The organism is Chroococcidiopsis sp. CCALA 051, assembly GCF_003015105.1.
Classification (GTDB): domain Bacteria; phylum Cyanobacteriota; class Cyanobacteriia; order Cyanobacteriales; family Chroococcidiopsidaceae; genus Chroococcidiopsis; species Chroococcidiopsis thermalis.
In genome coordinates this window covers 1-42,562 of the sequence record NZ_PYCI01000050.1, presented here as the reverse complement: position 1 = coordinate 42,562, position 42,562 = coordinate 1, and the positions used below count along the sequence as shown (strand labels likewise).

Here is a 42,562-nt window from a genome sequence, read left to right as displayed (position 1 = left end):
GAAGTAAATGAATAATTATTTGCATTGCATTTGGTAAAAACTAAATTGTGGAGTTTCTAAAAAATTACTAGCATCAAAAGTTTTTTATTTTTCTAGTGGCTAAAAATAATAACCACTAATATTTTATCGTGTAAATTTCTTTATTTATAGAAGTAAATAGGCTAAACATGAAAAAATCTCTCACTCAATTATATAAATTAATTAAGCTTCAAAACTCATCTAATGGTTTTACTTTAGTAGAATTACTTGTAGCAGCATTAATTACTACATTTATTGTTACAGCGGCTGGCTTTGGCTTAGCCACCATTACAGAAAATAGTAAAAAAGCAAAAGTCGAGACTGAAAGGCGAGTTGAACTCAATCGTGCCCTAGAATTCGTTTCTGATGAGGTCAGAATAGCTAAAAAAGTTGAGTTGAATGCAGCAACTGCCTCAGTACCTAGTTTCTCAGCAGCATCCGATCTGGTTGCAACTAGCGTACAAAAAATTCTAGCTTTAGAAGTTCCTATTTCAGGTGGAACCACAAGACAAGTTGTTTACTATATTGGCTCTCTGGATAATAGCGCTACTCCTGCACCTGTCTGGTCTGGACCTAAAGTTATTTACAGGTGGGGACCTGAAATAGATAGTGATGGAAATTATACGACAGCAGCCAATAGTAATAAGTTACTCGTAGATTCCTTAGACTCAAGTGCTTCCACTCCGAGTTGTGCAACTGGCTGGACTCAGAATCCATCTGCAAGTGCTACAGGATTTTATGCCTGCGTGAACTCAGGAGGTAAGCTTGCTCAAATTCACCTTCGCGGTAAACTGATTGGTACTAACGGTAGTTCAAGAGATCCACTTGAAGTCAGTTCAAAAGTCTTTCCTAGACCTTTTCAAGTTGCAACTTCAACACCCACTCCAACACCGACACCCACTCCAACACCGACACCCACTCCAACACCGACACCCACTCCAACACCGACACCCACTCCAACACCGACTCCAACTCCAACTCCGACTCCAACTCCTGGCACCAGCTCGCCAACCGAGGTTGCTCAGTGTAGTGTAAGTGACGGCATTCTCACCTGTAGTCAACCCGCAGTTTTGACCTTTAAATCAATAGGTAGCAGCTATGCTTGTACGGGATCGACCAACTGGATTGTTAATACTAAAATTACTGTTGACACTCAAGATTACATTGTGAAACAGAATGAGACTTTAAACTTAACAATAAATCCAGGGCAACAAGTAAAAGTTACATCCGTTCCAGTAGAACCCGCAGGAAAAAATTGTAGTAACTCTGATACCCCAGTAGAGTCTACTAGTACTACAAAAGTTAAGTCTTTGCGTAACGGAGATAATGTTCCCAGCATTCAGGCTTTCAGCAGTCAAACGTCAATTGAACAGTATTTAAGGAACTATGTCTCTAATGGAAAAATTAATATTGGTGCTAAAGATATCATCTACCTGTTTGAAATTGGTCAGTCAAACCCCAGTAATTCCGGCTTTGACCTGCAAGACAACGTTTTCCTAGTCAGTGTTAGCGATCCGACACCAACACCATTACCAACATATACATATAGTATCTGGGCTAGTTCGACAACACCTGCGCAAATCGCCAATGACTCCCGTGCAATTGAGGTGGGAGTCAAGTTTAAGTCAGATGTTGATGGGTATATTACTGGCATCCGCTTCTACAAGGGGAGCGGCAATACAGGTACGCACATTGGCAACCTCTGGACCAGTAGCGGACAAAAGCTAGCAACTGCAACCTTTACAAACGAAACTGCCACAGGCTGGCAGCAGGTCAATTTTGCTCAGCCAGTGCCAATTACCGCCAACACCGTATACATCGCCTCTTATCACACTAGCAGAGGATATTACGCCGCTAACCAAAGATACTTTGAAACTGCTGGCGTGGATAGCCCGCCACTGCACTTTTTACGCAATGGCGAGAGTGGAGGTAACGGCGTTTATAAGTACGGCGCTACTAGTAGTTTCCCCACCGACACCTATCGGTCGAGTAACTACTGGATTGATGTTGTCTTCATTAATTCCTATCTTTGACCCTCAAAAGTCACAAGTTTCGTAGTTTTATGGGGACGGCAATGCCTTCCCCGTATACAACTGAAACCAATCAATCATTTGCGATGTAGATTTTCAGGTGAAGAACTAAGAATTTATAATAGCAAGATTGGAAATTTATACTTATCCAGTTAATACAATAGCTATAGCTGTGCTTGCCAACAGAATTATGAGAAGCAATGCATTTACAGTAGCTGTTTTTACATTTTTTATTTTAACCTCAGTTTGATAGGTATAATATCAATTTTACAGTTTTTTGATTATGAATTATTGGGTATTTGTTGGAATTTTTGTATATAGAAATGCCTGTATTTCAATCGCAAAAATATTAATTTATTTAATATACTATTTGGTAGAACGATCTCATGTCAAAAACAACTGTATATTTACTCACGAAACTTAAATGAGAGAGAAAGTATAGTCCAGGTAAATATATATATATGAGTATTAGCAATGTCTGAACTTCAACCTTGGCAGATTAAGCAAATGAATCAACTAACCTCAGCTAAAGTAACACTTGATGATGGTTGGAAACGTTGGATTGCAGTTAATAAGCTCCTCAACGTCGATGAGTGGGCAATGATTCAAGTTTTAATCGATAATGGTTTTGATGGTCAGATTGCCTTTAATGAAGTTAGGGATGTTGTCAATCATCCCTATTTCCAAGCTGGCAACAACTTTGTGCATCTACTAAAAAAGTTAGAATCCTTATTGTGCATTTATAGTCAACTAAACGAGCTATCTAAAAATTCTGACAAAATAGAAAGAAGAGATTTCATTTCGAGAAAAGATTTTTTAGAGAACTACTATGCAAAAAATACTCCTGTGATTCTGACGGGTATTATGCAAAATTGGCAAGCATTAAAATTATGGAGTCCTGCATATTTAAAGCAAAAATACGGTGAAGTAGAGGTGGAAGTACAAGCCAATCGTAATGCCAATCCTGATTATGAAATTGATTTGGAGCGGCATAGAATGAAATTCTTTTTGAAAGATTATATTGATAAAATCATTCAAAATGGAATGAGTAACGAATACTACATGGTTGCAAACAACCAGACTTTAGAGCGGGAAGAAATGAGAAGTCTGCTCAACGACATTGAAGTCTTTCCAGAGTACCTTAACTTAACTGACACTAAAGGTAAAATATTTTTCTGGTTTGGACCAGGCGGAACAGTCACGCCCTTGCATCACGATACCTCTAATATCTTTTTAGCACAAGTACTTGGACGAAAAAAAGTTAAGTTAATTTCACCAAATCAAACTCCACTGCTTTACAACTATGTTGGTGTTTTTAGTAAAGTTGATTGTGAAAATCCAGATTATAAAAGGTATCCATTATTTAAAAAAGTCAATATTATAGAAGTTGTATTAGAACCAGGAGAAGTACTTTTTATACCAGTCGGCTGGTGGCATCACGTTAGAGCGTTAGATGTTAGTATTTCTGTTTCGTTTACCAATTTTGTATTTCCAAACCATTATGAATGGGCAAGTCCTCATGTTTTTTTATAAAAATGCTGGATTGCCTAACTAATTCTTCTCACTGGGTACTGGATAGCTGCTGAAGGCGCGATCGCACCTTTGCTTCAACTGCACCCAATCGCCATGTGAGTCTTTTCAAAACGGCTGCTAACTCTCCTTCTTGCCTTCCTGGCAACCGGAATACTCCTAACTCTAACACTTAGGTATAGTGGGGGTATAACTCGTTGTTAATATCTGGAACAGCTCGCGATGAAAGTTAAAGGTACAAAGCGTGGTAAAAACATTGAATTATTAGAAGAGATAAACATTCCTGATGGCACGGAAGTTCACATGGAAGTTGAGATCGAGCAGCCTTTAAGCGAACAGGAAAGACTAACTAGACTCAACCAAATATTTGGAGCATGGAAAAATCAACCCGATCTCGATACGATATTTTCTGAGATTGACACACAGCGTCATGCCGAGCGGGGTAGAGCAATAGAAACCCTTGATGAGTAAGGAAAAAATTTGTGTATTTGTTAGATACAAATATTTGTGTAGCTTTACTCAAACAAAATATTTTTGCTATCAAACAATTTAATGCCAAAGCAAGTCTTTGCTATCTTCCCACAATTGTAGTAGCTGAGCTGTACAAAGGAGTCTACTGTTCTCAACGGGTACAGCAAAACTTAACTATACTAGAGCAATTTCTGAACTTGATGCCAATTATTGAGTTTGACCGGAGTGCAGCTGAAGAATTTGGCAAGATTCAAGCTGAGTTAAGAACAATTGGTAGACCAACAGGAGAAATAGATGCAATAATTGCTGCGATCGCCCGTTCTCGACAAGATATTCTTGTAACCGATAACACGCGCCACTTTATCAATATTTCAGGCTTGCAACAAGAGAACTGGCTTGAACCTTGACAAGAATCACCCCCCGCTAAATCTGCCATTGCTGTTTCTCCCGTGCTGTCACCAGAAATTCCAATTTGGCGCGATCGCGTTTCATTTCGCCTACACTCGAACCTTGGTAAAAAAGCGCCCCTGTGGGACAAGCATTCACACACTTACCGCAGGAAGTACAAGTTTGTGACGTTCCCCAAGGTTGACTCAAATCGGTAATGACGTGCGAGTTTGTGCCTCTACCTGCCATATCCCAAGTATGCGCCCCTTCGATTTCATCGCAGACTCGAATACAACGAGTGCAGAGAACGCAACGGTTATGGTCAATGCCATAGCGATCGTGAGACACATCAACTTTGCGATCGGGAAAATGATATTCTAACCGAACGTGTTCCATACCCATTTCAATCGCCAAGTCTTGCAATTCACAATTACCATTCGCCACGCAAACCGAGCAAATATGATTGCCTTCTGCAAACAACATTTCGACAATCGTGCGACGATAATTCTGCAACCTTGGGGTATGAGTTTTCACTTCCATCCCCTCCGCAACTTTCGCTACACAAGCGGGTTGCAGTTTATGACTGCCAGCAATTTCTACCAAGCAAAGCCGACAAGCACCAACCTCTGAAACTCCTTCTAAATAGCAAAGTGTCGGAATATGAATTCCCGCATCCCTTGCTGCCTCCAATATGGTTTGCTCCTCAAGGGCGCTGATGAGTTGGTTGTTAATTGTTAAAGTTTTGACTGCCATTGCTATTGTTCTACCTTGCCTTTAAATCGCAGTATCTACTGGCGCTGCCATCAACCAAAGTCAAATACTCATCTCGGAAATAACGCAAGGTGCTAAGTACTGGATTAGGTGCAGATTGACCCAGACCGCACAAGCTGGTATTTTTCACCATGTCACACAGTTCTTCCAACAGTTCCAAATCGGTTAATGATGCCTCACCTTGCCGAATCTTGGTTAATAAACGATGTAACTGTACAGTCCCGACACGACAGGGAATACATTTACCGCAAGACTCATCCATGCAAAATTCCATAAAAAAGCGGGCGACATCTACCATGTTGGTCGATTCATCCATGACAATCATGCCACCGGAACCCATCATCGAACCAAGTTGAGCCAGCGATTCGTAGTCTACAGGCGTATCAAAAGCTGAAGCTGGGATGCACCCGCCTGAAGGTCCACCAGTTTGCACGGCTTTAGCCACCCCGCCATCGGGTACGCCGCCGCCCATTTGCTCGACGATTTGTTGTAAAGTCGTTCCCATCGGGACTTCAATCAAACCCGTATTGCGAATTTTGCCTGCTAAAGCGAAGACCTTTGTACCTTTACTTTTTGCTGTACCAATACTGGCAAACCAGTCAGCACCTTTACGAATAATCGGCGCGATATTAGCAAAAGTTTCGACGTTGTTAATTAGAGTCGGATTTTTCCACAAACCAGATTCAGCAGGATAAGGAGGGCGAGGACTGGGTAAACCCCGCTTGCCTTCGATCGATGCCATTAATGCGGTTTCTTCGCCACAGACATAAGCACCCGCACCAATGCGAATATCAATTTTGAAATCAAAAGGTGAATCAAAGATTTGACTGCCTAATAAACTCAGACGTTGAGCTTGACGAATGGCAATTTGGAGGCGGCTAATGGCAGTAGGATATTCAGCTCGAACGTAGATGTAGCCTTGGTTTGCCCCGATCGCATACGCCGCGATCACCATTCCTTCCAGCACCCGATGCGGGTCGCTTTCCAAGACGCTGCGATCCATAAATGCGCCAGGATCGCCCTCATCAGCGTTGCAGATAACATACTTGCGTTCTCCCTTTGCCTTAGCTACCGTTGCCCATTTCAAACCCGTGGGATAACCAGCACCACCACGTCCCCGCAAACCACTTTGGGCGATCGCCTCTACCACCTCGTTCGGCTGCATCTCGTGCAAAACGTGGTAGAGTCCCCGATATCCTGCTGCCGCAATATAAGATTCAATTCGTTCTGGATCGACCTTACCGCTATTTTCTAAAACGATTGGCATTTGTTGAGTAAAAAACGGCTGGGTCAAATCGCCACGTTGTAGAGACGTTTCATGGAGAGACGTTTCATGAAACATCTCTCCATCTGTATCTATCGTGGCAACGATCGCGGGTGCATCTTTAGGAGTGACTTTTTCGTAAAGCGTGCTTTCTGCGACCTGTACTAACGGTCCTTGACTGCACAAACGCATACAACCAACACCACAAACCTGCACTTTCTCCCCTAAACCCGTCTCTGCCACTGTTTGTTCAAGCCTTTGTTTCACAGCTAGGGAATCAGCAGATAGGCACCCCGCAGCTACGCAACAACGAATCTGTATCGGTTTTTGAGCGGCGCGTTCGTGTTGGGCAATCTCCTGTAATTGGGTTAAATCCATTTTTTAGCTGCCTCCTCGCCACGACCGATTTCGACTCCACTCTGAAGTTAGAAAAGAAGTATGAGAAACTTGTGAGGATGCGCTCGGCTGGCGCGAAATCTACCTGCCTTCCAGCCATTCTTCCAGGCGATCGCAAGTTGACTCTGCCGTTTGATGCCCGCACACAGTCCCGTCAAATACAACCGCAGGAGCGATACCACACGCACCCAGACAACGGGCTGTCAGTAAAGAAAGTTGTTTATCTGCCGTCGTCTCACCAGCACGAATCTTAACGTTCTGCTCGACTGCTGCCAAGATTTGTGCTGCACCCTTAACATAACAAGCAGTTCCAGTACAAACCGTACAAGTGTGAACTCCTTGGGGTGCAAGAGAAAACAAGTGATAGAAAGTTGCCACACCATAAACGCGACTGGGAGGCAATTTCAAGCTGTGACTAACGTACAGCAGAACGTCATCTTCCAGATAACCGAAAAGCTCCTGTGCTTTGTGTAAGATCTCGATCAGTGCGTCTTGTCGAGCCTGATGTCGCTTAATCGTGACATCTAGAAGCTTAAAACGCTTATCACCACTCGGATGAGTCGTGACGGTAGCTCGATCTTGCACTTTTGCTGGGGGATGAGAATGCATATTTTTGTTGCTCGCAGCTCAATTTAGCTTGCCATCCAGTCAAAAATCTGCTCTAACTGCTCCAGAGAAATTAGACCGTACTGCCACAGCAGCATGGGTAAGGGACCGGGATTCTGCTCGTTCAGCCGCAATACCATCGCGATCGCCTTGGGTGAAATTGCCAATTTTTCTTGTAAGAAGTCGAGCAGTTGCTCTTGGTGGCTCGCGTTCATCTCTTGTTTCATCGCTCGTCGCAGTTCAGTCAAATTTTTTGTCAAGACGCGATTTGCATCTTGACAAAAACGTCAATGTGTAACTACACCCTCAACAGCAGCAACTTCCAATAAAGTTTTCAAAACTGAATCTGGATTGAGACTGATCGAGTCAATTCCTTGTTCGACCAAGAAACGGGCAAATTCTGGGTAATCGCTGGGTGCTTGACCGCAGATCCCGATCTTGCGCTGGTTTTCTTTAGCTTTAGCGATCGCCATTTGTACCATCTCTTTCACGCCTTCATTGCGTTCGTCGAATAGGTGCGCGACTAAACCAGAATCGCGATCGAGTCCCAAAGTCAGTTGCGTCAAGTCATTGGAACCAATTGAGAATCCATCAAACACTTCGCTGAATTGTTTCGCCAAGATAACGTTGTTAGGAATCTCGCACATGACGTAGACTTGTAACCCATTGTCGCCCCGTTTTAAACCATATTTTTCCATTTCTGCCATCACCTTGCGTCCTTCAGCAGGCGTGCGACAGAAGGGAACCATTGGAATGACGTTGGTTAAACCCATCTCATCCCGTACCCGTTTCAAGGCTTGACACTCTAGGGCGAAACCTTCACGATATTTCTCGTCGTAGTACCGCGAAGCACCGCGCCAGCCAATCATCGGGTTTTCTTCATCTGGCTCAAATTGCTTCCCACCTAAGAGGTTGGCGTACTCGTTGCTCTTGAAGTCAGACAGACGCACGACTACAGATTTGGGATAAAAAGCAGCCGCGATCGTCGCTATCCCCTGAGCTAGCCGATCGACGAAGTATGATGGTTTATCTTCATATAGCTGTGTCAGAAGGGCAATTTGATTTTTAGCATCCTCGTCTTCTAATTTGTCGAAATGTATCAAAGCCAAGGGATGCACCTTAATATGATTGGCGATGATAAATTCCAATCGCGCCAAACCCACGCCATCATTTGGTATGGCTGCTAGACTAAATGCTTCCGAGGGATTGCCCACATTCATCAAGATCTGGGTGCGCGTCCGCGGTAAGTTTTCTAACGCCACCTCTTTCACCTCATAAGGCAAAATCCCCTCGTACACCCGTCCTTCTTCCCCTTCCGCGCAGGAAATCGTCACTTCCTGACCTGTTTTCAACTGGGCGATCGCATTACCAGTTCCCACAATCGCGGGAATTCCCATTTCTCGCGCAATAATTGCCGCGTGACACGTCCTTCCACCTTGATTAGTCACGATCGCGCTGGCTTTTTTCATAATCGGTTCCCAGTCGGGATCGGTTTTATATGTCACCAAAACTTCCCCTGGTTGAAAAGTGTCGAGTTTGTGGACATCCAAAATCACCCGCGCTTTACCAGTACCGATCGCCTCTCCGACTGCACGACCTCTTGCCAGTACGGGCGCATTGCTCGCTCCTACGAGTTGATAGCTCTTGATAGTATTGGTAGATTTTTGCGATTGTACGGTTTCGGGACGGGCTTGGACGATGAATAATTCTCCCGTTAAGCCATCCTTTGCCCACTCAATATCCATCGGGGTATAAACGCCGCGTACTGCCGAATAATGGTCTTCAATGATACAAGTCCATTGAGCTAAAATCAGAACTTCATCATCCGTGAGAGCATATTTGACTCGTTCTGATTCCGGTACGGTGACGTTTTTTGTCAGCTTGCTACCACCGACATCGTAGACCATTTTAATTTCTTTACTGCCCAAGCGTTTTTCTAAAATGGGGCGAAAACCTTGTTGCAGTGTTGGCTTAAAGACAAAATATTCGTCGGGGTTAACTGCACCTTGGACGACGTTTTCCCCTAAACCATAGGCAGCGGTAATCAGGGCAGCATTTTTAAACCCCGTTTCCGTATCGATGGAAAACATCACTCCAGAAGCCGCTAAGTCAGAACGTACCATCTTTTGTACGCCCACCGACAAGGCAATATTAAAATGGTCGAAGCCTTTAATCGTGCGATAGGAAATGGCGCGATCGGTAAACAGAGAAGCAAAACATTTATGACAAGCTTCTAGTACTGCTTGTACGCCGTGGACGTTGAGGTATGTTTCCTGCTGTCCGGCAAAACTTGCATCCGGTAAATCTTCGGCTGTAGCGCTAGATCGAACTGCTACATCAGTCTCGCCACTGGAACGCTGGCACGATTCGCGATATTCTGGGGCGAGGCGATCGCACAAACTCGCTGACGTGTCGCCATATTTTTGACACAATTGCAAATAAGCATCCGCGATCGCGCTGGCTAATTCTGACGGAAACGGCGTATTGAGAATTAAAGCACGAGCTTGCTTACCTCGTTGCCGCAGATTATTTACATCTTCCACATCTAGATCGGCAAATAGCGATCGCAACTGCTCTTGTAAGCCTGCTTGCTCGATAAAGTAGCGATAAGCATGAGCTGTTGTGGCGAAACCCGTAGGTACGTTTATGCCTTTGGGTGTCAGTTGTTGAATCATTTCACCTAAAGAGGCGTTTTTACCACCTACTAAAGGGATATCTGCAATGCCAACTTCCTCAAACCATAGCACAAAGGCTTGTTCTTTAGAACTCTGTAACTGTTGCCGCTTCGCTGTTGATTGCAACATAGACTCAATTCCTCTCATATTTAGGTTGAGTCAATAGAAACTCGATAAGCCTTGGAAAAGCCATTGACTCTATCTACTTGCTCTACAGTTATGGGTTATATAGAAACAGTTTGAGGAAGTTGTGAGGAAAATTTCAGTAACATTTGTAGGGGCGCACGGCTGTGCGCCCCTACAGATGGTGTGTTTACCCAATTGAAAACCCCTATAAGTACGCTAGAAGTATTTTCTACTCATCTCGTAACAGCCAGAAACCAGTATAGGTCATGCCTGAATCATCGGGTTGGACTAACAAAAAATGCAAACCTTGACTCTGTTGCTGGCGCTGTGCGTAAGTTTGAGCAGATGCGATCGCCTCATTATCGGAAAAAGTCGCTACAACCCATCGATCTGCTAACCCTGCTTCTAAAACTAATCCCCCTAATTCGCCTGGAACGTAGTTGAGGGAAATCGGCTGCGCTGCTTGCAACCAACGGGCTAACTGCATAGACTTTCTACCACCGTAAATAATTACCCCTGGCACGGCAATTGTCGATGCCAAGCCTAAATTGAGGGGTAGTAAAAATTCTGGCATGTCTAAGATCGGCAGCGGACGGTCTTTAAATGCAGCTGCTAAATCCCCTGCTGGTAGACTCGCAAAACGCCAGCGATCGCCCCACAAATTTTCCGGTAGGGGGACGGGGGGTGGTTTATCTATAGCGAGGGGGTTGTAGGCTCCATGAGGAGAATACTGAGGTATGCGCGATCGCAGCCACTGTTTCAATGCCCCAGTGCGCCGCGTCGGTTCTACAGTAATACCTAGTTTCTGCCCTGCGGTGGTAATTAAACTGAGAGACTGCGGGCGAAAGACTTGTATTACATCTGGTGGCTGAGATGCAGCTAATTGCAACTGTTCTACCAACCACGATGCATTAGCTGCTGCTTGCGGGCATAAGGCTTCGTAGCGAAAATCCCCCGTGCGATGGTCGCTTCGCGTTTGCGTAGCATGGTCGAAGAGCATACCGCCTTCGGCATCGCAGATTAACAACTCCCACAAAACCTCTCCATTGTCATCTCGCCACGGGCGACGATAAAAATCAGCTTGCCAAATTGATTTGTCATTGGTCATTTGTCATTCGTCTTTGGTAATTTTGTCGTGGTTGAAGAAAGAAGGGTGTAGGGTGTAGAGTGTGGGGAGAATTCGGAATTCGGAATTCGGAATTCGGAATTAATGCGTGAATTTTGATTTGCTTCCTCAGCTTCGCGACTCTCTCTTCTCCCCTCTGCTTCTTGCTCGTGCGCTCCCTGATAACTGACAAGGAAAATCCTATGACGGCAACAGCTATATCAAACTTATCTGTTTTAGCAGCATCAAGGTCGGGGTTGCCAAATATTTGCGGCTGGGAGGCGGAAATTAAGTCGGTAACGAACCACAATGAACCTATATTTCTACCTACCACTAATTTACGTTTAGAAAATCTTACTGCTGGGTTTGCTTGCGCCCTACACATGCACCAACCGACAATTCCCGCAGGTGGTAATGGCGAACTCATCAGCAATCTGCAATATATGTTTGAACATCCCCACGATGGGGATAACCACAACGCTGGTGTCTTTGCCTGGTGCTACGGACGCATGGGGGAGTTTATTCCGCAGTTAATTGGTGAAGGTTGCAATCCTCGAATTATGTTGGACTATTCGGGTAATTTGTTGTGGGGATTGCAGCAAATGGGGCGAGAAGATATTCTGAACAATCTCAAACAGATAACTTGCAATCGCCAATACCAACCTCATGTAGAATGGCTGGGGACGATGTGGAGTCATGCTGTTGTCCCTTCTACGCCAATTCCCGATCTCAAGCTGCACATTCAAGCTTGGCAGCATTATTTTGCGGCGGTTTTTGGCTATGATGCTTTGCGGCGCGTCAAGGGTTTTTCTCCTCCCGAGATGCACTTACCCAACCACCCAGATACCCTGTTTGAATACATCAAAGCTTTGAAAGAATGCGGTTATCGCTGGTTGTTGGTACAAGAACATTCAGTAGAATGTTTGGATGGTACGGGGTTGCACCACGACCAAAAATATATCCCTAACTGTTTAGTAGCGCGTAATTCTGTGGGTGAAACGATTAGTATTACAGCACTGATTAAAACTCAAGGCTCGGATACGAAATTAGTTGCCCAAATGCAGCCTTATTTTGAAGCTAAAGGGCGAGGGAAGCAACAAATCGGTAACGTAACTGTACCCTCTCTCGTAACCCAAATTGCTGATGGAGAAAATGGCGGCGTGATGATGAATGAATATCCCCGCGATCTATTTCGGGTGTATCATGAAATTCGCGATGCTGGCAATAATGACGCGGGCATCGTAGCACTAAATGGCACGGAATATTTGGAATTGATTGAGGCTGCTGGCGCTAATCCCGATGATTATCCAGCTTGTCAAGCGGCAAATCAACACAAAATTTGGCAGCAAGTCGATCCAGATAATGCGAATCCAGAAGCAGTAGAAAATGCGATCGCGCAATTAAAAGCAACTGACCATCAATTTCACATGGATGGTGCATCTTGGACGAACGATCTCAGCTGGGTAAAAGGCTATGAAAATGTTTTAGCACCGATGAATCAACTCAGTGCAGCATTTCATGCTAAATATGACTCATTAGTACAGCAAGATCCGACGGTAACTCAGCGTCCTGACTACCTTGAAGCCTTGTTGTATAACTTATTGTTGGAAACTAGTTGTTTCCGCTATTGGGGACAGGGAATGTGGACTGACTTTGCCCGCGAACTGTATCGACGGGGAGAAATCGCAGTTCGTTAGTCTACCAGTTAAACAAGCTCGTTCAAGAGTCACACCAGTTGAACTGCTAACTTTAGCAGATGCTCCTGGTTGTTGCTTTCGGCTAGGGAAAATTTCCAGAGTACGATGGGGTATGGTCACGGCAATACCCAAAGCTGCGATCGCTAAAACAGAAACCCCTGTTAGCAACCGCACTTGATGGCGTAACTGGCGATTTTCGCGATCGAGAGTTGCTACCCGATTTAAATCGCGCTCTAGATAACGGGGTTCGTTCTGAGACACGGGACGCGGTTCATTCTCTACTAAAGGTTCGGGTCGATCTTCAGCGATCGCTACTGCAACTCGCTGAGGCTGAAAAGTAATCTTAATCAGTAACCAATTCACAATCAATTGCGGGCAGTTTCGTCTAAACCAATACCACGCTATGTTTCTAAAAACTGGTTTGGATATCCGCGCTACCGATTTTGTCATCCGATTCAGCGGACGAAATTGGATCTTTTGATTGATCAGATTAACTGCACCCGCATCGTAGAGACAATCGATGATTAATTTAATAGTTGCTTCTTGATCGTTAGATAAATTTTGCAGCAGTAGCAAAACATCGTGCATCCGTTCTGCTTCCATCTGCTTTTCCAGCATCCGCTCCGCGTCTTTTTTTGTAACCCCTGTCATAGGTGCGAGAATAAATATAGCTGTAGTAACATATCCACTATGATAATCTGGACACTACTGTCCTCAGAGCGATCGCGGACACATCTTGAGGAAGAAATACGTTGACTCGGATGCTTTACCTTGGCAGAACTTCAAGTTGAATTTACAGCTAATATCAAATCAAAACTAAAATATGTTTGCTGAAATACTAAGGGCATAACTTAGTTAAATTGCGGTTGTCGCGCTTGTTTTATCACAATTTGCTAGCAAAAAACGCCTCTTGTTAGATGAATTTTTACGCAATCTTAATAGTTCTCAGTATGACAACGGATGGTGAGTTGGATGCTGATAAATGATGGTGGAGACAAGAACTACTACCAAAAGTGAAATTTGGCATAGCTGGCGATTCTAGCTTATGAAATTATATTTGAAATCATCCGTAATCCTTAGAGAGCGGTGGCGATCGCTGAAGTATTTCGCCTTACTTTTAGGTACATTGTTAGCCCTAACAATACCGAATAGTATTTCACCTCCGGCGATCGCCCAGCAGCCTTTTGAGGAAATTCGCGGCGTATGGATGACGAATAACGATACGAGTACCCTCATCGACCGCGACAAAATGCAAGCTGCTGTCAGCCAACTAGCGCGGCTGCACTTCAACACCATCTATCCCGTCGTCTGGAATTCTGGATACGCTCAGTATGATAGCAACGTAGCACGACAAACAGGAATTCAAACCTTCGTGCGCAAAGGTTTGCAAGGACAAGATCCTTTAGCCGATCTCGCTGCCACAGCCCATCGCCAAGGCTTACTCGTCGTCCCCTGGTTTGAGTTTGGTTTCATGACTCCTCCCACTTCAGAATTGGCATTGCAACACCCGAATTGGCTAACCCAAAAACGGGATGGTAGCAAAACTTCGATTGATGTTGCGGGTGAGGTCGTATGGCTCAACCCTTTCCACCCAGAAGTCCAGCAATTCATCACCGCACTTGTACGGGAAGTCGTGACTAAGTACGATGTCGATGGGATTCAGTTTGACGACCACATGAGTTTACCGCGCGAGTTTGGCTATGACAAATATACGGTTGCTCTATACAAGAAGGAAACCAAGCACAGTCCAGCCCATCCTGGCGATGCAGTGTGGATGCGTTGGCGGGCTGACAAAATTACGGCATTTATGACTCAACTCAATCAAACAGTTAAGCAAAGCAAGCCCAAAGCAATTTTTGCCGTCGCCCCCAACTACTACGACTTTGCTTATAAATTCCACCTGCAAGACTGGCTAACATGGGTGCGCAACGGTATTGTTGACGAACTGATCGTGCAAGTCTACCGTCCCGAACTGCAAAGTTTTCTCCAACAACTTGCCCGCCCCGAAATTCAAGAGGTACAACAAAAGATTCCCACTGGTATCGGTATTCTTACGGGTTTGAGAAACGATCCAGTGCCAATGCAACGAATTCAAGCACAAGTGAGGGCTACACGCGATCGCGGTTTGGGAGTAGCTTTCTTCTTTTACCAAAGTCTATGGGACTACGCCCCAGAACCAAGCCAACAGCGACAGTTTTACTTTCAGGCATTGTTCCGTTCTCCCGCTTCCCGTTTTGCATCTGCACGGGCTGCTGTCGTTGAAGAACCGATATTTCAACCGTGAAACTAAAATAAAATGTATCGCGATCCGTAGGGGCGCACAGCTGTGCGCCCCTACGAATTTTTATGTGCTACAGAGATCGTCTACATTCCTGTTAACCATTTGTACAATGCTTTATCCTGAGACTGGATTTCGTCTACAGAAGTATAGTAATAATTTTCCCAGCCAATTTCCGGTAAGCCTGCAAAGAGCATGAGATTCAAGGGATACTGTTCGTTATCGCTACAGCGCCGGAAGTCGTCTCGGAATAAGAAAATTGCTTTATTCAGGGCGATCGCCATTCCCAACTCTACCATGACTCCTTCATCTGGTGGCGTGCCGTTGACAACCGCAAAAATGCCATCGCAGTTTTTCACATCCTGCAAATCTGCCTGCGCCACGCGATACGCCCAATCAGCTTGAGAAAAATCGATTTGATTGTTACGGGCAAACGGTTCCCAAACTTCTATGCCCAACGCCTCCAAAGCCCGAACGATGGGAGGTAAAAGCAGCGTCTTTTGCTGCTGCGAAAATCCATAGGGACTAGCTAGATAGATAATTTTGCGCTTCATAGCGATTTTCAATTGGGTAAAACAGACAATCTGTAGGGGCGCACAGCTGTGCGCCCCTACAAATGTTACGCACGCAATTGAGAATTGCTATCACGTCTGCCTCTACTCGCGATCTAATCAAATATGCCGAATATAAGCGCGATCGCGGCATATGGGAATACAGTCACTCACATTGAAAGCTGTCGCCAATTCGAGATCGCGACTGAATCCTCTAGAAATTAACTCTTTTCCCGAACTACATTGATTCAAGGCTGACGCAAGATCGGCGCGAAACATTTGAAATGTTGCCATAGCTGCTTTTGCTTCTGGGGAGGGGTTGCCGTGCAAATAGCTGAGAATCGCACCAGCACCAATTGCGTCTTCTAAGCTAGGGCGTAGACTTCCATCTTCCCACCTTTCCCCAGCTGGAATCACGGTAATTTTCGTACCGCAGCTTTGAGCAAACTCGGCGATCGCCTGACAGTTACGCAGACAACCAGATACAGTTAGTGTATTTCCTGTTTGCAAGCTCAGAGTCGCACCATTAGGCGAAGGTAAGACCAATCTCGTACCCACAGGAATTCGCTCCAGGGATGAGGGAGAAAGAGAATATCCCGCGCTAGCGGTACGCCGACGACTTGCCAATATAGCATTGACAGACCGAGCATAGGCGATCGCTGTATCATCTTGCCAGCGATAAGGAAATATTATCGCTCCTCGATTCGTAGCAATTTCTACGCAAGTGGAGAAAGATAAAACATCCACAATCACAACTACATCGCTAATTGGAGCCAGTTGCATCACGCCATTCATCCCCCACTCACAACGCAGATCGAACTCCGATTGGTTGAAAATCATCTGACAGTTATCAGTAGAGAGTGACTAGTGGCTAGTGGCTAGTGAATAGACAAGATTCTAGCCACTAGTCACCAGCCACTCACCAATTACCAATTACCAATTACCAATTACCAATTACCAATTACCAAACTCCTGCTACCTTGTGAAATAGGACAGTCGTGTAGCAAGATGAAATTACCAGAATCTAGTCGGTGGCAATTTACTCCAGACTTAAATATCTGCCGCATCCTCAATGGGATGTGGCAAGTATCGGGGGCGCATGGAGCGATCCAGCCAAAACAAGCGATCGCCACTATGTTTGATTATATGGATGCTGGTTTCACCACTTGGGACTTAGCAGACCACTATGGACCGGCTGAAGACTTCATCGGTGAGTTTCGCCGTCAAGCGATCGCCACGCGGGGTAAAGAGGCGCTTTCTAACCTACAAGCATTTACCAAATGGGTTCCCAGACCAGCAAAGATGACGCGGCGAGTCGTCGAGCAAAATATCGATCGCTCCCTAGCTCGAATGGGAGTAGAGACGCTAGACTTGCTACAATTCCACTGGTGGGAATACAGAGATAAAAACTACATAGATGCATTAACTTATCTAGCAGAACTTCAGCAAGAAGGAAAAATTAAGCACCTAGCACTGACAAATTTCGACACGGAACGGTTGAAAATCATCTTAGAAGCAGGCATTAAGATTGTTTCTAACCAGGTGCAGTTTTCGCTGGTCGATCGCCGCCCTTTAATGAAGATGATTTCCTTTTGTCAAGAGCATAATATTCAACTTTTAGCTTACGGTACGCTTTGCGGCGGATTGCTGTCAGAGAAATACTTAGAACAACCTGAACCGCGCGGTACGGCGCTAAATACGGCTTCCCTACGAAAATATAAAAACATGGTAGATGCATGGGGTGGCTGGAATCTGTTCCAAGAGCTTTTAGCTGTTTTAAAAGAAATAGCGGCTAAGCACGATGTCAGCATTGCGAATGTTGCAGTTCGTTACATTCTCGATCGCCCGACAGTCGCAGGGGCGATCGTTGGCACGCGGTTAGGAATATCGGAACATGTCGCAGATAATGCTAAGGTGTTTGCACTTACTTTAGATGCAGACGATACGGGTCAAATCGAAGCTGTATTGGCACGATCGCGAGATCTGTTACGGTTAATCGGCGATTGCGGCGACGAGTACCGACGTTAATTAGGGAGTGGGGAGTTGTAGGGGCGGGTTCACCGATAGACTCCCTGACTAACAGAAATTTTAGATAAGCCCGCCCGTACAGGAGTAGAGGAGTAAAGAATGACAGACGTAGAAGCTGAGGTTTTGGCAGTCAATGAAAATTTTTACCGTGCTTTTGAGAAGAAAAATCTAGAAGCTATGAGTCAAGTTTGGTCGCAGGGAACTGCCAGCCTTTGCATTCATCCTGGGCGGAACGCCTTGCGCGGTTGGAAGCAAATTCGCGACTCTTGGGAAGTCATTTTCAAAAATACCAAATATTTAGAAATTGAAATCGAAATTATTAATACAGAAGTTCGCGATACGACTGCTTATATCGTGTTATTTGAGCGCGTGCTACAAGCTAGTAGTAACAAAACCATCAAGGCTGAATCAATCGCTACAAATATCTTCGAGAAGATGGCTGGCAAGTGGTATTTAATACACCATCATGGTAGTCCTTTGGTGAGATAGAGTTGAAGATATTTATCCCAGCATTTAGCAAACGAACCAAACACGTTTTTCAGTGTGAGATGCAATAATTCATACCAAGTTTAATAGATAACTATCAGCAAAATTCCCGATTTGCGAGCATGAGCTCAAATATTGCGATCGCGGCGATCGCTTAATAAATATTTCAATGGTGCAATTTCTAGCGGTAAATAATAGTTTTCTGATATAGTAAATTTTTTATAAAGATTTAGGTTAACTGGAATTCAAGTCTGGACGCAGAGTTATTGTTGGATTAAATTGTCTATATACCTCAAATGGAAAGTAGTTTGAGAAACGAAATACCTGGGGAAGATTAGATCGAGTGAAAAAAATCGATCGTCAAATAGGTGTTTCGTTTCTTTTAGTTATCGATCCAAATTAATAGTGACCGATCGCTAGCCATTTGCAATAAGTGGCGCGCGGTGAGAACTCGGAATTCGGAATTCATCGCGACTTGCGACTTGCGACTTGCTAATTGCTCCTCATCCCGAAATAGAACTCTATACTGAGAGAAGGTAGGAATGGCAATCGAGGGTAGTGTATGATTCCAAATCCCGCGATCGTGCAAGCTGTGGAACAATTGGGATATCGCGTCACGGTGGGAGACGTAGCAGCTCAGATCGGGTTAGATGTCGGTCAAGCTCAACAGGGATTACTTGCTCTCGCTAGTGATGTCGGCGGACACATGCAGGTAGCTAACTCTGGTGAGATCGCCTATCAGTTTCCGCAGAATTTGCGGGGAGTTTTACGCAACAAATACTGGCGGTTGCGCTTGCAAGAATGGTGGCAAAAAATTTGGAAAGTCCTGTTTTACCTGATTCGGATTTCGTTTGGCATTGTTTTGCTCGTTTCAATCGTGCTAGTCTTCCTCACGATCGCAATTATTATTACAGCGACAAATCGGGATGGTGACGATCGCGGCGATCGCGGCGGTGGTGGGTTCTACATGCCTTACTTTTGGATTGGTCCAGATTGGTTTTGGGTATTCTATCCAGATTACGACACCCGCTATCGACAACGGAGACGGGAAACCAGCAATTTGAATTTTTTAGAGGCGATATTCTCGTTTCTATTTGGTGATGGTAATCCCAATCTCGATCTAGAAGATAAACGCTTCTCGCTGATTGCCGCTACAATTCGTAACAATCGAGGTGTAGTAACGGCAGAACAAATTGCTCCCTATCTTGACGACTTAGGCGAGGGATATGCCCAGGAGTACGAAGATTATATGCTGCCCGTGCTGACCAGATTCAACGGTCAACCACTTGTTAGTCCAGAAGGGCATCTCGTTTACCATTTTCCAGAGTTGCAAGTTAGTGCGACTCAGCAACAATCTAGACGTGTACCAGCATTTTTGCAAGAGTTCCCCTATCGTTTCAGTGCAGCTAGCTCTGGGCAAATTATGCTCGGTATTGGCTTGGGCGCGTTGAATTTTGTTGGGTTGCTAGTATTGGGGAATTTACTCGCAGATGGGTTAGCAGCAGCTCAGCTCGGTGGACTGGTTGCCTTCGTGCAGGGAGTTTATGGGTTGCTGCTTGCATACGGCGTAGGTTTTTTGCTTCTACCTCTGGTAAGATATTTTTGGGTGCAGAGGCGCAATCGCAAAATTAGCGATCGCAATCAGAGACGGCAAGCAAGAGCAAATCTGCTAGATAGCACAAATTTGGTCATACAGGAAAAAATTGCCTATGCAAATCAGTTTGCTGCTCAATCTACGATTGCTGAAGAGGATGTAGTCTACTCGACTGATAGCGATTTATTAGAACAAGAAAGCCAAAATCCGGCGCAAATCGATGCTGAATGGCAACGTCGTTTATCTGGCTCTCCCTAGCTCCGATTTCATGCAATCTATAGCTATCAATTTATGGATAAACACTCTTTTGCGAAAAATTTTATCATAAAATAATAATCGATGTATAAGAATTGAAGATAAGGTGTTTACAACAACATTATTCAAGGTAGTATTGAATACGATATCTATTTGTTGAATTTTGTCATAAAGTTATAGCGCGCTCATGTCACTTCCTGAGTCCACAGAATCTAGTGTCAAATTACAGCAATATTGGCTGTTACTCAAACGACATTACTTACCACTATCAATCGTGTTTGGAGTAGTTGTCGCACTGACAGGTATAAGCTTAGCATTGCAAAAGCCAATATATGAAGCAGAAGGAAAGTTACTTTTTAGAAAAAATAGCCCTAGTTCTTCGTATTTACCTGAAGTGAGTAAGGGTATAGGTGAATTGCAGCCATTACAAGAGCAAAATAATCCTGTAGATACAGAAGCGGAAATTATACGTTCTCTGCCTATTATTAAAAAAACGATTACGCGGTTGGAGTTGAAGGATGAATCGGGTAAAACTCTTAAACCCGAACAATTTCTCAAAAAACTAGACGTGACAGACGTGAAAAAAACGGACGTGTTGCAAATTACTTATAGGGATGCAGATCCAAACAAAGCTGCAACAGTAGTCAATACTTTAATGGGTATTTATTTAGAAAATAACTTACTTGCTAATCGCTCTGAAGCCGTTTCTGCGAGAGAGTTTGTGCAAAAACAGTTGCCCAGGGCGGAAACGAGTTTGCGCCAAAGCGAGTCAGAGTTACGTCAATTTCAAGAGCAGAATAAAGTTGTCGATCTAAATGAAGAAAAAAGAGCGGCAGTAGCAATTATTGCCGATATGCAACGCCAAGCTGCGAATGCTAATGCTGGTTTGGCAGATGCAAAAGCTCAATCTGAACTGCTGAAGCAGCAATTAGGAGAAACTTTAAATAGCGCCGGAGCGGTAACTAGTGTAAGTCAATTTCCAGCCGTTCAAGGTATTTTGAAAGAGATCCAACAAATAGAATCGCAGCTAGCGGTGGAACAGAGCCGCTTTCAGGCAGATTTTCCTAATGTCGTCTCCCTCAAGCAAAAGAAAGCAAGTTTAGAGCAGTTACTCAAACAACGCTTAAAACAAGTGGTAGGAGAACAAAAACTTCTTAGAGGAAATAGCTTACAAAATAGTGAATTCGATCAAAAACTGACAGAAGAGTTTGTGAGGGCAGAAGCAAGACGTTTGGGTTTATCTAGCCAAATAGCAGCAATCTCAAACGTTCAATCTTCTTATAGAGAAAGACTCGATCGGTTACCTCAGTTAGAACAATTGCAGCGAGCGTTAGAACGAAAAATTCAAACAGCTCAATCTACCTATTTATTACTACAGCAAAAATTACAAGAAATTCGGATTGCGGAAAATCAGAATATAGGTAATGCTCGCGTCATTTCAGCAGCCATACCACCAGAAGAAGCGGTTGCTCCCCGCAAAATGTTATATCTGGTGACAGGAATTATGCTGGGTGGAATATTAGCGGCTGCTACTGGTTTAATATTAGAAAAACTAGATAAATCGCTCAGAAGCGTTGAGGAAGCTAGAAAAATATTTGGCTATACCTTACTGGGGATAATTCCAGCCTTGAAAAAATCTGAGAACATTTTCTTGCGCGATCGCTCCCTAGAAAGAGCTACACCAGAAATTTTAGTGCAAGAGTCACCGCGATCGCCTTTCAGCCAAGCATATCGAATGCTGCAAGCTAATTTGAAATTTCTGAATTCTGATAAACAGCTCAAAGCAATTGTCGTTACGAGTTCCGTTCCTAAAGAAGGAAAATCAACAGTTGCGGCAAATTTAGCTGTCACTATCGCTCAAATGGGGCGTAAGGTATTGTTAGTTGATGCAGATATGTATCGTCCCTTGCAGCATGAAATCTGGGAATTACCAAATCACTTGGGTTTAAGTAATATCATTGTGGGTCAGACCGAACCAAAAACAGCGATCAAAAAGATTACGGCTAATCTTCACATCCTAACTTCTGGAGTGATTCCACCGAATCCAATGGCATTACTGGATTCTCAAAGGATGGCATCTCTAGTTACTGTTTTTTCAGCTAATTACGACTACACAATTATTGATACTCCTGCTTTAAATGCGGCTGCTGATGCAGCAATTTTGGGTAAAATGACCGATGGAGTTTTATTAGTTGTTCGACCTGGTGTGGTAGATACTGCTGCTGCTATCCGTGCTAAAGAATTTCTAGAAAAGTCAGGGCAACATGTCCTCGGTCAGGTAGTGAATGGATTTAATCCCGATAGCGAACAATACTACTATTATCGTTCTAGCCAGTCGGAAGAAGATGATAATGTAGCATTAGCGGAAAGTCATTCTCCTCTGAGCATTAGCAAAAAGAGATGAGGTTTTTCTGGTTCGATTGAATTTGTAACCACTCAGTTCATTTTGATCCCAACAGAGCAAATTTTAGCGATCGCCCCTACAACTCGCTCTAAATCCTCGTTGGTTAAATTAGAGCCAGAGGGAAGGCACAGACCGCAAGCAAACAGCTCTTCCGCTACCTCACCTCCAACTGTCTCGTATTGGGCAAAAGCAGGTTGGAGGTGAAGTGGTTTCCAAACTGGGCGAGTCTCAATGTGCTGCTGAGCGAGGATTTTACGGACTTGTTCTCTATCTGCACCGAAAATATAAGGATTGATTGTCATGCAGCTCAACCAGCGCGTGGCGCGACCGTAACTCGCTTCTGGCATAAATGAGATTCCTGGCAATTCGCCCAAAGCTTGCCGATAAACTTCAAAGTTACGCCTTCTAGCTTGTACCCGTTGCTCCAGGACTCGCAATTGACCTCGACCAATTCCCGCTAATACATTGCTCAGCCGATAGTTGTAACCGATTTCTGAGTGTTGGTAGTGGGGCGCTGGATCGCGTGCTTGAGTGGAGAGAAATCTGGCTTTGATGACAATTTCTGGCTCGTTGGAAACCAACATTCCACCTCCAGATGTCGTAATGATTTTATTACCGTTAAAAGAAAAAATGCCAATTTTACCGAAACTTCCGGGCGATCGCCCCTTGTAAGTTGCTCCTAGAGATTCAGCTGCATCTTCAATCAACGGCACTTCGTAGCGGTTGCAAGCTTCTAAAATCGGGTCAATGTCAGCACTTTGACCGTATAGGTGGACGACAACTACGGCTTTAGGTAATTTACCCAATCGCGCCCGTTTATCCAAGGCTGCTCGTAACAATTCCGGGTTCATGTTCCACGAAGTGCGATCGCTGTCAATGAAGACAGGTTTTGCACCTAAATAGACGATGGGGTTGGCTGAAGCCGCAAAAGTGAGTGTCGAGCAAAATACCTCGTCTCCAGACTCGACTCCAACTAACTGCAAGGCTAAGTGTAAAGCCGCCGTGCCAGATACTACAGCAGCAGCATGATTGACACCAATTACATGACAAAATTCTTGTTCAAAAGCTTCTAAATGGGGACCGACGGGAGCAATCCAATTCGTATCAAATGCTTCTTTGACGAATTCTAGTTCGCGATCGCCCATATGTGGTGTCGAAAGCAGGATAGGTTTGGTCATTTTACTCTGATAGTGTCATGAAATTTGATTGGTGCTTTTGGGCATCTACAGTATTTTACGGGGATTCATCATATTTGTTTACCAAAAAAGTATTTAAAAATACATGCATGTATATTAAACTATTCTTAACCAAAAAGTAATCCAAGCCTTTACAATTGCTAGACTATCTACCTCGCATTGTTCTGGCGATATTTTGCTTTGAATTCATTTTTTTAACAAAGGTATAATGGAACGAAGTAATGACCTGATTCAAGAAAACATAGAGGATAAATTTTTAGGAACTTACTTAATTGAAGCTGGTATAATTACTGTAGCTCGACTAAATGAAGCCATAAGACAACAAGAAAAAAATCCCCGCCTGCGACTAGGAGAAATACTAGTGAGTCGTGGTTGGGTCGAACAAAAGGAAATTAACCACTTTACAGATTTGATTATCGCACTCGCTGGGCAAAATCTCCGCGATCGACACCAGGAGAAATCTAGATATAGCTTTTTTCATGCTTATGACTCAGAAAGGAAAGAAAAAACTTCGGTTTCGGACGTACAAGTATACAGACATTTGAGTTTGCCTATCTTTTATACTTCTCCAAAACAAGTTAGTCAAATCTTACTAATTATAATTATTTTTTTAGCGATCGCTAGTGTATTGACAGAGAGTGCAATTCTCTTTCTCAATTTATCTACCTCAAACGGTTACACTGGAAGAATGTTTGTTTTAGATGCAGAAGCGAATATCCCTACATTATACTCAGCGCTAACTTTGTCATTTTGTGCGCTTCTACTAGCAATAATTAGCTATATAAAACGGGCAGAAGATACTTTCTATACTGGCTGGAAGTTTCTATCAGGTTTGTTTTTATTTCTTGCGTTAGATGAATTTTGTAGTATTCACGAAACCTTTATTATTCCTTTAAGAAAAGCCTTCAATACGAGCGGATTTCTTCATTTTGCCTGGGTTATTCCTGCTACTATCCTACTCATAATTTTCTTATTGAGTTTTTTGAAGTTTATCAAAGCGCTACCACAAAAAACTCGAACCTTATTTATTCTAGCTGGAGCTACTTACGTTAGTGGTGCGCTTGGCATGGAATTAGTTAGTGGATATTACGCTAGCATTCATGGTGAAGAAACCGTAGCTTACTCAATACTAACAGTGGTTGAAGAGTTACTTGAAATGCTAGGGATTGTAGTTTTCATTTCCGCACTACTCTCGTATATAAAAAGAAACGTTGGAGAAATTAGATTTTGTATTCGCTTCAGCGACAATCAATAAAATATGGTTTAAGCTGATGGCTCTAATTGGCTACTAGCCACCAGTATTCTTATTTACTTACGACTAGGGTATAAATACTAATGTAGAAAAAGGTAACATGTTGTAAGCAATACTAAAAATCAAATTAAACTCGATGTAGAGCGATCGCTTCTTAAGAAATGTACTATCATGAGTAGACAGCACGAGTTGTTGTTGGTGCAAATAAAACAAATAGCTAGCTAAATTAACTGGAGCCATGCTTGTCTTTATTATCCCAGTAAAAAGTCCAGCAGTATCAACTTCTTGGGATCGTTTCTCTAAATTATTTGAAAGATGCATTAAATCAGTTTGCAATCAAACTTTGCCCAATTTCAGAGTTATTGTAGTTTGTAATGATAGACCAGCAATTGAATTTCGTAATTCTCACATAGATTATATTGAAGTTGATTTTCCACCACCTGATTCAAATCAGAGAAATTATGGACAGGTGCGTGGTGCAGGAGATGCAGATAAGGCGCGTAAAGTTTTAACTGGAATAGCATTTGCTGACAAATTTCAACCATCACATTTAATGGTAGTTGATGCTGACGATTGCGTGAGCAAATATTTAGCAGAATTTGTCGCTCGAAATTCACAAGCGGATGGTTGGTTTTTAAAAAAAGGTTACGTGTATGAGGAAGGCAGCAAGTTTATCTACTTAAATTTGAAAAACTTTAATCAATCATGTGGTACGTCAATAGTTATTAAGTACGGCTTGCATAACTTACTATTTCCGAATAAAAATTACTACGACCATAATCATCACATACTACAAAATGGTGTGACTCTGAAAGCGCTGCCATTCGTTGGTGCTGTATACAGTATCAGAAATGCAGAAAATATGTTTATGAGTACGGCAAAAACACAACAACTCAAGGACAGAGAAAATTCTTTACTCTTCGCGGTTAAAAAAGCTGTGAAATACAGACCTATGCTCTTAACAAAAACAATTCGTGATGATTTTAGTTTATACAAGATTAACTAACATTTAGTTATAATATCTTTCAAATTGAATAAAGAACTGATTTGAAAATCAGCATCATAGTTTTCTTTGGGAAGAATTTTGGCGTATTCTCCATCCATACGACATATCTGAACTGCGATCCAGCCTAATTTTTTTGCTGTTACAAAATCTTTTTGAGGATTGTCACCAATATACATGCATTCTTCCCCAATGCAACCTAGCGATCGCATGATTTTTTGATAAGGTAATGGGCTTGGTTTCCAGTTTTCTCTTCCATATAGATCGGAATAAACAATGGCTTCAAAGATAGATTCAATGCCTAATGCTGTTACCTTATTTCTTTGAGTAGTGAGGTATCCGTCAGTAATTATACCAAGCTGAAAATCTTCGTTGAAATAATCAATAGCCCAGCGTGCGTCTTCATATAAGAAGATGATAGGTTTATGTTGTCGATATAGGTGTACAAGTTCTTGAATTAGACCGATCTCGTACTCTAATTTGAGTTGCTCTAACGTTAAGTTAAAAATATTATTTCGTTGACCTATTTTAAACAAATGCCACGCAACTTCAAAAAAACCAGTAACAGCATACTTCGCTTCTAACCAACTACTCACAGCTTGAAATCCGCTACACACAAATTCATGCTCGGGAAAAAGAGTATCGTCTAAGTCAAATACAATTGCTTTTAGCATACAATCGCCTCCTGATTGACGAAGATTGCATCATCGTACCGCAGCATCACAATGCCTTCTTGCCATCCATCAAGAGTAATATGAGGCTCTTTTCCAAGTATCATTTCTATAATCCAGCGCGGAAAGTTAGCCCCAGCTTGAAAAGACAAAGGAAACCCGCCGCCAAATCTAGGATTTATTTCGATAAACTGAATTTCATTGTTAGGTGTCAGAAAACACTGGACTGTGATGCATCCTATCGCACCAGGCAGTTGCTCGACTACTTGTTTACCAGCAGCAATCAAAGCTGGATTTTTAACTGTTACCCCTTTACTAATTTCTCCAGCACGTGTTTCAATGCGTAATCTAGGAACAACACAACGCACGCAACCTTGAAAGTCCACCAGAATATCCAAAGTGTATTCTTCCCCACTGACGAATTCTTGGACAATTGCATTAGGCACGTAATTTTGGAAAAATGCTAGCTCCTTTGCGTTATCTATTTTAGTAACGCCCACGCTACAACTTCCAGTAGCAGGTTTAATCAGCAAAGGATATTGGGCTTGAGGCGCAGCCAGAATTTCAGGAGTATTCAAGATCTTTGGAGTTTGAACACCTACTTTTTTAAAAAAGCTATATGTATTTCTTTTATCAAAAGAAATCTGATTAGTTTCATGAGACGAGACCAAGAGAGTTACGCCTATAGCTGCAAAATCCTGCTTGTGAAGAGAAAGAAGATCTAGTTCAGAATCGATAAGCGGAACGACGAGATCGATGGCGTGCTTTTTGCAAATATCCTTTAATACAGTGATGTAATTGAGATCTTTGACGTGGGGTACAAGTTCGTGAACCTCGGCGATAAAAGCAACAGGGGCGTTTTTCTTCAGATCTGTTGTGACAATATTACCATCAAGACCAAGCTCCTGCATAGCTTTTTTAAAATTGTAGATCAAAGACACCCTTCTACCAGCACTGGTGAAAAGAATGTTGAATTGTCTCATCTTCTTAGCTGACATACACATCTCAATCTTGGCTTAACTCATCACTGCATTTAGCTCGTGAAGTAGATTGAATTGTTTCAAACTACTTTTCATATACAAAATACAGCATTTTTGTCAGCTTTTGTCAGAATCTCGATTATCTAAAACAACGATATGCAGGAAAAAATCTGGAAGAGAGCAATTCTTCAACTCGAACATTTAAAAGTTTTGCTCGTGAATTAACTAGGTAATGGTACTTTTCTTCATCTATAATTAACCGTAGCGTAAGAAACGGATGCCTTGTTCTAGAAAAACCAGACTTAAAAGTATAAAGACTATCTGTTGTAGAACAACCTACCCCACCTCCTAAATGTAAAAATTTGTTACCTCTTGCTTTAGCCCAGTTGCGAGCGTAGTCTACCAACAGATTGAAAGGAGAGTAGCGTAGAAACTGATTTTTTGTACCCCCAAGATGAGCTTGAACGATCCCAGAACTTTCTAGAAATAGACTAGCGCAGGCAATTTCATTATCTAATTCAACGATACCTAAATGCAAGTGTTGACCTAGCTTCAATAAATCCTCAAAATATTCATGACTAAAATAGTAAGATTTTTGCGCTCCTACTCGCTCCATCGTCTCGTTATAAATACTGATAAAATTATGAATGTATTGCTTAAAATTCACCATTTTACCAGTGAAGCCGAGTCGCTTGCATTTATTAATTGTACTTTGATGTCCTTTTCTTGTATGCGCCCAAATTTTGGATTCAGAAAGAGTTAAATCTACGGATACAGTTTCTCCAATAGTGGTAAAAGTATTGGGTTGAAATACTTCATTAAAATTGAAGTTGAGGATCGGATGCAGTCGGAAAAAAGCCGAACACACTTTATGTTCAAACAATACTCGTCTTAACTCCCTGATGGCAAAGTCTGGAAATCCTGGCGTGTTAATTGCTGCTTTACTCAGTAAAATTCCTGGGTAGCCATAGGGTGAAACAATATCAAAAACTTCCTTGCGAGATATTTCTCTATCTAAAATGTCATCACATTGACGTAGCAAATAGGGTACAAAAAAAATTTTTTCATCATCGATAATTATAAAAGCATTAGGAAGTGTACTAGTTCTTTTTGACTCTATTTCTATATACTCAGGTAGATGATATACGTCATGATGCAGTTTTTGTAAAACCTGCTTCCACAAAGGATTGTGTAAATTAATGATTTGAATATGCATTTTTACGTAAAAATAAAAAATTAGTTTAAGCGTGTTAGGAACATCCTAGATATATAAAACTATTGGTTGCTATTTTTCTGGCTCTGACCACAAAATAGGAAATATTGCCGGATCGCTAAAATCAGGATCGCCGTTAGGTAATGTCCGACATAAAAGCTCATCAAAAATATGAATTTGTTCTCCTTTCTTGTTCCAGAAAGGGCGATAGTGGTTAGTACCATCTTGTAAGTGTACTGCTAATGACAAGCGAAACCACTGGCTGCGGTTAGAATAGCTACCGTGAATTGTCCAACAGTGATGAAAGCTAACCTGTCCCTTTTTTAAGGTCATCGGCACTCTGACGATCTGCCGTCCTTCTCGTTGAAATTGTTGTTCTACATCCCCCAGGTTAGGGTTGTTAAAGAACCTTGTATTTTGGAGATTTGACCACTTGTGGCTCCCGTCTAGTACGACCAGCGATCCTCTAGACACGTCGCAGTCGTGAAAGGGAATCCAGGCAGTCAGCAAGTTATCGGAACTACAGGTAGCCCAGTAAGCGCGATCGGCGTGCCAGCCCACGGCACTCTTACCACTCTTGTCTTGAGGCGGCTTGTATATCAGTTGATCGTCTAGTAAGCGAATCTGCTTAGATTTAGCTAATCGGGCTGCGATCGCTCCAATAATTGGCTGAAGGGCAAGCTGACGGATTGCCCTGCTTTGCAGAGAGACAAATTCGTTGTTACGCATGACATCGTAACCATCTTCGGGCTTCCAGTTGCTATATCCACTATCTTTGGACAGAGGTGTATCTCTCTCTCCCCGATAGAACCTTTCGCTGCCTTGGATTGCTTCATCTATAACTTCATCGGAGAGTACTTTTTTTGAGATATACCAACCATGCTCTCGGTAAAAAGCTACTTCTTCTTCTGTTGGTAAAAGTGCTAGCTTTTCTTCTGAAAGACTCGAATTACATACTTGCATTTTATAGTTCACTCCTCTTTTTAGAATTGGTAATTACAGCATTCTTCAATGATTTGTGAATGGAACGGTTTATAGCATAGTAATAGATTAAAATACTGCAAGTAAGAGGAAACAGGAGAATTTTGAATTTCGCATATTCACTACATATTACTAACTTGAGTTTTGCGATCTGTTGTTAATCGGGTTCGCCTTTAAATTCTTCTGATGTCGCGTAACCTTCTTGACTAATTCCTTCCTGCTGCAGAACTTTGAATACTGTCATAAAAAGAATTTTTAAGTCTAGCCACAAACTCCAGCAATCGACATACCAAACATCTAATTTGAATTTTTCTTCCCAACTCAATGCATTGCGACCGTTAACTTGTACCCAGCCTGTAATACCAGGTTTCACTTCATGGCGACGAGCTTGTTCTGGAGTGTATCGGTTTAGGTACTCTACGATTAGGGGACGGGGACCAACAAAACTCATGTCGCCTTTGAGAACGTTCCACAATTGAGGCAGTTCATCTAGGCTTGTTTTTCTGAGTAATTGACCGAGAGGTGTGAGGCGTTTTTCGTCAGGAAGCAGTTTTCCTTCTGAGTCACGCTCGTTTGTCATGGTGCGGAACTTGTAGAACGTAAAAATCCGACCATCTTTTCCAGGGCGCGGTTGAGTGAAAAAGATAGGATGACCTATGCGAATGTAAATTGCGATCGCTATTAACACTAAGAGCGGCGCAAAAACTAATAAGGCGATCGCTGCCACTAATCTGTCTAGTATAAATTTAACAAGTCTGCTGGTATAAATAGACAGGCTGCTACTGATAGAATTTAGTTTCATTGCCCACACGCTCCTCCCATGAATTGAAAATTCAGTTGCTATAAAGAATAAAGAGTTCTGAATACAAATAATAAAGGTTTTTGAACCTTTGGGCAATTACACAAAGTAAAAATTTTGGCTGAGTTGCAGAATTTATTGCTGCGTGTCTCCAAATAGAGTATTGTGAAATGATGCTGCCATTAAATAAGTACTTGTTTCATCTTCATTATATCGAAATCGACTACAGCGCGAACTTTTTTGGCGATGAATTTTGTGCTTTTATGTTCTATACAAATCTCTAAAGACGCTGTAACTTTTCTTACTTTGCCTGCCTCAGCATGGCGTAATTTTACGGATGATTACTACTAGTAGATTGCAGGAAACGTACTTTTACTGAACCGATTAGACTGAATCAAGTATATTTGTTCTCCGTAAATTTTCTCTTGAAATTATTATAAAGTTAGCGTTAACTTTGTTTTAGAGATTTAATTATCACAAATAAATTTTTGTGGTATGTCAAACAATTTGTTCCTGGTTTTTAATTAATGGAAGATGTAATTATTTAGCCAGATATCTCGTTCTTTAGATATCTTTTTAATATAGCTACATCTCAATTATGACCTGGTTTGATTTCCAACAATTCATGCGTATAGTCATTCTTTGTCAAGAAGGTAGAAAATGAAATCACGGAAGCAATTAGATAGCTTTGAGAAATTTATCAATATCGAAGTTGAGAATTTGATTGAATTTAAACAAGGATCGATTCCAACAATTTATAATAAGAGTCTGTTCTTAGCTACTGTTCTTTCTCTTTTTTGTTCTACTACAAGTTGTGCTACTAATGTTTATGTAAACACAGATGTTACTCAAACTCCTTCTGTAATGGTTGATGAAAAACCATTCTTTCCCTTTGGCTTCTATTACGTCTCCTACTATGATAGCGAACAAACGAAACGCTTGAATGACCTGCGGGCGATCGCTCAAGCAGGATTTAATACAATGTACGTTCCTCTCGATTTGAATGATGATTCATTTCTCAATGAATCAGCAAAACTTGGAGTCCAAATCATAGGTGAGTTTAATGAAGATCCTATGAGTGTAATTAATAAGTATAAGAATAACTCCGCAATTATAGGCTGGCTTGTAGCCGATGATGCTGATAACGGTAAAAAAACACCAGAGCAATTATCGCAATTCAACTATCAGTTAAAAGTTGCAGATCCTCAGCGAATAACATATCTTAGCGGTGGTTATCCTAAAAAAATTGGACAGTTTGTAGATTCTGCTGATGTCGTGGGTATGCAAAGCTATCCTGTTACTGCGGAGCCACTGAGTACGGTTAATTATTCAATTGCTAGTGCTGTTAAGGCTGCCGTTCCAATCAACCGCCCGGTCATTGCTAACTTACAAACATTTGCCTGGTCAGGAGGTCGCGCACCAACTCCCAAAGAAGTACGAAATATGACATATCAATCTTTGATTAACGGTGTTAAAGGTATTATTTACTATGCCTATTATGATGGTGTCTGGAATTTACCAGATAATAAAACTTTATGGAATGGAGTTAAGTTACTAGTTCCAGAAATTAAGCAACTCACTTCAACATTGCTATATGGAGATTTAATCAAAATTGCTACTGGAGTATCAGATACCTATGCTGGAATCTGGAAGTATCAAAATAAAGCAGTAGTTGTTGTCATCAACACATCATCTAATGCTACTAAAGAAGTTACAGTTTCACTACCGTTGCAGAGAACAACTGGGATCGAGACTATGTTTGCTGGTCGTCCCTCTGGAATGATTGTCAAAGGCGATAAGCTTTCTGGCTCGATTAAACCTAAGGACGTACATGTATACACTTTTGGATATTAAGTACATAGAGTCCCTAAAGTTTTAACTTCAGTAACTCTGCTAAGCCTTCGCGAATGCTAACGAGCGGCGACCATCCTAAAGCTTTAAGTGCAGTATTATCGGCAAGACTGTGACGAATATCTCCTGGACGCATCTGTACGTGAATAGGTAAAAGGTTTTGATTGGTCAGAAAATTGATTTCGTTGACAACATCCAATAAGTTTGTTGCTATCCCTCGCCCAACATTAAAGGTTCGAGCTACGGCTTTTGGATGTTTCAAAACCAGCAAGTTAGCACGGATAACGTCCGAAACATGAATGAAATCTCGGCTTTGAAGACCATCGCCATAGATTGTAGGCGCGATTCCTTGACTCATGCGATCGCAAAATACGGAGATCGCTCCTGAATAAGGACTTGATGGTTCTTGACGGGAACCAAAGACATTGAAATAACGCAAGCTGACAAACTCTATACCAAAATTGCGGGCATAAACGTGACCCATTAGTTCTGATGCAAGCTTATCCACGCCGTAAGGAGCGATCGGGCAAGGTTGCATCGACTCTTTTTTTGGTAAAGTTGGTTCATCACCATATACAGCAGCACTTCCAGCAAAGATTGCGCGGCGAACGCCATGCTGACGAGCGGCTTGTAGAATATTTAGAGTCCCGCCATAATTAATTTTTCCCGTAGCAATAGGGTCGGTAATGCTTTGAGGAACGCTGACAACAGCGGCTTCATGAAATATATACTCACATCCCGCTACAGCCGCATTAACATCTGAGAGTTCCGCGACATCACCTATGTATAGTTCAATATCTTGTAGAGCGACAAAGTTGAGATTTTCAACTTTACCAGTTGAGAGATTGTCAAGAATCCGAACTCTATAGCCTTGTTTTACTAAAGCTTCTACAATATGAGAACCAATAAAGCCGCATCCACCAGTTACCAAGACTGTTTTGCCATTCGTCATCATTTTTCCTTTTGTTACTGTAAAGACGCAGCCTCAATTTTCTGATATACGTTGTCTATTCGTTCTAGCACTTGCTGTACGCTAAATTCACGTTCTACATGAGCAGGACCGGCGGCTCCCATTCTTTTTCTTAACTCAGGATTTTCTAACAATACCAAAATAGCTCTGGCAAAATCTTCTGGATCGTCAACGGTAGCCAAAATACCTGTTTCGCCGTCCTTAACCACTTCGGTGATCGGTGGAATCTTGCTCCCCACTACAGGACACCGCAAGGACATCGCTTCCAAATAGACTAACCCCAATCCCTCAAAGCGTGTAGATAACACGAATAGATCGAGGCTGGACATTAAGCTCATAACATTTTCCATCTCAGTCAAAAATCCTAAAAACTGCACGCGATCGGCTATTCCCAGAGAACGTGCTAGCTCTTCCAATTCAGCACGTAAAGCACCATCACCAGCAATAATGAAGCGTACATCTGAACGTTTTTTTAAAACTAGTGCAGCGGCTTTAATGAAAGTATCCATTCCTTTTTGATAAACCAGCCGCCCAACGGTTCCTACCAACAATTCATTCGGCTGGTCTTTATACTGCGGCTGCACGGCAGTAGTATTTACTTGAAAATTTTTGAACTTATCAATACTATCAAAACTGAGTCCAACAGGCACTAAAGTACTTTCAGGCTTCAAGCGATAACGAATTGCCTCATTTCGGTTGAAGTCGGAGATAAACAACATGAAGTCACAAAAAGGAGCGGCTATTTTTTCAAGAAGAATATAAAATTGCCGCTTCAGTCCGGAATTATATTCTTGAAAAGCAAAACCAAGCACTGTATGCATAATGTTTGGACATCTAGCAAACTTAGCTGCAAATCGTCCAACGAATCCTGCTTTAGAGGTATAAGTGTGAACGAGATCGTATTGATTCATTTGAATAAGCCGGATCAAACTCCAAAAAGCTCTTGCATCTCGTAAAGGGTGAATTTCACGTGCAAAAGGAATTTCATGAACGATGAATCCTGCTTCATGTAAATCCTTAAGTTTGGAGGGTGCATCTGCGTAGCTTTGAAATGAACAAGCAAATGAAACATCGTGACCTCGCTCTCTTTCGTACTTGGCAATAGGAAGCAAAAAAGCCTGAGCAGTGGCAGATGTCGTACTAACAAACAATATTCGCATTTTCACACAGCCTCTTAAACATCATTATTTTTGTTCTCTCCAGGCTTTTGTTCTTTCGCGCAGCTGACGGTAGAACTCGTTGCGCCTTTGATGCAGAATTTCATCTCTGTATTCTTTTGCCTTCTCTAGATTGCGGGCTGACATGTAAGACAGCCGTTCTGGATTAGTTAACACCTCCAGAATTTTCTGCTTGAGAGCAGTTATGTCTCCAGGTAGCACCGTATCCTCAGGTGGTAATAATTCGGGAATACCACCTACTGTAGAACCGATGCATGGCAGCCCGCGAGCCATCGCTTCGAGCATCGCTCTGGGCATACCTTCTGTCTTAGAGGGTAGAATAAACAAATCAGCTCGATCCAGCTGAGTGCGTACAGCATCACCAGCAGATATTTGACCGAAGAAACAGACGCGATCTTCTATACCCAGCTTTGCAACTCGCGCTTCCAGCGCTGAACGGTGCTTGCCATCTCCGATCAAAATTAACTTAATGTCCAATCTCTCTTGTATGCAAGCAGCAACAGCATCAATCAATACGTCCTGACCTTTGTAGGTTTGAGCCATTGAGCCTACATTAACTAGGGTCATCGTGCCAGAACTTGGATGAGATAGACGGGGAACAGGTACAAAGGCAACATCGGGCAGCTCGACATCGGAGCAATGAGTTGAAAAAGCATTTCGTGCTGGTGGATATCGAAGTTGTAGAGCGCGTTCAGTAACGTAAGCAACTCCACAAGCTCCGGCACATTGATTTTGCAGTAGGCGCGGAAACCACCAACGAAAAAAAGGACTCAATGGGTGTTCGATCGCACCAGGTGCAAAGGCATCAGCTGGATCGCTGACGACTTCTACACCATAGGGATGACCAGTCTGACGTAACATTGGTTCGATGCAAGTAGCAATCTGCGAACCAAGTCTTAAAATAACGGCATCGCTCTTACCAACAGCATTTCTTGCCGCACATTGAACTTTTTTAGCTTTTAGCAAGTATTGTCCTAAACCGATGTAGTGTGGAATGGAAGCAAATGTAACTTTCTCACCATCAGCTCGTTGCCAGTCTGGTGGAATAGATGGTACTTCGAGTACCCGTGCTACCACGCGCACTCGATCGAATATCTCAAGATAACGAGTCCAAAAGGGATATGCAAACATTGTCTGCGTCCAGATTGCTCCATCAGGAGTGCAGGCAAAGCGATGTTCGGTCGTGACAACCAGATTCATAGTTTAAACGTCAATTTTCATTGTTAAAATTCAGTTCGGTGCTACCTGTGGTGATGTTTCTCCAAATCGATATGAATTTAGGGCAAGCGCTAAACAACAAAGATAAAATCCTATGAAATGTCCAAAAGCAGGAGTAGGATAAAACGTTTCTTGAGTCATTGATGAAAATAACAAGGCGATGGTCACCCAGAAGACAGGTTTTGTTCCCTGCTCGTATTCGTACAAAAGACTGAGTATCTTATAGAATAAAAACGCAAATATCAATAAGCCGATTAAACCAGTTTCTATAATAATATGAAGGTAAAGCATATGGGCGTTGCTACCAGAATCTATTGCGGAACCAAAACCTCCTCCAAAAAACCATAATAAAGGCTCTTTGTCTAACAAAGACATGCGTTCTGTCCAAATTTCATCGCGTCCGCTCAAGTTCTCAGAATTGTTAGGATTGAGCAAAGCTAATTGGCGCTCGACCGTCGATCCTTCTCCAGAAGTCAGATTTATTGAACTGGATGAAATAAATATGGCGGTTGTCGCTGTAGTGCCTGCTATTACAGCTGCGACAATCGCGTAAATCGGTTTTTGGAACCAAAAGAATATTGCATAAAATATCATTGTTGCTAAGCCAGCGCGAGATTCGCTCAAAAAACAAGCAACTATAGATAAAACCAGCAGTATATTATCGAAAAATAGTAGTTTTTGTTTCGAGTTTAAGTGTATTTTTAGGCTGAGGAGCAGAATGACTTGAGCTGAGACGTAAGCATGATTGTAACCTATAGTACCCCAACCTCTCCCCCCAAAACGTTCTAAACTTGCATAGCTATTCCAAGGTCCTGCAATACCTGCACCTTGAGGTAGATGTCCGGTGATAGTAGATAAAGGCACGATTGAGAAATATGTCAGTATAATTCCCGCACAGACAAATATTAAGATAGTATTAACAATTTGTCTAAGAACAGTAATGCGTTTTGTCGTTAAAGGTATGTGTGCAGTTACCCAAAATATACAAACAAATTGGAATAAACGGTAGATTTGGAAAATTCCGAAACTGCTACCTTTGGCACTCTGACTGCTAAGCCAAGTTAAATTCCAAGTGAATGACAGAATACAACCCACACAAATAAATATAAGAACAAAGAAGATGCTCCAGCTTGCTTTTGATGGGGCTGGAGTTTTCTGAAAATTTAGCAAAAGCATTAATATCAGACAAGCTGTCGCAAAGTCAGACAGGGTCGGCCAAATTGCCCAGGAAGGACCAAGAGCAAGTATAGGAATGGTGAAACCTTGAGAAATTAAGTAAAAGCATAAAGCCAAAAATAACCACTTTGTGCGTTGTATGAGCAAGGAAAGCGCACTATTAGCAGTCTGACAATGAATCAAATTATTAGACGTGGAATCAATATTGGAAGCACTCAAGGTAAAGTTTCTCCAGAGTTTTAATATTATTGCGAATACTAAATGAACTTTGCTCAACGAGCTGAAGCGCTTCTACTCGATCGCTTTCCGATCTAGCCTGTCTGAGAGCTAGGATAGCCTCTGCCCAAATAGCAGCTGGTTGTGATAAAGACATTCGCCGCATCAAAGGCTTGATTGCATCTGCCTCTTCTGGAACAACATCTGAAAAAATACAGTGTAATCCTGCTGCTTGTGCTTCAATTAACACTAGACCCAGCCCTTCGTATAGGGATGGAAAAAGGAAAATATCCATAGCACCCAACATTAATCGGGGTACGTCCGATCGCGAACCTGTAAAAATAACACGGTCGGATAAGTCCAATTGAGTAACCTTCCGCTCAATGCTTGGACGCAGCAAACCGTCACCCACTAGTAAAAGACGCATTTTCGGTTCTCTTTTTGCAACCTCCGCTGCAACTTCCACAAGAAATGCATGGTTTTTTTGGGGAAAAAATCTACCAACGTGACCAATGACAAAGGTATCTTCAGGAATTCCCAATTCAGCACGAACGGCAACAGGATCGAGACTAGCTATATGTTGAAATGGAGTTAGGTCAACACTACAGTGTAGTACCTGTCGAGAAGGGTCTGTATTCCAGGTTGAGCCGAACAGAGCTACTGCTGCCTTTCGACTTGCTGCTAGACCGATTGTGGTATGGCGAGCGATCCATTGTTTCATTAACTTCAAATAGGCACGGCGCAAAAATCTAGATGAAGCATCGAGCTGTAAAGTATCTAGATGGCTGTGAGCAATGCGCATAGGTATTCCTACTTGCCGCGCTAGGTAAAGAACATAGCCGCTAAAATGATGAATATGGCTGTGGATAATGTCATAGGGACTGCACTCGCGCATAATTTGTTTGAAGTTACGAGCGTAGAGCCAGGGTTTTGATGGATCGAGACACGGGATAATCTGGCTCCCGAGAGCAATAATTTCCTCATCGTAAGCACACTTATCTTTTGTGTGTACTAAGAAGTCAATCTGAAAGCGATCGCGATCTATATGGCGCAGAACATGCATTAGCCAAGTTTCTGTACCACCCCGATCCATACCACCAACGACTTGAAGGATACGAATTGAACGCCGCTCAGTCAATGTCATCATGCTGAATATTTTATTATTTTGTTAGTTTCGAGCAAGCTTGGATATTGCTAGAAGATTAACTGCCAAACTCAAAATTACTTGTACAACTGCCGCTATTAGCAGGGCAATCGCTGCTCCTTGCAACCCGTTGTGAGGTATTAACAAGAAGCAAACTACGGCTGAAATAGCCGTAACTAATGCAAATAAGGGTATTTGAATGCGGAAGTATCTCGCTGCTGTCATGCCGTAGCCCAACAACGAGGCTACATAGTTAACTGCTGTAGCCAGCATTAACAAAATAAGTATACCCGTATACTCACCATACTCGGGACGGTATACAAGAGTCAAAATTTGCCGTCCAGCCACAACGGAAACTAGTACACCTATCCCTCCAATTGATATTCCGATGCCAACAAGTTTGAGCAGCAGAGTACGGAAAGCTAGGCTATCTCCTGTTGCATAATACTTTGCCAGTCGGGGGTTTGCTGATTCGCCTAATGCGTTTACAACCATAGTTCCAGCTAACATAAAATAGCCAATAGCAGCAAAAAAACCCAATTCTCTTTCACCCAGATAACGCTCGATAAAATAACGAGGAATGTTAATATTGAGCGAAATCAGCATCATGACAAAACCCAAGGGTAGAGACAGCAATATTAGTTTTTTTTGTTTTACCCAATTCCAACGAGGTTTCAGCCTTACCTCGCGAACAGAATTTCCTATAACTTTATCCCGTGGTGACGAATTTGACGTAGTTTGTACCATCAAGATTCCACTATGAATGTCAAAGCTCAACAAAACTATAGCCCAAGCAACAGCTAAGCCTATTACTCCCCATACGATATTACCTGTTAGATAAATTCCGCAACCTAAAACTACTAGCGATAACGGCCCTTTAATCATCATTGAAATTGCGATGCGATCCATTCGTTCATGCTGTTGAACGAGTCCATAAAATACATCGCTAATAGCTTCAAAAGATTTTGCCAAAGCTATGATAAAAATTACTATTGATATCTCCCAGCGGTATCCTACTAAGAAAACAATTCCTATAATTATTGCGAGCGCTAGCCCCGTTGTAATTAATCTCAATCCTAAATAATCTTCAAACGCATATTGCTGTTTTGCATCTGTTGCCTGAATAGCTCTCAATTGAAGATTGGTAAACATGATGACTGGTGCAGTAACTGCAAGTCCTAGAGTAAATTGTCCTACCATTTCTGGCTTGCCAAGTTTAGCAAGTACTACTACAATTCCCCACTGGCAAGCTGCATAGATAATATTACCAACAAAAGTCCAAGAGAAGTTACGACGTAGTGTCAGTGGCTTATTAGTTGCCATGGCAGATGTTTATTAATTTTTTTCGATTCATAATTTTTTAATGTCTGAACGCTATATAGTTCCTTATCTCTCGATCAATTTCTCAAAGCTAAACTATTTAATGTTGATGTTATGCAAGTTCCAAAAAATCTCAAAGAAGATGAAAGATATAGAACAGAAGGAATTGATGCTGTATTGGAAAAGACAAGTTGCACTCTACTTATATTTTAGACTTTAAGCATACAAAATAGTATACAGCTTTAAAAAATATGGCTCTAAGTTAGAAACCAGACATCTTAAGGTTAAATCTATTTAAATTTAACTTCATTTATTTACACCTTTCAAGTTAAAACTAATAGAACTACACCTAATTAATAAATACCACCTTAGAGTGATAAACTACCTAGTAAACTGCGCGGTTATTCATAATCAAAGATTAGAAATTTTAACTCCACACACTTTTAAACGCAATCGAGATAGTCAGAGAGCGACAGAGGAGTTTGTCTCAGTGCATCCGAAAGCTTTTTTTAACTTATTACTTATTACTGCTACCCTAATTCATTAGTTAGATTGAAAAATACTCTATTCTATAAACACGTTGCTTTTTTAAAGAATACTATTTAATTGCACAACAATCAAGTAGCAAAGAATCGGTTACAACAGAATCTATAGAATAGTAAAAGGATATATATTTCTCTTAAAAGTAAGAAGCAAAAATGATTATTGTTAGTTGTACTACTGCTTGTATTGCTCATACTGCGTTAGCTAGTCGTGAAACCGCAAAGAAGGTAACGCATGTCAAAAAATGCACTTGGCAGCAAAATAGCGAGAGCTTGAAGGAAAAGCGCGATCGCACTCACAAACCCTAAGATCGAGCTAGGTTTCTTATTGCCCAAACTCTAACCTGGCTTGTTCGACAATCTCTGCTGTCACAATATCTAAACCCCGCGATCGCGTCAACTGTTCTATGCGCGAGATTGCCTGAGAGCGGACGAAAAAGGGAATCTTTTTTAACTTAATTTGGGCTTCAGTCGTCCATTGTAGGCGATCGGTTAAGTTTGAGTCTGGCATGGTCGTCACCATCAACTGAGATTTGAGCGAGCAAGAAGCAATAACTGCGATCGCACCTCGCTAGCGTAGCTTTTTTTGCACCATATAAAAGATTCTGTCATAAAACTCGTGCCATGCGAAAGGCTCCCGCTCTAACGCAGGAGCCTTATCAATTTAGGGTGGAGCTTAACTCCAACCCCAAATATTGTTTTAGTCTAATTCGCCCATAGCCATTACTGGTTCAGATTCGCGGTTAATACCTTTCTCAAAACCAGCAGCCGCAGCGCGAGCGCGACCGGCGTGCCATAAGTGACCGACTAGGAAGAAAAAGCCTAGTACGAAGTGAGAAGTCGCCAGCCAAGCGCGAGGAGATACATAGTTAAAGGAGTTAATCTCCGTAGCCACACCACCCACAGAGTTTAGAGAACCCAGAGGTGCGTGAGTCATGTACTCAGAAGCACGTCGTGCTTGCCAAGGCTGAATGTCGTTCTTGATCTTTTCTAAGTCAAGACCGTTGGGACCGCGTAGTGGCTCTAACCAAGGACCTTTGAAATCCCAGAAGCGCATTGTCTCACCACCAAAGATGATTTCTCCTGTAGGAGAGCGCATCAAGTATTTACCTAGACCTGTAGGACCTTGAGCGGAACCGACGTTAGCACCCAAGCGTTGGTCGCGGATCAAGAAAGTCAAAGCTTGAGCTTGAGAAGCTTCTGGACCAGTAGGACCGTAGAATTCGCTGGGATAAACGGTGTTATTGTACCAAACCATACAGGAGGCGATAAAGCCCATCAGGGATAAAGCACCCAAACTGTAGGAGAGGTATGCTTCACCAGACCAGATGAAAGCACGACGCGCCCAAGCAAAAGGCTTGGTGACAATGTGCCAGATCCCGCCAGCGATACAAGTCAAACCAACCCAGATGTGACCGCCGACAACATCTTCTAAGTTGTTGACGCTGACAATCCAGCCTTCGCCGCCAAAAGGAGACTTCAGTAAATAACCAAAGATAACTGCGGGGTTGAGGGTGGGGTTAGAGATGACGCGAACGTCTCCACCACCAGGAGCCCAGGTGTCGTACAAACCGCCAAAGAACATGGCTTTCAGTACCAGCAACAAGGCTCCACATCCCAAAATAATCAGGTGGAAACCAATGATGCTGGTCATTTTGTTCTTATCTTTCCAGTCGTAACCAAAGAAAGAGGAGTACTCTTCTAAAGTTTCTGGACCGCGAATCGCGTGGTAAATTCCACCAAATCCCAACACGGCGGAAGAGATCAGGTGTAATACGCCAACGACGAAGTAAGGGAAAGTATCGATGACTTCTCCACCAGGACCTACACCCCAACCGAGAGATGCCAGGTGAGGTAGCAAGATTAAACCTTGCTCGTACATTGGTTTTTCTGGGATGAAGTGAGCGACTTCAAATAAAGTCATTGCTCCTGCCCAGAAAACAATCAAACCTGAGTGGGCAACGTGAGCGCCCAACAGTTTACCAGATAAGTTGATTAATCGGGCATTACCAGCCCACCAAGCAAATCCTGAAGATTCTTGGTCGCGACCGCCACCTAAGGTCAAGCCGCGATTAAACGATGAATTATAGGGCGTTTCCACGGGGTAGAACCTCCTCAGGGAACTCGAAGTTTTCGTGGGGTTGGTCTTGAGGAGCCATCCAAGCACGGATGCCCTCGTT

At 42.5% G+C, this 42,562-nt stretch carries 39 protein-coding genes and 1 pseudogene; 13 read left to right on the top strand and 27 right to left on the bottom strand.

The features are described from left to right. The first annotated feature begins 167 nt into the window (after nucleotides 1-167). On the top strand, nucleotides 168-2,051 hold the full coding sequence (locus C7Y66_RS31840) for a DUF4082 domain-containing protein (protein ID WP_106546077.1): 1,884 nt from the start codon (nucleotides 168-170) through the stop codon (nucleotides 2,049-2,051). Between the two features lie 471 nt (nucleotides 2,052-2,522). After that, on the top strand, nucleotides 2,523-3,581 hold the full coding sequence (locus tag C7Y66_RS14210; protein ID WP_106546076.1) for a cupin-like domain-containing protein: 1,059 nt from the start codon (nucleotides 2,523-2,525) through the stop codon (nucleotides 3,579-3,581). A gap of 28 nt (nucleotides 3,582-3,609) precedes the next feature. On the opposite strand, the gene C7Y66_RS31110 is transcribed toward C7Y66_RS14210, so the two are convergent. After that, nucleotides 3,610-3,750, bottom strand: a complete 141-nt coding sequence (locus C7Y66_RS31110) for a DUF4351 domain-containing protein (RefSeq protein WP_158265926.1) — start codon at nucleotides 3,748-3,750, stop codon at nucleotides 3,610-3,612. 50 nt (nucleotides 3,751-3,800) lie between these two features. On the opposite strand from C7Y66_RS31110, the gene C7Y66_RS14205 reads away from it, so the two are divergent. Together C7Y66_RS14205 and C7Y66_RS14200 are read left to right on the top strand one after the other, a co-directional pair. Continuing rightward, on the top strand, nucleotides 3,801-4,049 hold the full coding sequence (locus tag C7Y66_RS14205; RefSeq protein WP_015153231.1) for a hypothetical protein: 249 nt from the start codon (nucleotides 3,801-3,803) through the stop codon (nucleotides 4,047-4,049). A gap of 11 nt (nucleotides 4,050-4,060) precedes the next feature. Further along, on the top strand, nucleotides 4,061-4,456 hold the full coding sequence (locus tag C7Y66_RS14200) for a type II toxin-antitoxin system VapC family toxin (protein ID WP_106546075.1): 396 nt from the start codon (nucleotides 4,061-4,063) through the stop codon (nucleotides 4,454-4,456). Between the two features lie 16 nt (nucleotides 4,457-4,472). Here C7Y66_RS14200 and hoxU read toward each other — a convergent pair whose 3' ends face one another. From hoxU to C7Y66_RS32475, 7 genes are all read right to left on the bottom strand, one after another. Then, nucleotides 4,473-5,189: a bidirectional hydrogenase complex protein HoxU gene (hoxU, locus tag C7Y66_RS14195; protein ID WP_106546074.1), complete on the bottom strand. Its 717-nt coding sequence runs from the start codon at nucleotides 5,187-5,189 to the stop codon at nucleotides 4,473-4,475. Nucleotides 5,190-5,199: 10 nt separating this feature from the next. Continuing rightward, nucleotides 5,200-6,849, bottom strand: a complete 1,650-nt coding sequence (gene nuoF / locus C7Y66_RS14190; protein ID WP_106546073.1) for an NADH-quinone oxidoreductase subunit NuoF — start codon at nucleotides 6,847-6,849, stop codon at nucleotides 5,200-5,202. Nucleotides 6,850-6,948: 99 nt separating this feature from the next. Next, nucleotides 6,949-7,476 carry a bidirectional hydrogenase complex protein HoxE gene (hoxE, locus tag C7Y66_RS14185; protein ID WP_106546072.1) on the bottom strand — a complete coding sequence of 176 codons (528 nt, stop codon included), beginning with the start codon at nucleotides 7,474-7,476 and terminating at the stop codon, nucleotides 6,949-6,951. 23 nt (nucleotides 7,477-7,499) lie between these two features. Continuing rightward, the gene (locus tag C7Y66_RS14180) at nucleotides 7,500-7,700 is read right to left on the bottom strand and encodes a DUF2949 domain-containing protein (protein WP_015153236.1); all 201 of its coding nucleotides are present in this window, start codon (nucleotides 7,698-7,700) and stop codon (nucleotides 7,500-7,502) included. A 60-nt stretch (nucleotides 7,701-7,760) separates the two neighbouring features. Next, on the bottom strand, nucleotides 7,761-10,277 hold the full coding sequence (gene ppsA / locus C7Y66_RS14175; protein ID WP_106546071.1) for a phosphoenolpyruvate synthase: 2,517 nt from the start codon (nucleotides 10,275-10,277) through the stop codon (nucleotides 7,761-7,763). Nucleotides 10,278-10,503: 226 nt separating this feature from the next. After that, nucleotides 10,504-11,382 (bottom strand): Tab2/Atab2 family RNA-binding protein, encoded by an 879-nt coding sequence (locus C7Y66_RS14170; protein ID WP_106546070.1) that lies wholly within the window; start codon nucleotides 11,380-11,382, stop codon nucleotides 10,504-10,506. Beyond that, nucleotides 11,372-11,806: a hypothetical protein gene (locus C7Y66_RS32475; protein ID WP_233222680.1), complete on the bottom strand. Its 435-nt coding sequence runs from the start codon at nucleotides 11,804-11,806 to the stop codon at nucleotides 11,372-11,374. The genes C7Y66_RS14170 and C7Y66_RS32475 overlap by 11 nt, the downstream gene beginning before the upstream one ends. Here C7Y66_RS32475 and C7Y66_RS14165 point away from each other — a divergent pair. Beyond that, a complete protein-coding gene (locus tag C7Y66_RS14165) occupies nucleotides 11,763-13,076 on the top strand; it encodes a glycosyl hydrolase family 57 (RefSeq protein ID WP_233222679.1) in 1,314 nt (437 codons plus the stop codon). The two genes, C7Y66_RS32475 and C7Y66_RS14165, sit on opposite strands and share 44 nt — an antisense overlap. Here C7Y66_RS14165 and C7Y66_RS14160 read toward each other — a convergent pair. Continuing rightward, complete coding sequence (locus tag C7Y66_RS14160) at nucleotides 12,978-13,727, bottom strand: hypothetical protein (RefSeq protein WP_199197430.1); 750 nt, start codon at nucleotides 13,725-13,727, stop codon at nucleotides 12,978-12,980. The two genes, C7Y66_RS14165 and C7Y66_RS14160, sit on opposite strands and share 99 nt — an antisense overlap. 394 nt (nucleotides 13,728-14,121) lie before the next feature. On the opposite strand from C7Y66_RS14160, the gene C7Y66_RS14155 reads away from it, so the two are divergent. Next, complete coding sequence (locus C7Y66_RS14155; protein WP_106546068.1) at nucleotides 14,122-15,360, top strand: glycoside hydrolase family 10 protein; 1,239 nt, start codon at nucleotides 14,122-14,124, stop codon at nucleotides 15,358-15,360. A gap of 80 nt (nucleotides 15,361-15,440) precedes the next feature. On the opposite strand, the gene C7Y66_RS14150 is transcribed toward C7Y66_RS14155, so the two are convergent. Then, complete coding sequence (locus C7Y66_RS14150) at nucleotides 15,441-15,908, bottom strand: nucleoside 2-deoxyribosyltransferase (RefSeq protein WP_106546067.1); 468 nt, start codon at nucleotides 15,906-15,908, stop codon at nucleotides 15,441-15,443. A 117-nt stretch (nucleotides 15,909-16,025) separates the two neighbouring features. Further along, complete coding sequence (locus C7Y66_RS14145) at nucleotides 16,026-16,745, bottom strand: 2-phosphosulfolactate phosphatase (protein WP_106546066.1); 720 nt, start codon at nucleotides 16,743-16,745, stop codon at nucleotides 16,026-16,028. A gap of 168 nt (nucleotides 16,746-16,913) precedes the next feature. Here C7Y66_RS14145 and C7Y66_RS14140 point away from each other — a divergent pair, with 168 nt between their 5' ends. The 4 genes from C7Y66_RS14140 to C7Y66_RS14125 all read left to right on the top strand — a co-directional run bounded on the left by C7Y66_RS14140 (nucleotide 16,914) and on the right by C7Y66_RS14125 (nucleotide 22,672). Continuing rightward, nucleotides 16,914-17,933, top strand: a complete 1,020-nt coding sequence (locus C7Y66_RS14140; RefSeq protein WP_106546065.1) for an aldo/keto reductase — start codon at nucleotides 16,914-16,916, stop codon at nucleotides 17,931-17,933. Between the two features lie 99 nt (nucleotides 17,934-18,032). Continuing rightward, complete coding sequence (locus C7Y66_RS14135; protein ID WP_015153266.1) at nucleotides 18,033-18,422, top strand: nuclear transport factor 2 family protein; 390 nt, start codon at nucleotides 18,033-18,035, stop codon at nucleotides 18,420-18,422. Between the two features lie 559 nt (nucleotides 18,423-18,981). Beyond that, a complete protein-coding gene (locus tag C7Y66_RS14130; protein ID WP_106546064.1) occupies nucleotides 18,982-20,271 on the top strand; it encodes a hypothetical protein in 1,290 nt (429 codons plus the stop codon). 184 nt (nucleotides 20,272-20,455) lie between these two features. After that, complete coding sequence (locus C7Y66_RS14125; RefSeq protein ID WP_106546063.1) at nucleotides 20,456-22,672, top strand: polysaccharide biosynthesis tyrosine autokinase; 2,217 nt, start codon at nucleotides 20,456-20,458, stop codon at nucleotides 22,670-22,672. 32 nt (nucleotides 22,673-22,704) lie between these two features. On the opposite strand, the gene C7Y66_RS14120 is transcribed toward C7Y66_RS14125, so the two are convergent. Next, the gene (locus tag C7Y66_RS14120; RefSeq protein ID WP_106546062.1) at nucleotides 22,705-23,850 is read right to left on the bottom strand and encodes a DegT/DnrJ/EryC1/StrS aminotransferase family protein; all 1,146 of its coding nucleotides are present in this window, start codon (nucleotides 23,848-23,850) and stop codon (nucleotides 22,705-22,707) included. A 226-nt stretch (nucleotides 23,851-24,076) separates the two neighbouring features. Between C7Y66_RS14120 and C7Y66_RS14115 the strand changes: the two genes are divergently transcribed. After that, nucleotides 24,077-25,123 (top strand): hypothetical protein, encoded by a 1,047-nt coding sequence (locus tag C7Y66_RS14115; protein WP_106546061.1) that lies wholly within the window; start codon nucleotides 24,077-24,079, stop codon nucleotides 25,121-25,123. 63 nt (nucleotides 25,124-25,186) lie between these two features. On the opposite strand, the gene C7Y66_RS31105 is transcribed toward C7Y66_RS14115, so the two are convergent. Next, nucleotides 25,187-25,360, bottom strand: coding sequence for a hypothetical protein (locus tag C7Y66_RS31105; protein ID WP_158265925.1), 174 nt, complete (start codon nucleotides 25,358-25,360; stop codon nucleotides 25,187-25,189). Between C7Y66_RS31105 and C7Y66_RS14110 the strand changes: the two genes are divergently transcribed. Then, a complete protein-coding gene (locus tag C7Y66_RS14110) occupies nucleotides 25,359-26,126 on the top strand; it encodes a glycosyltransferase family 2 protein (protein WP_106546060.1) in 768 nt (255 codons plus the stop codon). The two genes, C7Y66_RS31105 and C7Y66_RS14110, sit on opposite strands and share 2 nt — an antisense overlap. Here the strand turns inward: C7Y66_RS14110 and C7Y66_RS14105 are convergent. The 5 genes from C7Y66_RS14105 to C7Y66_RS14085 form a co-directional block, all read right to left on the bottom strand. Continuing rightward, complete coding sequence (locus tag C7Y66_RS14105; RefSeq protein WP_106546059.1) at nucleotides 26,123-26,797, bottom strand: HAD family hydrolase; 675 nt, start codon at nucleotides 26,795-26,797, stop codon at nucleotides 26,123-26,125. The two genes, C7Y66_RS14110 and C7Y66_RS14105, sit on opposite strands and share 4 nt — an antisense overlap. After that, on the bottom strand, nucleotides 26,791-27,792 hold the full coding sequence (locus C7Y66_RS14100) for an ATP-grasp domain-containing protein (RefSeq protein ID WP_199197429.1): 1,002 nt from the start codon (nucleotides 27,790-27,792) through the stop codon (nucleotides 26,791-26,793). Before C7Y66_RS14100 ends, C7Y66_RS14105 begins: the two co-directional genes overlap by 7 nt. 121 nt (nucleotides 27,793-27,913) lie before the next feature. Next, nucleotides 27,914-28,957, bottom strand: coding sequence for a GNAT family N-acetyltransferase (locus C7Y66_RS14095; protein ID WP_233222678.1), 1,044 nt, complete (start codon nucleotides 28,955-28,957; stop codon nucleotides 27,914-27,916). A gap of 102 nt (nucleotides 28,958-29,059) precedes the next feature. Further along, a complete protein-coding gene (locus C7Y66_RS14090; RefSeq protein ID WP_106546056.1) occupies nucleotides 29,060-29,950 on the bottom strand; it encodes a phytanoyl-CoA dioxygenase family protein in 891 nt (296 codons plus the stop codon). Nucleotides 29,951-30,125: 175 nt separating this feature from the next. Then, a complete protein-coding gene (locus C7Y66_RS14085) occupies nucleotides 30,126-30,770 on the bottom strand; it encodes a sugar transferase (protein WP_106546055.1) in 645 nt (214 codons plus the stop codon). 657 nt (nucleotides 30,771-31,427) lie between these two features. On the opposite strand from C7Y66_RS14085, the gene C7Y66_RS14080 reads away from it, so the two are divergent. Next, entirely contained in the window at nucleotides 31,428-32,621 is a 1,194-nt protein-coding gene (locus C7Y66_RS14080) for a hypothetical protein (RefSeq protein WP_106546054.1), read from the top strand. Nucleotides 32,622-32,634: 13 nt separating this feature from the next. Here C7Y66_RS14080 and C7Y66_RS14075 read toward each other — a convergent pair whose 3' ends face one another. The 9 genes and pseudogenes from C7Y66_RS14075 to C7Y66_RS33410 all read right to left on the bottom strand — a co-directional run. Further along, nucleotides 32,635-33,573, bottom strand: coding sequence for an NAD-dependent epimerase/dehydratase family protein (locus tag C7Y66_RS14075; protein ID WP_106546053.1), 939 nt, complete (start codon nucleotides 33,571-33,573; stop codon nucleotides 32,635-32,637). A gap of 11 nt (nucleotides 33,574-33,584) precedes the next feature. After that, nucleotides 33,585-34,748 carry a glycosyltransferase family 4 protein gene (locus C7Y66_RS14070; RefSeq protein ID WP_106546052.1) on the bottom strand — a complete coding sequence of 388 codons (1,164 nt, stop codon included), beginning with the start codon at nucleotides 34,746-34,748 and terminating at the stop codon, nucleotides 33,585-33,587. 24 nt (nucleotides 34,749-34,772) lie between these two features. Beyond that, nucleotides 34,773-35,966 carry a glycosyltransferase family 4 protein gene (locus tag C7Y66_RS14065; protein ID WP_106546051.1) on the bottom strand — a complete coding sequence of 398 codons (1,194 nt, stop codon included), beginning with the start codon at nucleotides 35,964-35,966 and terminating at the stop codon, nucleotides 34,773-34,775. A gap of 30 nt (nucleotides 35,967-35,996) precedes the next feature. After that, nucleotides 35,997-37,379 carry an O-antigen ligase gene (locus C7Y66_RS14060; protein WP_106546050.1) on the bottom strand — a complete coding sequence of 461 codons (1,383 nt, stop codon included), beginning with the start codon at nucleotides 37,377-37,379 and terminating at the stop codon, nucleotides 35,997-35,999. Continuing rightward, the gene (locus C7Y66_RS14055) at nucleotides 37,360-38,523 is read right to left on the bottom strand and encodes a glycosyltransferase family 1 protein (RefSeq protein WP_199197428.1); all 1,164 of its coding nucleotides are present in this window, start codon (nucleotides 38,521-38,523) and stop codon (nucleotides 37,360-37,362) included. The genes C7Y66_RS14060 and C7Y66_RS14055 overlap by 20 nt, the downstream gene beginning before the upstream one ends. A gap of 21 nt (nucleotides 38,524-38,544) precedes the next feature. Further along, nucleotides 38,545-39,843, bottom strand: coding sequence for an oligosaccharide flippase family protein (locus C7Y66_RS14050; RefSeq protein WP_106546048.1), 1,299 nt, complete (start codon nucleotides 39,841-39,843; stop codon nucleotides 38,545-38,547). 864 nt (nucleotides 39,844-40,707) lie between these two features. Continuing rightward, entirely contained in the window at nucleotides 40,708-40,893 is a 186-nt protein-coding gene (locus C7Y66_RS14045; protein ID WP_106546047.1) for a PCP reductase family protein, read from the bottom strand. A gap of 189 nt (nucleotides 40,894-41,082) precedes the next feature. Continuing rightward, nucleotides 41,083-42,483, bottom strand: coding sequence for a photosystem II reaction center protein CP43 (gene psbC, locus C7Y66_RS14040; protein ID WP_015153287.1), 1,401 nt, complete (start codon nucleotides 42,481-42,483; stop codon nucleotides 41,083-41,085). After that, nucleotides 42,467-42,562: pseudogene (locus C7Y66_RS33410) on the bottom strand (photosystem II protein D2); the annotation flags it as partial. The gene psbC and the pseudogene C7Y66_RS33410, both read right to left, overlap by 17 nt.

Bases quoted from the DNA above. Each gene is read 5' to 3' on its own strand.
- C7Y66_RS31840 (WP_106546077.1), top strand. From the start codon at position 168: ATGAAAAAATCTCTCACTCAATTATATAAATTAATTAAGCTTCAAAAC.
- C7Y66_RS14210 (WP_106546076.1), top strand. From the start codon at position 2,523: ATGTCTGAACTTCAACCTTGGCAGATTAAGCAAATGAATCAACTAACC.
- C7Y66_RS14205 (WP_015153231.1), top strand. From the start codon at position 3,801: ATGAAAGTTAAAGGTACAAAGCGTGGTAAAAACATTGAATTATTAGAA.
- hoxU (WP_106546074.1), bottom strand. From the start codon at position 5,189: ATGGCAGTCAAAACTTTAACAATTAACAACCAACTCATCAGCGCCCTT.
- nuoF (WP_106546073.1), bottom strand. From the start codon at position 6,849: ATGGATTTAACCCAATTACAGGAGATTGCCCAACACGAACGCGCCGCT.
- hoxE (WP_106546072.1), bottom strand. From the start codon at position 7,476: ATGCATTCTCATCCCCCAGCAAAAGTGCAAGATCGAGCTACCGTCACG.
- C7Y66_RS14180 (WP_015153236.1), bottom strand. From the start codon at position 7,700: ATGAAACAAGAGATGAACGCGAGCCACCAAGAGCAACTGCTCGACTTC.
- ppsA (WP_106546071.1), bottom strand. From the start codon at position 10,277: ATGTTGCAATCAACAGCGAAGCGGCAACAGTTACAGAGTTCTAAAGAA.
- C7Y66_RS14170 (WP_106546070.1), bottom strand. From the start codon at position 11,382: ATGACCAATGACAAATCAATTTGGCAAGCTGATTTTTATCGTCGCCCG.
- C7Y66_RS14165 (WP_233222679.1), top strand. From the start codon at position 11,763: ATGCACCAACCGACAATTCCCGCAGGTGGTAATGGCGAACTCATCAGC.
- C7Y66_RS32475 (WP_233222680.1), bottom strand. From the start codon at position 11,806: ATGAGTTCGCCATTACCACCTGCGGGAATTGTCGGTTGGTGCATGTGT.
- C7Y66_RS14160 (WP_199197430.1), bottom strand. From the start codon at position 13,727: ATGACAGGGGTTACAAAAAAAGACGCGGAGCGGATGCTGGAAAAGCAG.
- C7Y66_RS14155 (WP_106546068.1), top strand. From the start codon at position 14,122: ATGAAATTATATTTGAAATCATCCGTAATCCTTAGAGAGCGGTGGCGA.
- C7Y66_RS14150 (WP_106546067.1), bottom strand. From the start codon at position 15,908: ATGAAGCGCAAAATTATCTATCTAGCTAGTCCCTATGGATTTTCGCAG.
- C7Y66_RS14145 (WP_106546066.1), bottom strand. From the start codon at position 16,745: ATGATTTTCAACCAATCGGAGTTCGATCTGCGTTGTGAGTGGGGGATG.
- C7Y66_RS14140 (WP_106546065.1), top strand. From the start codon at position 16,914: ATGAAATTACCAGAATCTAGTCGGTGGCAATTTACTCCAGACTTAAAT.
- C7Y66_RS14135 (WP_015153266.1), top strand. From the start codon at position 18,033: ATGACAGACGTAGAAGCTGAGGTTTTGGCAGTCAATGAAAATTTTTAC.
- C7Y66_RS14130 (WP_106546064.1), top strand. From the start codon at position 18,982: ATGATTCCAAATCCCGCGATCGTGCAAGCTGTGGAACAATTGGGATAT.
- C7Y66_RS14125 (WP_106546063.1), top strand. From the start codon at position 20,456: ATGTCACTTCCTGAGTCCACAGAATCTAGTGTCAAATTACAGCAATAT.
- C7Y66_RS14120 (WP_106546062.1), bottom strand. From the start codon at position 23,850: ATGACCAAACCTATCCTGCTTTCGACACCACATATGGGCGATCGCGAA.
- C7Y66_RS14115 (WP_106546061.1), top strand. From the start codon at position 24,077: ATGGAACGAAGTAATGACCTGATTCAAGAAAACATAGAGGATAAATTT.
- C7Y66_RS14110 (WP_106546060.1), top strand. From the start codon at position 25,359: ATGCTTGTCTTTATTATCCCAGTAAAAAGTCCAGCAGTATCAACTTCT.
- C7Y66_RS31105 (WP_158265925.1), bottom strand. From the start codon at position 25,360: ATGGCTCCAGTTAATTTAGCTAGCTATTTGTTTTATTTGCACCAACAA.
- C7Y66_RS14105 (WP_106546059.1), bottom strand. From the start codon at position 26,797: ATGCTAAAAGCAATTGTATTTGACTTAGACGATACTCTTTTTCCCGAG.
- C7Y66_RS14100 (WP_199197429.1), bottom strand. From the start codon at position 27,792: ATGTCAGCTAAGAAGATGAGACAATTCAACATTCTTTTCACCAGTGCT.
- C7Y66_RS14090 (WP_106546056.1), bottom strand. From the start codon at position 29,950: ATGCAAGTATGTAATTCGAGTCTTTCAGAAGAAAAGCTAGCACTTTTA.
- C7Y66_RS14085 (WP_106546055.1), bottom strand. From the start codon at position 30,770: ATGAAACTAAATTCTATCAGTAGCAGCCTGTCTATTTATACCAGCAGA.
- C7Y66_RS14080 (WP_106546054.1), top strand. From the start codon at position 31,428: ATGAAATCACGGAAGCAATTAGATAGCTTTGAGAAATTTATCAATATC.
- C7Y66_RS14075 (WP_106546053.1), bottom strand. From the start codon at position 33,573: ATGATGACGAATGGCAAAACAGTCTTGGTAACTGGTGGATGCGGCTTT.
- C7Y66_RS14070 (WP_106546052.1), bottom strand. From the start codon at position 34,748: ATGCGAATATTGTTTGTTAGTACGACATCTGCCACTGCTCAGGCTTTT.
- C7Y66_RS14065 (WP_106546051.1), bottom strand. From the start codon at position 35,966: ATGAATCTGGTTGTCACGACCGAACATCGCTTTGCCTGCACTCCTGAT.
- C7Y66_RS14055 (WP_199197428.1), bottom strand. From the start codon at position 38,523: ATGATGACATTGACTGAGCGGCGTTCAATTCGTATCCTTCAAGTCGTT.
- C7Y66_RS14050 (WP_106546048.1), bottom strand. From the start codon at position 39,843: ATGGCAACTAATAAGCCACTGACACTACGTCGTAACTTCTCTTGGACT.
- C7Y66_RS14045 (WP_106546047.1), bottom strand. From the start codon at position 40,893: ATGCCAGACTCAAACTTAACCGATCGCCTACAATGGACGACTGAAGCC.